This is a genomic window from Nocardia sp. NPDC004711 (assembly GCF_053601595.1).
The window spans coordinates 1-57,671 of sequence record NZ_JBSGCB010000050.1 but is presented as its reverse complement, the minus strand read 5'-3'; the positions used below and the strand labels follow the sequence as shown (position 1 = coordinate 57,671).

Here is a 57,671-nt window from a genome sequence, read left to right as displayed (position 1 = left end):
AGGCCTGAAGCGACTTTCATGCCTGGAGCACTGTGTCTCCAACTGGACCGACCGCGCAGGGCAAACCCGGCCTCATGAGCAATCAATGCCTCCGGTCGGCCGAGTGCGTGCGACAAAGGTTGTGAATGATCTTGTTTCACACTGTCGGTGGGGCGTTGCAGCTTCACGGACAGCGCTGATCAACAGGCGCTTTTCGACCGAAGGGGAAGCTACGTGAAGAACACTCGAATCCGTCGGGCGGGCATCGGAGTTACCGGATTCGCGGCGATGGCGGCGGTGATCGCCGGAGCACCGGCGGCATCGGCCGACCTGTCGAGCAATAGCATTTCGGTTGCCGGCAATTCGCACTATGTCAGCCAGCCGTACACGCTCACCGCCGATGCCAGCGCCGTTCCGGGTTGCTGGATGGTGTGGTTCTACGACACGGACAAGGCCATCACTCCGCCCGGGCAGGACTCACCCGGAGTACTGCCCAAGAATGGCGCGGCCACGGTCCAGTGGACCCCGACGACCACGGGCACACACCACATCACAGCAGTCGCCATGCTTGTTTCCGCCCAGGGACCGATACTGGGTCCGCTGGACATCCAGGTGACCACCGCCCCTACGACGGGTACCGGTAGCGCCGACTCGATTCCGGTCATCGGCGGCATCCTGAAGTCCCTCGGCCTCTAACCGCCGGGGTCACGCGCCAAAAGCCAACGGCCCCACACCTTCTGGTGCGGGGCCGTTGGGCTGAAGCGCGCCCGGAGAGACTCGAACTCCCAACCTTCTGATCCGTAGTCAGATGCTCTATCCGTTGAGCTACGGGCGCATGTCTATTCAAATGTGCACCCGGCGTACCGGGCGGTGGCGGAGGCGAGAGGATTTGAACCTCCGGTCCCCGTGAAGGGACAACTCATTAGCAGTGAGTCCCATTCGGCCGCTCTGGCACGCCTCCTGGTGCCCCTCTTCGAGGGCGCCGGTTCCTTTCGAACCGCCGGGACAGAAGATTACACAGCAGGTGACCAATAGGCCAAATCGGCTGGTCAGCGTAGGTGCGAGTCGAACCATTCGTAGATTCTGGTTTGCGCGTCGAGGACCGAGACGTCGTCGAGGGCGGCGGGGTCGAAGCCGGGGTGGTCGGGGCGGTGGTGGAGTCCGGGGTAGGTGACCACGAGGGTGGCGACGTCGGCGTGGGCGGCGGCCTCACGCAGGCGGTCGACCTGGTCGGGCGGGGTCAGCGGGTCGTCCTCGCCGAAGAGGCCGAGCCAGGGGGCCTGGAAGGCGGGGGCGGCGGCGAGCAGTGCGACGGCCTGCGGGGTGAGCGGGGTTTCGATGCCGGGGGCCGCGACGCTCACAGCCGCGCCGATGCGGCGATTGGTGGCGACCAGGGCGGCGGCGGTGCCGGCCGAGTCGAAGCCGAGCACGCCGATGCAGTCGCGGAAGACGCCGTGCCCGGTGAGCCACTCGAAGCAGGCGTCGAAGGCGGCGAACAGGTCCTCGCCGAAGATCGGGTGGGTGCTGCCATTGGCGGGGCGGTGGAAGAGGTCGGGGGCCAGGACGGTCCACCCGTCGTCGGCGAGCGAACGCATGAGTTCCAGCAATGGCTCGGTGAATTCACGTGATTCGTGCAACACCACGATGCCGCCGCGCGCATGCCCCTCGGGTTCTAGCACAGTGAGCGGAACCGTGGTCGTGTCGTGCACAGGGGCGATATCTCGATAAATGCCCGACATAGGGCCACTGTAGTTGCGCTAGGTAAAAACGAGATAAATCTTTCCCAGGGTCCGATATCCCGGAGATATTCCGGCCGAGTTCCATTCGGTCCCACGCGAGTCCCGATCGGCAAACCAGTCGGCACCCCGGAGCGGCCGCGGGCGAGCGGGACATAGGGTGGAGGGGTGAGCGCGCACATTCGCCCGGACCTCGATGCCATCCCGGCGTACGTCGCCGGCAAGACGCACCCCGGCGCGGTGAAGCTGGCCAGCAACGAGACCACCTTCCCGCCGCTGCCGTCGGTGACCAAGGCCATTGCCGAGGCGGTCGAGCTGTCGAACCGGTACCCGGACAACCACGCCATCGAATTGCGCGGCGCCCTCGCGGATTTCCTGGGTGTGGAGCTCGAGAACGTGGCGGCCGGCTGCGGCAGCGTGGCGCTGTGCCAGGAGCTGGTGCAGATCACCTGCCGCCATCCCGAGGACGAGGTGCTGTTCGCGTGGCGCTCGTTCGAGGCCTACCCGATCGTCACCCAGGTGGCGGGCGCCAAGGCGGTGCAGGTGCCGCTGGACGGCGAATTCACCCATGATCTGGACGCTTTGGCGGCGGCCATCACCCCGAACACCCGGGTGGTCTTCGTCTGCAACCCGAACAACCCGACCGGCACCGCCCGCGGCAAGGTGGAGATCGTCGACTTCCTCGACCGGGTGCCCGCCGACGTACTGGTGGTGCTGGACGAGGCGTACTTCGAGTACCTGCGCATGCCCGCCGAGGACTTCCCCGACGGCGTCGAGCTGGGCCGCAACCGGCCGAATGTGCTGGTGCTGCGCACGTTTTCGAAGGCGTACGGCCTGGCGGGCCTGCGGGTCGGGTACGCGGTCGGCGCGCCCGAGGTGATCACCGCGCTCATGAAGGTGCACATCCCGTTCAGCGTGAGCCGGGTGGCGCAGGCGGCGGCCATCGCCTCGCTGGAGGCGCGGCACGAACTGCTGGAGCGCACCGATGCCGTTGTGGCCGAACGCGATCGCATGCGGGAGGCGCTGCTCGCGGCGGGCTACCGGGTGCCGGTGAGCCACTCCAACTTCCTCTGGCTGCCACTGGGCGACCGCAGTGCCGAGTACGGCGCGGCGAGCACCGAGGCGGGGGTCATCATCCGGCCCTACGGCACCGACGGCGTCCGCATCACCGCGGGCGACCCGCACGAGAACGACGCCTTCCTGCGCTTCGCCACGGATCCGGAGATCGTCGCTCGTTTCGTCGGCTGAACGGCCCGCTACCCGATGCCCAGCCCCGCGGCCATGGTCGGCCAGGAGCGGGGCAGTTCGTCGGCCCAGTAGGGCCAGGAGTGCGTTCCCGCGGGCCGGCGGTCGACCGTGGCCGGGATCGCCAATTGCGCCAGCCGGTCGGCCAATTGGCGGGTGCACATGTCGGCGCCCGCCTCGATCGGCCCGCCGAACAGCACGGCGTTGCGCAGGTCCGGATTGCCCGGGGTGTCGTGCTCCCCGGGCAGCCCGCTGCCGGACGACAGGTAGATTGCCTTGCCGCGCAAGGCTTCCGCTCGGGCCAGCACGTCGTGGTCGGCCCACTGGGGATCGCCGGACGGGCCGAACATATTGTCCGGATCCCCGCCGAACGTCCCGACCACGGCGCGGGCCTGCGCCTGCCCGAAGTCGGAACTCATTGCGTAGCAACCGCTGTGCGCCGCCACCGCGCGATACAGGCCCGGATTGCGGGTGGCCAGCATCATGGCCGCCTCCGCGCCCATGGAGACGCCCTCCAGGCCGTTCATGCCGTCCCCGCCGAAGCGGGAGTCGATGAGCGGCGGCAGCTCGCGGGTCAGGAAGGTCTCCCAGCGATTGGTGCCGAGCTTGGGGTCGCTGCGCTGCCAGTCGGTGTAGTAGCTGGCGGGGCCGCCGAGGGTGAAGACCACATTCACGTTCTTGTCGGCGAAGAAGGGCAGCGCGCCGCCGCGGGCGGTCCAGTTGTTGACATCGGGTGCGGCGCTGCGCCCGTCGAGCATGTAGACGGTCGGACGGGGGCTGTCACGGTGCGCGGGGAGCAGCACCTGTACCTCGACGGTGCGGCCCATGGCCGGGGAGGCGACGAAGACGGCGAACAGGTTCCCGGCCACGGTCTCGACCCGTTCGATGCGAGCCTGCGCGGGGTGGACCGGATCGAGGCCCGGCGCGGACTCCTCATTGGAGCCGGTCTCCACGGGTGGATCGGTCACGGCGAGTGGGGCTTCGACGGTCGCCGCGCCGGCCAGTAGGGCAGCGCTCGCGAAGGCACCGAACAAGCGACTCGCGATGCGACGGCTGGCCACCCCGCCACATTTACCAGAAACCGTCGGTCAGCGTTCAGCAGATGACGTCGATCCGCATTGGCCGGGAATCGTCACTCCGCGGCGAGATCGTGTTCCCACCAGGGGAACCAGATTCGGCAGTCCGCCACCAGCTTTCGCGTGGTGTTGCCGATGGCGGCGATGTGATCGGCGTCGAAGGCGTGCCGCATGCCGAGGGTGCAGGCGGTGATACCCGGCCGACACCCTCATCCGTCGACGACGATGACCACGCAGGCGTTCTCCGGCTCGAAAAGCCTTACCCACCTGCGGGTTCTCAGCGGAAGCGGAGGGATTTGAACCCCCGGTCGCTTTCACGACGCTCGCTTTCAAGGCGAGTGCATTCGGCCGCTCTGCCACGCTTCCAGGCGATCGATCCTAACTGATGGCGTGTGCGGTCTGCCTCCCACTTCCGATTCGGGGGGACCGGTCAGTCGAGATCGGCTGTCGCGCGGGCGCCGGCGCGGTGGTCGGCGGCCAGGTTCACCAGGTCCAGGCCGGCGGCCACGGCGGCCAGCTGCTGCGGGGTGAGCAGATCCACGCGGCGCACCGCGGCGACATGGCCGGGAGCGGCGGCCCGCAGGCGCCGCAGGCCCTCCTCGGTGAGCTGGGCCAGCACGCCGCGGCCGTCGTCCTCGCAGGCGACGCGGCGGACCATCTGCTGCGCCTCCATGCGGCGGATCTGGTGGGTGAGCCGGCTGCGGGAGGAGAGCACGCCGTCGGCGAGATCACTCATGCGCAGCGCACGGCCGGGCGCCTCGGACAGCTTCACCAGGATGCGGTAGTCGGCGAAGGACAGGTCGCAGTCGCGTTGCAGCTGCCGGTTGAGGTCGGCCATGAGCCGCTGGCTGCCGTCCATGTAGGCCCGCCAGGCGCGCTGCTGCTCCGGGGTGAGCCACCGCGGTTCGGCCGCGGCCCGGCCTCCGGACTCGGCCACCGGCTCGTTGTTGTGACGGCGTTTGATCGCTCCTCCTCAGCTCGCGGCCCGGACGAACGCGTTCCCACAGCAGGATTCCTTCCGCCGGGAAGGCCTAAACGCGATAGGTGGAGATCATGGTCCGGCTCAGGTCGTGCAGGCTGGTGCAGCCCGAAAGGCCCATGGCCGCATCGAAATCCGCGAGCAGGCGGCGCAGCGCGTGGCGCACGCCGTCGGCGCCGGCCAGGCCCAGGCCATACGCCCAGGGGCGGCCGTAGAGGACGGCCTTGGCGCCCAGCGAGAGCGCGATCATGACATCGGAGCCGGTGCGGATGCCGGAGTCGAACAGCACATCAGCGCGATCGCCGACGGTGGCCACGATGGTGGGCAGCGCGTCCAGCGCACCGACCGCCCCGTCCACCTGGCGGCCGCCGTGATTGCTCACCACCACCGCGTCCGCGCCCGCGTCGACCACCTGGCGGGCGTCGTCGGGGTGCAGCACGCCCTTCACCGCGATGGGCAGTTCGGTCCAATCCCGCAGCCGGGCGATGTCGGCCGGGCGCAGACCATGGTTACCGAACAGTCCGATCCAGGTGAGCACGGCGGCCCGCATCGCCTCCTCGCTCTCCTCCGGCGGGGCGCTGAGCTTGGCGCGGAAGACCGGATCGGACAGATAGTTGGCAATACCTTTGCCCTGCAGGAACGGCAGGTGACCGAGCTGCAGGTCGCGCGGGCGCCAGCCCAGGCTGGGGGTGTCGGCGGTGACGACGATGGCCTTGGCGCCGGACTCCTCGGCGCGCTCGACGAAGGAGCGGGCCAGCTCCATGTCATCGGGCCAGTACAGCTGATACCACCAGTCGCCCGCCCGCGCCCCGACCTCCTCGATCGTGGAGGAGGCGGCGGTGGACAGGCACATGCCGATGCCCAGTTCCCGGGTGACCTCGGCGACCAGGGTCTCGCCGCGCTCGTGCAGCAAGCCCAGCACGCCGATCGGCGCGGTGATAATCGGTGCGGCCAAATGGGTTCCGAGCACGTTCACCGACAGGTCGCGCGCCCCGGGCCCGGTGGCGCCGCGCAGTATGCGCGGCAGCAGCCGGTACCGCTCGAAGGCGGAGAGATTGGCGTGCGCGGTGCGTTCGGTGGACGCACTGCCCGCCACATAAGCGAAGGCCGCCGGATCCAGCACCTCCCGAGCCTTCTGCTCCAGGCCCGCCGCCGTCATGGGTAGCGCCGGGACGATGCCCGCGAGGCCGGAGAGATAGATCTCGTTCTGGAAATCGACGAAACTGCTCATGCCCCGGAACGCTAGTACCTTCCACCCCTGCGCGGAGGGGGTCGAAGTTACTTTCCCCGGGCGTAACCTTCCGGCCCGGACGTGCCGCGTTATCAGGGTTTACGCCGCGCCCCGGTTCAACGCTTGCGGACGCGGACCAGAGCACGCGGCGCATCGGTCGCGATGAATCCGGACATCGCCATAGCCGCCAGGATGACCATGCCGCCGAGGACGGCCAGGGTGGTGATCATGGAATCTCCTCTCGAATCCGTTCACTCCACGGTGACGGCCGATGCTGAGAAGATGCTGGGCCCACGCCGAGGACGGCCTGACAGTAATCGGTGAGCTCCGGCCGTACGCTCGTTTTCATGTATGCGGTGACGCTCGACGGTTTCGGTGGGCCCGAGGTCATGAAATGGGCGCAGGTGGACGACCTGCCCGCGCCCGGACCGGGCGAGGTTGCGATCGATGTGGTGGCCGCGGGGGTGAATCGCGCGGACCTGCTGCAGCGGCAGGGTTTCTATCCGCCGCCGCCGGGAGCCAGCGAGATTCTGGGCCTCGAAGTGTCCGGGATGGTCGCGGAAGTCGGTCCGGGCGTGCGGGATTGGCGGGCCGGCGATCCGGTGTGCGCGCTGCTGTCCGGCGGCGGCTACGCCGAGCGGGTGGTGGCGCCCGCGACCCAGCTGCTGCCCGTGCCGGAGGGACTGGATGTGGCCGCGGCGGCGGCACTGCCGGAGGTGGCGGCCACCGTGTGGTCCAACCTGGTGATGACCGCGGGCCTGCACAGCGGGCAGTTGCTGCTGATTCACGGGGGCGGCAGCGGAATCGGCACCCACGCCATCCAGGTGGCGCGGGCACTGGGCGCGCGGGTCGCGGTCACGGCGGGTTCGCAGTACAAGCTGGACCGGTGCGCGGAATTGGGCGCGACGCTGCTGATCAATTACCGCGAGCACGATTTCGTGACCACGCTGCACAGTGAATATCCGGGCGCGGACATCATTCTCGACAATATGGGCGCGGCGTATCTGGAGCGGAATGTCCAGGCGCTCGCCGAGGACGGGCACCTGGTGGTGATCGGCATGCAGGGCGGGGTCACCGCGGAATTGAATCTGGGCACGCTGCTGGGCAAGCGGGGATCGATTCACGCCACCAATCTGCGGCGCCGCCCCGAGACCGGGCGCGGATCGAAGTCGGAGATCATCACCGAGCTGCGCCGCCACCTCTGGCCGCTCATCTCCGACGGGACCGTCGTGCCGGTGGTGTCGGCGGAGGTGCCGGTCACCGACGCCGCCCAGGCTCACCGCCTGCTGGACTCCGCCGAGACGGTCGGCAAGGTGATCCTGCAGATTCGCGAGCTCTAGGTGTCCAGCGCCACCAGTGCGCGGCCCAGCTGGTCGATCTCGAATTTCGTTGTGTAGGGCGCGAGTCCGATGGTCACGGCGCCGCCTTCGTCATTGACGCCCAGCGCGTCGAGCAGGCGGCTGCCGCCGTGGGAGCCGCTCAGCGTGCCGATGCGGGCGTCGGCCAGCTTGGCCGAGACCTTCTCCGCCTGCGTGCCCGAGATGGTGAAGCTCACCGTCGGGATGCGGGTGGAGGCCCGGCCGATGACGGTCAGGTTGGGGATGGTGTCGAGCACGGACATCAGGTGCTCGAAGAGATGGTCGTGATAGTCCTGCAGGGACGTGATCGACATTTCCAGGCGCTCCCGCCGGGTGCCCTCGGCGCGCTCGTCGAGCGAGGCCAGGTAGTCGATGGAGGTGGTGAGGCCGGCCAGCAGGGCGTACTGGTGGCCGCCCACCTCGAGCCGTTCCGCGCCCTTGGCGTAGGGGTTCAGCGACATGGACGGGATCCGGTCCAGGAACGCCGGATCGCGGAAGACCAGCGCGCCGATCTGCGGACCGCCCCAGGCGGGCGCGCTCAGCGCGATCACGTCGGCATTGAGTTCGTCGATGTCGAGGAGCGCGTAGGGCGCGGCGCCGAAGCAGTCGGCGACCAGCAGCCCGCCGACCTCGTGCACGCGGTCCGCGGCCACCCGCACCGCGGGCGCGGAGCCGACGATGGGTGAGGCGGCGGTCAGCGCCACCAGCCGGGCGGTGGGTCCGATGAGCTCCTCGAACTGCCAGGCCGGCATCTCGCAGGTCTCGATCTCCACTTCCGCCCAGCGCACGTGCGCGCCATAGCGATTCGCTATCCGCAGCCACGGCGCCACATTCGCCTCGTCATCCAGACGCGACAGCACGATCCCGGTGCCCAGACCCAGCCGGGAGCTCAGCGATTCGGCCAGCCAGGCCAGCAGTACCGCGCGATCGGGTCCGAGCACCACGCCCGCCGGATCGCCGCCGACGAGATCGGCGACGGCCTCGCGCGCGGCCTCCAGGATCGCGGCGCTGCGCTTGGCGGCGCCGTGCCGATTGCTGTGCGAGAAGGCGGAGGTCCGGAAACCTGTTGAGACGGCCCGGGATACCGAATCCGGGACCAGCATGCCCGCTTGCGGGTCGAGGTGGATCCAGCCGTCGCCCAGGGACGGTATGAGGCCCCGCACCCTTGCGACGTCGTAAGTCATGGTGGCCACTCTAAAGGGAGAGGGCACAACAGGGTAACGGTAGGGAGGGAAGCAACCTACGAGGACCAGGACGACCAGCGCCTACCGTACAAACTGGACGGGCTGTGCTGGTTTTGCCCCTCCGCTTCGCTCCGGGGCGGGGTTCGCGGCCCCGAGGTCTCGATTCTTCCCTCCTCCGCTCCTCCGCTTCGCTCCCCCGCTCCAAGGCGGAGGTCTATTCCAGCCGCAGTCCAGAATCGAGCCGAGCCGCGAACCATCTCGACTTGTCCCTTCGTGTCGCATCTTCGGCGTGTTACGAACTTGGGGTGGCACTGGGCAGGTTCGGTGCGCATTGGGCAGGATGGGGGCATGACGCAATCGGATGGGGTTCCGGAATCCATCGTCGTGATCGGTCCCGAGGGAAAGCCGCTGTTCATCCCGGCGGCGGCGCAGATCGGCGGGGAGCCGGTGGAGATCACCGGACAGGTTGTCGGTGAGGATCTTTCGCGCGAGTCGGGCGACGCGCACGACAAAGAGGAGTCGCTCGCCGACATGGTGGAGCAGCCCGCGAAGGTCATGCGCATCGGCACCATGATCAAGCAGCTGCTCGAGGAGGTCCGGCACGCACCGCTGGACGACGCCTCCCGCACCCGGCTGCGCGAGATCCACCGCACCTCCATCCGCGAGCTGGAAACCGGCCTGGCCCCCGAACTCCGCGAGGAGCTGGAGCGGCTGGCGCTGCCCTTCACCGACGACACCGTCCCCTCCGACGCGGAACTGCGCATTGCCCAGGCCCAGCTGGTGGGCTGGCTGGAGGGCCTGTTCCACGGCATCCAGACCGCGCTGTTCGCTCAGCAGATGGCCGCGCGCGCCCAGCTCGAGCAGATGCGTCAGGCGCTGCCCCCGGGGATGAGCCACGGCGACGCCCGCGGGCAGCAGCATTCGGGCGGCGGCCAGTACCTCTGACGGCGTGGCCGTGGGCACCCCTGCCGCCGAGATGTCCGCGTCGGCGGCAGGTTCTGCGCGCAATGCGATGGCAATTAGATAAGGTCGGGTGCTGTGCCTGCTGCTGCTCCCCCCGACTCGGCGATGACCGACGTGCGCCCGGACCATGAACCGGTGCCGCTCGTGTCGGACTCCCAGTCCTTCGGTCGCGCATTCAAGGATTTCCGCGACGGATTCTCCCAGCGTGAACTGTGGCTGGCGCTGGGCTGGCAGGACATCAAGCAGCGGTACCGGCGCTCGGTGCTGGGCCCGTTCTGGATCACCATCGCCACCGGTTTGCAGGCGGCGGCGATGGGTGTCCTCTATGCCACCCTCTTCGGGCAGTCGCTGAGTTCCTATCTGCCCTATGTGACCGTCGGCCTGATCGTCTGGAATGTGATCAATGCCAGCATTCTCGAGGGCTCGGATGTCTTCATCGCCAATGAGGGCCTGATCAAGCAGCTGCCATCGGCACTGAGCGTGCACGTGTACCGCCTGGTGTGGCGGCAGTTCCTGTTCTTCGCCCACAACCTGATCATCTACGTGGTGATGGTGGCCGCCTTCAGCATCTGGCGGCACCTGCACTGGTCGGCCCTGCTCGCGATTCCGGGTCTGCTGCTGCTGTTCCTCAATGCCATCTGGGTGACGATCGTGTTCGGCATCTTCAGCACCCGCTACCGCGATCTGGCGCCGATCCTGGGCAGCACCACGCTCATGCTGTTCGTTCTCACCCCGGTCATGTGGAAGACCTCGGCGCTGTCGGGCGCCGCGAGCGATCGCGCCAAGCTGGCCGAGCTCGTCCCCACCTTCCACTATCTGGAGATCGTGCGCGCGCCCCTGCTGGGCGACCCGATCCACCTGCGCAGCTGGGTGGTGGTGCTGTCGATCACCATCGTCGGCTGGATAGTCGCGATACTGGCTATGAAGAAGTTCCGTTCCCGAGTCCCCTACTGGGTGTGAAGGCTCAATGACCGACCATGTGAGTATCGAGACCCAGAACGCGTGGGTGGAATTCCCGATCTTCGACGCCAAATCCCGATCGCTGAAGAAGGCGGTGCTCGGGTCGGCCGGCGGCGCCATCGGGCGCAATCAATCCGATGTGGTGGTCGTCGAGGCGCTGCGGGATATCACGCTGTCGCTGAAGGAAGGCGATCGCGTCGGCCTGGTCGGCCACAATGGCGCGGGCAAATCCACACTGCTGCGGCTGCTTTCGGGCATCTACGAACCGACCCGCGGCAGCGCGCGCATCCGCGGGCGGGTGGCTCCGGTCTTCGATCTCGGCGTGGGCATGGACCCGGAGATCTCCGGCTACGACAACATCGTCATTCGCGGCCTGTTCCTCGGGCAGACCCGCAAGCAGATGCTCGCCAAGATCGACGAGATCGCCGAGTTCACCGAACTGGGTGACTATCTGGCGATGCCGCTGCGCACCTACTCGACGGGTATGCGCGTGCGCCTGGCCATGGGCGTGGTCACCTCCATCGATCCGGAGATCCTGCTGCTCGACGAGGGCATCGGCGCGGTCGACGCGGAGTTCATGAAGAAGGCCCGGGTCCGGCTGCAGGAATTGGTCTCGCGCTCGGGCATTCTCGTCTTCGCCAGCCACTCCAATGAATTCCTGGCCCAGCTGTGCGATTCCGCGATGTGGATCGATCACGGGCAGATTCGCATGCAGGGCGGCATCGAGGATGTCGTGCGAGCCTACGAGGGCCCGGAGGCGGGTGATCACGTGGCGCAGGTGCTGCGGGATCTGGAACGTGAACGTGAACCGGAACGGAATCCCGCATGAGTGAACAGTCCACCCCCGTGTACGGCGATGATGCGCGCATCGTCGCCATCGTGGTCACCCATAAACGCCGGGAGCAGCTGGCCGAGTCGCTGAAGGTGCTGGGCACCCAGACCCGGCAGCTCGACCACCTGATCGTGGTGGACAACGGCAATGAGGCCGAGGTCGGCGAGCTGGTGAAGCAGCAGCCCATGGAAACCACCTATGTCGGTTCGGAACACAATCTGGGCGGCGCGGGCGGGTTCGCGCTGGGCATGCTGCACGCGCTGACCCTGGGCGCGGACTGGGTGTGGCTGGCCGATGACGACGGCCGCCCCGAGGGACCGGACGTGCTCGCCAAGCTGTTCGATTGCGCCAAGCGGCACGGGCTGGTCGAGGTGTCGCCGGTGGTGGCCGATATCGACGACCCGGATCGGCTGGCCTTCCCACTGCGCCGGGGCGTGGTGTGGCGGCGGCTGCGGTCGGAGCTGGGTGACGAGGACTTCCTACCCGGGATCGCCTCGCTGTTCAACGGGGCGCTGATCTCGGCCGAGGCCGTGGACAAGATCGGCGTGCCGGATCTGCGGCTGTTCGTGCGCGGCGACGAGGTGGAGGTGCACCGGCGGCTGGTGCGCTCGGGGCTGCCGTTCGGCACCTGCCTGCAGACCGCATACCTGCACCCGAACGGGTCGGCCGAGTTCAAGCCGATCCTGGGCGGGCGCATGCACACCCAGTACCCGGACGACCCGATCAAGCGGCACTTCACCTACCGCAACCGCGGCTACCTGATGGCGCAGCCGGGCATGCGAAAACTGCTGCCGCAGGAGGTCGCCCGTTTCGGATGGTTCTTCCTGGTCCAGCAGAAGGATCCGGCCGGGCTGATGGAGTGGCTGCGTCTGCAGCGGATGGGCCGCCGCGAGCAGTTCGACAAGCCGAAATCCTGACCGGAAAAATACGTTGCGCCGACGGGGACAGCCTGACAAGGTTGTCCCCGTTCTTGTTCGGCGCGGTCACCACGGTGACGGCATGAGGAGAGATGGGAGGTGGAGTTACGTGACGACGGCAGTGCGGATTGCCGTGCCCGGGCGAATGTTCGCCCCACGCGCATCCACCTCGAATTCCTCTCGCTGAGTCCGTGATTCGGGCTCGGCCCGTCAAAGGACTCCACACATGGCTTCGGTCGATTTCGACCTGCTCGTTCCCTACGGCTGGAACACCACCCTCGCCGCCGACTACCGGCCGCTGCTGGGTGACGATCTGATTCCGGCCCGCGTGATCCGTATGGATCGCAGTGAATGCGATATCGCCGCACCCCTTCCCACCGCCGACTACCAGAGCCGCCTGACGGCCGCGGTGGTGCGGGCCCGGCTCCCCCGCTCGGATTCCGAGATCAGCGGGCTCTGCACCGGCGACTGGGTGGCGATCGACGCCGGGCGCACGGTGCGGGCCCTGCTGCCGCGCCGCACCGCCATCGTCCGGGCCGCCGTGTCCGGGCAGCCCGATGCCCGCGCCAAATCGGCCGATCAAGTGCTGGCCGCGAATGTGGACACCGTGCTGGTGTGCACCGCCGGCGACGGGGATGTCGATCTCGGGCGCATCGAGCGGCTGCTGGCGCTGGCCTGGGAATCCGGCGCCCAGCCCGCCGTGGTGCTCACCAAAGCCGATCTGGCGCACGATATTCCGATCGAGGACGTCCGAGCCGCCGCGCCGGGCGTCACCGTGGTGGCGGTCAGCGCCACCGGTGGTGTCGGCATGGATGTGCTGAGCTCGCTGCTCTCCGGCACGGTGGCATTGATCGGGCCCTCGGGCGCGGGCAAATCCACCCTCGCCAACGCGCTGCTCGGTGCGGAAGTCTTCGCCACCAGCGCGGTGCGCGAGGGCGACAAGCGCGGCCGCCACACCACCGTGCACCGCGAACTGCGGCCACTGCCCGGCGGCGGCACCCTCATCGATACCCCGGGGTTGCGGTCGGTCGGGCTCTGGGATGCCGCCGAAGGGCTCGGGCGGACCTTCAGCGATATCGAATCCCTGTCCGGGCAATGCCGTTTCACCGACTGCTCGCACGAGAGCGAGCCGGGGTGCGCGGTGCTGGCGGCCATCGAATCCGGCGCGCTCCCCCGGCGTCGTCTGGACAGCTACCGCAAGCTGAGCCGCGAGAACGAATGGCTGGCCGCCCGCAGCGACGCGCGCATGCGCGCCGAGCGGGCGAAGGTCTGGAAGCAGATCAACAAGGACCAGCGCCGCCTGTACAAGGAGCGTGGCGGCAAGCAGCGCTGACCGGATCAGTAGGTTGGTGGCATGAGTGCCGACCCCATGCCGGAGCACGGCCCGGTGGCCGTGCAGCGGTGGGTCGCGGGTCGGCTGCGGGTGCTGCCGGGGAGCATCGGCTATCTGCTTGTCGGCGGCGCTACCGGCGTGGCGGCCACGTTCGCCACGGTCGGTTTGTTCGTGGTGGCAGCCACGAGCCTCGGCGGGGTGGGCATTCCGGCGATTCCCGAATATCTGCGGCTGATCCGCCCGCTGACCGAGTTCGAACGGCGGCGGGCGGGCAAGCGGCTGGGCGCGCCGATCGTGGTGGCCTATCGGCCGATGACCGGCGGGCTGCGGCAACGGCTGGCCGGCGCCTTCCGGGATCCGGCGAACGGCCGGGATATCGCGTGGCTGTGTGTGCACGGGGTGCCCGGCATGGTGGTGGCGCTGTTCTCGATCGGACTGCCGTCGGGTGTGCTGAATCAGCTGGCGATTCCGGTGTACTGGCAGATCGTGCCGCCGGGCACCGTCGACAGCTTCGGCTTCGTGGTCGATTCCTGGCCGCTGGCCGGGCTCAGCGCCCTCATCGCGATTCCCTTGGCGGCCCTGGTGCTCCGGCTGCCCACGGTGGCCCGGTGGCAGGCGCTACTGGCACGGACACTGCTCGGTCCGGCGCCGGGCACCGAGCTCGCGGTGCGGGTGGCGGAGTTGACCGCCACCCGGGCCGCCGCGCTCGACGCGCACGGGGCGGAACTGCGGCGCATCGAACGGGATCTGCACGATGGCGCGCAGGCGCGGATCGCGGCGGTCATCATGCAGCTCGGGCTGGCCGACCAGCTGCGCGAACGGGATCCGGCCGCATCGTCCGACCTGGTCCGCAAGGCGCAGGACACGGCCGAGGCCGCGTTGGCCGAACTCCGAGACGTGGTGCGGACCGTGTATCCTCCGGTGCTCGCGGATCGTGGTCTGGCGAGTGCGATTTCGGCGCTGGCCGCGCGCTCCCCGATTCCGGTCGAACTCGCTCTGGGCGGTACCGTCGCGCTGCGTCCGGGCACGACCGAAGTACCGGATTCGAGCAGATCAGGGCCCCGCTGGCCCGCGGCCGTCGAGGCGGCCGCGTATTTCGTCATCTCCGAGACGATCACCAATGCAACCAAACATTCTGGTGCCGAACATCTTCGGGTTTCCCTCGGAGGCGATGCCGGGCTGCTGACCGTCGAGGTCCTGGATGACGGGGTCGGCGGGGCGCGGGAGACCGAGGGCGGCGGGCTGGCCGGGATCCGGCGGCGGGCCGAGGCGCTGGACGGACGGATGGTGCTCAGCAGTCCGGCGGGTGGACCTACCCTGGTGCGGGTGGAGCTGCCGTGCGGGTTGTGATCGCCGAGGATGATGCCCTGCTGCGGGAGGGGCTGGCGCTGCTGTTGCAGACGGCGGGGATCGAGGTGGCCGCCGCGGTCGACAACGCGGACGATTTTCTCGCGGTGGTGACCGCCGATCGGCCCGATGCCGTGGTCGTGGATGTGCGGCTGCCCCCCACCTTCACCGATGACGGATTGCGAGCCGCGGTGCGGGCCCGCGAGATTCACCCCGGCCTGCCGGTGCTGGTGCTCTCGGCCTGGGTCGAGGACAGCTACGCCGCCGAACTGCTCGGTGATGGCGCCGGCGGGATCGGATACCTGCTCAAGGAGCGGGTCGGGAAGGTCGATCGGTTCCTGGATTCGCTGCGGCGGGTCGCCGAGGGCGGGACCGCCATGGATCCGGAGGTGATCTCGCAGCTGCTGGTGCGGCGCAAGACCGACGATCCACTGGCCGCGCTGACCCCGCGCGAACGCGAGGTGCTGGCACTCATGGCCGAGGGGCTCGACAATGCCACCATTGCCGAGCGCCTCGTGGTCACCGAAGGTGCTGTGCTCAAACACATTCGGAGCATCTTCGCCAAGCTGGGGTTGTTCGCCGACGAGGTGGGCCACCGGCGGGTGCTGGCCGTCCTCGCCTATCTGAATGCCGGATGATCAGTCATCACGACAGGTGAGATCGGCGGCGGGCAGGGTGCCGTCGGCCAGATAGGTGTTCACCGCGTCGTACACGCAGGAATTCGGGTAGCGGCCGAGGATCGAGTGGATGGCGACGTCCTGCAACGTGACCATGCGAGAACCGGTGAGCGCCCGGTGCATGGCGAGCGCACCGCCATAGTTGGTGCGGGTGTCGCCGGTGGCCTGGATGATCAGGTTCGGCACCGAATTGCCCAGCGCGGTGGGGGATTCGGCGGGCGGGGCCCAGAACGCGCACGGCGTGATGTTGTTCGCCATCGCGCCGAAGACCGGCTGGGTGGCGCGGGAGGCTTCGATATTGCGCCGGTACCAGTCGGGGTCGCGGGGTGCGCCGACATCTCCGCAGAGGATGGCCATCTGGGGTGACATGTCGCGCGGCTGCGCGCGCAGCATCATGGCCAGCTTGCCCGCCAGATCCTCGTCCGGCCGCACCGGTTTCCCGTCGGCGGCGTCGGCCAGCTCCCGGACCTGTTGCGCGGCAAGACCGTAGTCGTGCGGTGAATTGAAGGCGATGTACAGCACCAAGGGCAGGTAATGCGCGTCGAGGTCGTAGTCGCCGATCCGGATCGGCTGGGCGGCAGCGTGTTCGATCAGCCGCTCGACGAGACCACGCACGGCCGCACCGGTGGTGCCGAGGTGGTATTCGTCGTCGCGCTGTGCGGTCCAGGCCGCCCAGGCATCGAGCGCGGCCTCGTTCGGTGAGCCCATGTCCTGCACCATGCCGACCGCGCCGTAGCGGTCCGGGTCCACGCTGCCGTCCAGCACCATGCGATCGGAACGTTCCGGGAACATCTGCATGTACACCGCACCCAGATAGGTGCCGTAGGAGGTGCCCACATAGCTGATCTTGGTTTCGCCGAGCACCGTCCGGATCACATCCATGTCCCGAGCGGTATTGCGAGTCGTGAAGTGCGGCAGGCGATCTCCTTCCGCCGTGGCGCAGCGGGCCGCCAGATCGGCTTGGTCGGCGACGGATTCGGCGAACCCCTTGGCATCGATACCGGCGAACTGCAAGCCGAACCCGTGCGGCCAGTGGCAGTTCACCGCCGAGGAGCGGCCGACACCGCGCGGGTCCATCCCGATCAGGTCGTAGCGGGCGCGGACCCCGGGGGTCAGGGCCTTGCTCGTCTCCACGAAGTAATCCAGGCCCGCACCGCCGGGACCGCCCGGGTTGGACAATACGACACCACGCCGCTGGGCCGGGTCGGTGGCGGGGATGCGCGAGATGGCGACGGTGATCGTGCGGCCTTGCGGCTCGGCGTAATTCAGCGGCACGGTGACATCGGCACACTGCGCGCCCATGTCGTCCAGGCCCGGCGCATCACAGGACTTCCAGGTGAGCGTCTGGCGGTAGAAGCTGCCCAAGGGCTCGGCCGCGGTGGCGCGATCGGTGACGGCGGTCGTCGTGCAGGCGACCGCGCCGACGAGTCCGGTGACCGCGATGGCCACCGCAACATTTCGGGCCCAGGCCACTGTATGTCGAAGCACGAGTGGTCTCCTCATCGTGAACAGATGGCGGCATCGAACAGCTTCGACACCGCGTCGTCGCCGGCCTCATCGGCCGCGAGCTGATTGACGGTCACCACGACGGCGGTGCCGTCGGCGGCCACGCCGTTGCGGGTCCCGAAGCCGGGGATGCTGCCGCCGTGGCCCCACACCTGTGTGCCGCAGGAGACCGGGTGGTGGATCAGGCCGAGTCCGTAGCCGGAACCGGGTTCGCCGCGGTCCCAGGGGAGGGTCTGTTTCATCTCGTCCAAGAGGGCCGCGGGCAGCAGTTTCCCGGCGAGCAGCGCGGTGAAGAATCGGTTCAGGTCGGCGGGGGTGGCGACCATCGCGCCCGCGGTGCCGGCCCAGGACGGGTCCAGATCGGTGAAATCGATACGCTTGCCGTCGGTTTCCTGATACCCCCGCGCATGCGGGCCCCGGATACCGGTCTCCCGCGCGTCCGGGAAGTAGGTGTCGCGCAGACCCAGCGGTTCCAGGACGCGGCTGCCGATCTCGGTGGCCGCCGGGCGGCCGGTGACCTTTTCGATCAGCAGGCCCAGCACGATGTAGTTGGTGTTGGTGTAGACCGAACGCGCGCCGGGCTCGAAGCGCGGCGGCATGGACATGGCGATGCGCACCAGGTCCGCGGGTTCGTAATGGCCCCAGCGGATTCCCTCGGTGTCGGCCGCCAGCTGCGCGGAGCCGGGCACGGGGGTCGGCTCGGGTCGGCCGCCCGCCAGGTAGTCGGACAGGCCGCTGGTGTGCTGCAGCAGCTGGCGGACCGTGACGCGGTTGCCGTCATTGCCATTGCCGCGCACCACGCCCGGCAGGTAACGCTCGATCGGAGCGTCCAGTTCGACCTGGCCCTCGCCGGCCAGTTGCAGCACCACGGTGGCGACGAAGGTCTTGGTATTGCTGCCGATCCGGACCCGGGCATTGTCGGGGATGGGTGCGCCGGTCCCGAGGTCGCCCGTGCCCGCGGTGAGGACGTGATGGCCGTCGGGGCCGTCGATGACGACCTGCGCGCCCGGGAAGCCGCTACGGATCACGGTGTCGAGGGCCTGCGTGACGGTGCGGTACAGCTCCTTGCGCGCCGGCTCACCGCGTCCGGATTCGGTGCCGCACGCCTGGGCCGCCAGTACCGCCAGCACTCCGAAACCGGCCAGTACGACTCGGCCGGGCGGCCGCCGCAATGCGCTCATGGACGACATTCCTCCTGTTCAGGCCGGGTTCTCCGGCCGGTTCGAGCCTAGGAACGCAGGGGTCGGCGGCCCATGCCCCGCGCACCCCGATCGAGGTCGCGCCCGGTACCGCGACTGAGGTGGTGCCAGCGCTACCTATATGCACCTTGTTGCATATAGCTCATTTCTCACCTACTGTTCGAGTTGGGAGAATTTCCGCCCCACTCGGCCTCCGAGACGCGGATGATCGAACCCGGGGCGATACACAGCAGACGGGAGCGGACCATGACCGACGCATCGAAGCAGCTGGCGGGCCGGACGATGATCATGTCGGGCGGCAGCCGCGGCATCGGGCTGGAGATCGCCAAGCGGGCGGCGGCCGACGGCGCGAACATCACCATCATCGCGAAAACCGATGCGCCACATCCGAAATTGCCCGGCACCATTCATACCGCGGCGGCCGAGCTGGAGCAGGCGGGCGGCACCGTGCTGAAGTACCTCGGCGACGTGCGCGACGACGAGGCGGTGGCGGACGCGGTCCAGCAGACCGTCGCGCGCTTCGGCGGCATCGACATGGTGGTGAACAATGCCTCGGCCATCGATCTGTCCCCCACCGAATCCCTGCCGATGAAGAAGTACGACCTCATGCAGGACATCAACTGCCGCGGCAGTTTCCTGCTGTCCAAGCTCAGCATCCCGGCGCTGCGGGAATCCGCCGAGGCCGGTCGCAATCCGCACATTCTCACCCTGTCGCCGCCACTGAACCTGGATCCGAAGTGGGCGGGCACGGCGCTGGGCTACACCATCGCCAAGTACGGAATGTCGCTCACCACACTGGGTTTGAGCGAGGAACTGCGCAAGTACGGGATCGGCGTGAACTCGCTGTGGCCGCGCACCACCATTGCCACCGCGGCGGTGCAGAACCTGCTCGGCGGCGCGGAGATGGTCGCCACCTCCCGCACACCGGACATCTACGCCGACGCCGCCTACCTGGTGCTCACCTCGCCCGCCAAGGACACCACCGGCAACTTCTTCATCGACGACGAAGTCCTTGCGGCCCACGGCATCACCGGTCTCGACAAGTACCGGGTGGTGCCCGGCGACGGCCCGCTCACCACAGACCTGTTCCTCTGACCCGGATCGGCAGCCTCGGCTGCGCGAGCTCAGCCGAGGTAGGCTGGCGCACAAGGGAATACGCGCGGTCGTGCGTGGTTGACCGGACGCATGAGCATTGCCCTCGTAACAGGTGCGAACCAAGGGCTGGGACGGGCCGTCGCGGCCCTGCTGGCCGAGCGGCTCGAGGCCGGATCCACCATCTATGTCACCGGACGCAACGCCGAGCGGGTCGCGGAGGCGGCGGCCGGGATTCCCGGTGCGGCGCCGCTGGTGCTGGATGTCGGCGATGACGAGAGTGTGGCGGCCGCGGCCCGGCTGGTCCGGGAACGGCACGGCGGAATCGACATCGTGGTGTCCAACGCGGCGGCGCGGCGCACCGCGGAACGCAGTGACGCCGAGACGATTCGCGAGTTCGTGAACACCAACAACCTCGGCGCCACCCGTATGATCCGCGAGTTCGGACCGCTGCTGCGGCCCGGCGGCCGATTCCTGGTCGTGGCGAGCGCTTTCGGCAGCCTGCGCTATCTGGATCCGAGCCTGCACCACCTGTTCGACACCGACGCCATGACCCTCGACGACCTCGACCGAGTCATGCGCGAGTACGCCGAGCTGGTCGAGAACGGCAAGGACCGCACGGCCGGCTGGCCGGAGTCCGTCAACTACCCGTCCAAGATCGGCCAGGTCGCCGCCGTCCGGATCTTCGCCCGCGCGGCCGGGCGCGATGTCTTCATCGGCGCGGCCTGTCCGGGTTTGGTGGATACCGAGGCCTCGCGGCCGTGGTTCACCGATATGTCGCAGGCGCAGCCGCCCGAGGCGGCGGCGGTGGATGTGGTCTCGCTGCTGGTGGATCCGGTGAATCCGGCCTTCGCGGGGCAGCTCGTCCAGCATCGGGTGGTGATCGGCTGGACGGCCTCCGAGGGCGGCGGTCCGGAGCAGCCCGACCGGCGCTGAGACGAAACATGGCCCGGGACATGGGGTCCCGGGCCATGGTCAGGCGAATATCCTGACCGCTAGTCGATTCCGTAGAGGCGTTCCCAGTTCTCGCGGCTGGTGAGTTCCGGCATGGCGGCTCGCCAGCGGCGTTGCAGGTCGGGGAGGTCCTTGCGGAGCTGCCGGAGCACGCGGACGGTGCGGAGCAGCAGGCGGCGGGCGGTTTCCTTGTCGCGCACGCGGACCCGGACGCCGGACTGGGAGGCGTCGGTGACGACCACGTGGTTGAACAGGCCGACGTGCCACCAGTGCGCGTCCTCGCGGGTGACCGCGACCGGGCCGGGGATGACCCGGCCGGTCCACTGGCTGAGGGCGCGCTTGTAGAGCACCAGCAGCGGGTGGCTCGGCTCGCCGCCGGCACGGCGAACGTGCAGGTGCGCGTTCGGGACCGGGGAGGCGGCGGCCGGATGCTTGACCGTCTCCGGGTAGTCCGAGCGCGAGCCGCGGGCCTTGGCCAGCGCCTCGATACCGCCGTCGCGCAGGATCTCCGGACCCCGCAGGTAGTCCTCGATGCCCTGCAGGGTGGTGTGCGCCAGGCCGTACTGCATGCCGACCAGGTACTCACCGATCTCCCGGAGCAACTGGCGGGAAATGGATTTCCCGTCCAGGTCGTGGTGCAGCGAGGACACGATGAGCGAGTTGCGCGAGGAGAAGTAGCGTGCCCAGTCGTCGAAGTCCTTCCAGTAGAAGTCGGCGTGCCAGACCGCGGCATTGGGCAGGGTGACGGTGACGAAACCGTTCTCCCGCGCACGCAGGCCGTATTCCACGTCGTCCCACTGGAAGAAGATCGGCACCGGCAGCCCGATCTTCTTGACCACCTCGGCCGGGATCAGGCAGGTCCACCAGGCCTGGTAGCCGGCGTCCACGCGGCGTTCCTGGTGCTTCTTGAGCATGCTGGTGTTGCGCAGCGCCTTGGCCACCTTCTGGCCGTGGCGCAGCTTGCCCAGATTCGTCTCCTCCGCACCGACATTCAGGTAGTCGGGGTTGAACAGGAACAGCATCTGCGCGCCGACCAGGGTGGGTTCCACGGTCAGGTTGGCGAAGGCGTTGAGCCGCAGCACCGTTTCCGGCTCGCACAGGATGTCGTCGTCCATGAGGATGACGTCGGCGTGCTCGTTGGCGCCCGACACCTCGTAGAGGCCGCGCGTGAAGCCGCCCGCGCCACCGAGATTCGGCTGCCGGATGTAGCGCAGCTTGTCGCCGAACTTCGGCCGGGTCTCGGTGAACAGCGTCTGGTCCTGCACCAGGTCGGTGCCCTGGTCGACCACGTAGACGGCGTCGATGAGCGACAGCACCGTGGGATCGGAGGCCAGGGCCGCAACGGTAGCGGCGCAGTCCGGGGCGCGGTTGAAGGTGCAGATCGCGATGGCCACCGGGCGCAGCTGCCCGGGCGCGGCCGCGGTCCACTCCAGATCGGTGATCACGGCCTCGCCGCCGAGGGCCTCGATCTCCAGCCACAGCGCGCCGCCGTCGATGTACATGTCCAGCGGTGCGCGCAGCACCACCCGGCCGGTCTCCTTGACCACCGCGGTGTCGACCACCCGGCGGTGCCCGGCGATATCGGAGGCGGCCAGCCGGATCCGTACCTTGCCGGTCGCCTCGAGGGTCATGCCCACCTCGACCTCGGTGACCTTGGTCCAGCGCTGCCAGTAGGCGGCGGCGAAGCGCCCGAAGTAGGTGTTGGTGTTGACCGACGCACCCTTTTCCAGGCGTAGCGTCTGCCGCTCGCGGGTGACCTTGCCCTTGGCCACCGCGTACAGGTCGTCGCTGATCTTCGGCGCGGGTCCGCAGAAGATGCCGCGGGCCAGCACCAGCCGCTCCGGCGCGGTCTGTTCCGCGCGCAGGGTGGTGGGGGCCTCCTCAGCGTTCTCCCGGTCCTCGGTTTCGGTCACGGCCTGCCCAGCCGACGCATCCATGAATCCCTCGACATCCTTTGAATACTTAAGACACCGGCTCATCCGACGTGGTCGCACCGCCACTGTCACTGTCTTGCTCGGCGGGGCGAGAATATCAGTGCCTATTGGCCTCCGCTGCGCTCCGGCTGTCCGCGGCCCTGCAAGCTCGATTCTTCCCTCCTCCGCTCCTCCGCTTCGCTCCCCGCTCCAAGGCGGAGGTCTATTCCAGCCGCAGTCCAGAATCGAGCCGGGCCGCGAACCCTTCGGCGATCAAGCGCCATTCATTCCCGAAGCGGGCTTGGTGAAGACGAATTTGCCATAGGCCCAGAATCGGAAACCCATGGCGACGGCTTGTCCGATGAGCGTCCCGGAAACGTTGTCCGCCAACGGACTGTCCAGTCCGAGAACGTAGCGTGAAAATCCGAGACACCCCAGCTGCAGGCCGATGGCCAGCACATTCAGCAGCGCGTACACGAGGATGTGCCGCGCCCCGGTATCGCCCCGGTGGTCGGAGTAGGTCCACCACTTGTTGCCGAAATAGGTGACCACCGTGGCCACCCCGATGGAGATGATCTTGGCGACCAGCGGGGCGTGGAACAACGGGCCCTCGCCGCCGGCGAAGACCAGCAGGTTGTAGGTGCCCGCATCGACCACGAAGCCGATCGCGCCGACCACCAGAAATGCCCCGCCCCGCTGCAGCAGGGCCCGGACCTTGCCGGTCAGAGAGGCATTCGGGGTGGGTTCATCCACCGCCGTGGACTCGTTCGCAGGCACCGGCCGACGGTACCGCAACCCGCCGCACCCCCATACCTGTGAAGGTCGGGTACCCTCCCGGTGTTCATATTCGCCTCCGATCAGAGGATTGACCGGGTGGACTCCACCGAGCTTCGTATTGCCGCCATTGTGCCGTGCCACAACGAAGAGGCCGCCGTCGCGAAGGTCGTCACCGACCTCAAGGCCGCCGTCCCGGGCATAGTCGTCTACGTCTACGACAACCTGAGCACGGACGCCACCGCCGACAAGGCGCGCGCGGCCGGGGCGATCGTGCGGACCGAGAATCGCAAGGGCAAGGGCAATGTGGTGCGGCGGGCCTTCGCCGACATCGAGGCCGATGTGTACCTGATGGTCGACGGCGACGACACCTACGACGCCGCCGCGGCCCCCGAGATGATCCGCACCCTGCTGGCGGGCCCGTACGACCACGTGCTGGGCGTGCGCCGCGAGGTCGAGGCCGGTTCGGCGTACCGGGCCGGGCACGAGACCGGCAACAAGATCCTCAATGGCGTGGTGGGCAAGGTCTTCGGCGAGAACGTCGAGGACATGCTCAGCGGCTACCGGGTCTTCTCGCGCCGATTCGTGAAGTCGTTCCCGGCGGTGTCGCGGGAGTTCGAGATCGAGACCGAGCTGACCGTGCACTCGCAGCACCTGGGGGTCCCGCAGACGGCGGTTCCGGTCGGATTCCGTGATCGGCCCGCGGGCAGCGAGTCCAAGCTGCGCACCTACAGCGACGGCTTCAAGATCCTGCGCCTGATCATCGGCCTGGCCCGGCACGAGCGGCCGGTCGCCTTCTACGGCCTGTTCGGCACGCTGGCCTGGATCATCTCGGTCATCCTCATCACGCCGATCGTGATCGAGTTCTATCAGATTCACCAGGTCCCGCGGTTCCCGACGCTGTTCCTGGGCTTCACGCTGCTGCTGCTCGGCAGCCTGGCCTGGACCGCCGGCCTGATCCTGGACGGCATCCGCCGCTCCCGGCACGAGGCCGCCCGCCTGATGTACCTGCGTTATTCGGCGGTCGGCGAGACCGGCCCCGATGCCCGGCCGGGCGGTTCGCTGCGATGACGGTGCGGCTTGCCGGGCAGAATCCCGACGGCAAAGCAGAATCGGACACCGTGGTAACCGAAGTGAACGACAGCACGACCATCCCAGCCCCGGCATCGGCCCCGGCCGCTCCCGCGCCGAAGACGGCCGGGCTGCGGCGCGCGGCGATCGGCATCGAGCGGCGGTTCGGTTCGGCCGCCGTGGTTTTCGTGCTGATCGCCGGCATTTTCGGTGCGGTGTGGTCGGTGCTGACGCCCCCGTTCTGGGGCCACGACGAGATCACCCAGTTCGGCCGGGCCTACCAGGTCGCGCACGGCGGCTTCCTGCCCGAGAAGATCCACGACGATCGCGGGCCGGCGTGGGGCGGCGACGTGCCGGTCAGCATCGACGCGCTGATGAGCTACGCCTTCAACGACTATCAGGACAACCCGGACGAGCCGGAGCCCATGGTCCAGGATCCGCACGTCTACGACCAGCTGGGCGGAGCCGCGGTCTCCGATCGGACCAAGCAGGTGTGGTTCACCAATACCGCGGCCTACTCCCCGGTTCCGTACCTGCCGCCCGCCGCGGGCATCCGCATCGCCGAGACCTTCGACCTCAGTGTCGGCGGCATGGTGCTGGCCACCCGCTGGGCGGGGCTGATCGCCTACCTGGTGATCGTCGGTTTCGCGCTGCGCGTGCTGCGCGGCCACCGCGTGCAGTGGCTGGCCTTCACCGTCGCGGTGCTGCCCATCGCGCTGTTCCAGGCCGGGACCGTCACCGCGGACACCGTCACCAATGCGCTGGCCCTGCTGGTGTCGGCGCTGGTGGTGAAGGGCCTGTTCCTCGGCGAGCGGCTGACCCGGCCGGAGACGGTGGCCGCGCTGGCCACCACCGTGCTGCTGCCGGTGTGCAAGCCGACCTACGTCCTGATCGCCATGCTCACCGTGCTGATCCCGGTGCGCCGCTTCGGCTTCGGCGGCACCGAGCGGATCGCCTTGTGGCAGCGGGTGCTGCCGTGGGCGGCCGCGGGCGTCGGCGCGATCTCGTTCGCGGTGTGGATGAAGATCGCCGCCCCGACCGGTGACGGCATGAGCCTGATGCGGCCCGAGAAGCAGTGGGGCACTGTGCGTCCGGGCGACCAGCTGCACGGCATCCTCACCGACCCGTTGCACTTCCTGCGGATATTCGGCGACAGCATCGCCCGCCGCGACCAGCACTGGTTCACCCAGTTCTTCGGCGAGCTCGGCTTCTCCTACGTCGAGGTGCCCGCGCTCACCATCCTGGCGAGCCTGCTGGCCTTCACCGTGAGCATCGGTGCGGCCGAACGCTTCCCGGCGCGCGGCGCGGACCGCACGCGCACCTGGCTGGTGCTGCTGACCATCGCGGCCAGCGTGGCCATGATCTACGTGACGCTGTACATGTCCTTCACACCGGTCGGTTACTTCATCATCGACGGGGTGCAGGGCCGTTACTTCGTGCCACTCGCGGTGCTGGGCCTGGCGGTGGTGCTGCGCTGGATGCCGCTGCGGCTCACCGACGCCGCGGGCCGGGTCCCGGTGCGCGGCGTGGCGATCACGGTGGTGGCGGCCAGCTCGGTCGCGCTCATCGCCGCGGTGATCAAGTATTCGACTATCGTCTGGGGATGACCCGCTGGGGAGTCCGATGGCGTCGATGGTCACGGGCGCGGCGAATTGCCATGGTGTTGCTGATCATTGTCGCCATCCTGCTGACTCCCGTTGCGGCGGCCGCAGTGTTCCTGCGCCTGCAGGACGCCGGCACCCTGCGCGGCGATGCCCGCACCCGCGGCCACGACGCCGTCTGGCTGGGGCACGCCTGGGTCGACGGCCGTAAATCCGACGCCGATATCGCCCAGCTGGGAATTCTGCTGGCCGGGACCGGAATCAAGGATCTCTACGTGCATACCGGGCCGCTCGACAATGACGGCACGCTGTCTCCCCAGCTCTATCCACAGGCCCGCTGGTTCCTCGGGGCCGTGCATCGGTCGCTGCCCGGAATTCGCGTACAGGCGTGGCTCGGAGATGTGCTCACTCCCGAATTCGACGGTCTGAATACCGATGATCCGGGGACTCGCGATCATGTCGTCACGACATCGTCGCAGGTACTCGATCTCGGATTCGACGGTATTCACTTCGATTTCGAACCGGTGCGCTCGGGATCGAACGGCTATATCACCATCCTGGATCGGGTCCGCGCCGTCACTTCGGCCCGGCACGCGCTGCTGTCGGTCTCCGCTCCGGTTATCGATCCGCTACCCGGATTGCATTCGCTCGGCGTGGCCTTGTTCGATCACGGGAAATGGTGGTCGCAAGCCTATTTCGCGGAGGTGGCCCGGCGCGTGGATCAAATCGCCGTGATGTCCTATGACACCGCCATGCCGACCCGCGCACTGTACGGCGGATATGTCGCGCAGCAGACCGGTCTGGCCCTGCAGGTCACACCGCCGAGCACGGATCTGCTCATGGGACTGCCCGCTTTCCGGGCGGAGAACGCGGCCCATCACGGTGCGGCCGAAACCGTCGCCGCCGCGCTGCGCGGGGTGCGCCTGGGTCTGGGCCGCACCGCGCGCGACCGCCGGACATTCGGGGTCGCGCTCTACGTGGATTTCGCTGCCACTCAACAGGATTGGGCCGACTACCGGCAGGACTGGGCCCGTTCCGCCGCCCTCAGCGGCTAGATGACCTTTTCACCCGCGGCGACATAGGCGGATTCGGTCGCGGCTTTCTGTGGGCGCCACCAGGATTCGTTGTCGCGGTACCAGTCGATGGTGGCCGCCAGGCCCTGGCGGAAATCGTGGTATCGCGGCTCCCAGCCGAGTTCGGTGCGCAGCAGGGAGGCGTCGATGGCGTAGCGCAGATCGTGGCCGGGACGGTCGGTGACATGATCGAAATCGTCCGGGGCACGGCCGAATGCCTCCAGGATCAGCTCCACCACGGATTTGTTGTCCCGTTCGCCGTCCGCGCCGATCAGATAGGTCTGGCCGATGCGCCCGCGCTCCAGGATTTCCCAGACCGCGCTGTTGTGGTCGTCCACGTGGATCCAGTCGCGCACCTGGTGACCCGCGCCGTAGAGGCGGGGGCGGATACCGTCGATGAGATTGGTGATCTGGCGCGGGATGAACTTCTCCACGTGCTGGTAGGGCCCATAGTTGTTGGAGCAGTTGGAGATTGTGGCCCGCACCCCGAACGACCGCACCCAGGCGCGGACCAGCATGTCGCTGGAGGCCTTGCTGGCCGAGTACGGACTCGACGGGTTGTAGGGGGTGTTCTCGCCGAATGCCGAGGGGTCGTCGAGTTCCAGATCGCCGTACACCTCGTCGGTGGAGATGTGGTGGTAGCGCACCTGATGGCGGCGCACCGCCTGGAGCAGCGAATAGGTGCCGACGATATTGGTCTGGACAAACGGCCACGGGTCGGCCAGCGAATTGTCGTTGTGCGATTCGGCGGCGAAATGCACCACCGCGTCCACGCCGCCCACCAGGCGATCCACCAGCGCGGTGTCGGCGATGTCGCCGTGCACGAACTCGATTCGGTCCGCGACCGGGTCGAGTGAGGCGCGGTTGCCCGCATAGGTGAGTTTGTCCAGCACGGTGACTTGCACACCGGGACGCGCAGTCACGGTCTGATGAACGAAGTTCGCGCCGATGAACCCGGCGCCGCCGGTTACGAGCAGTCGCACAGGGAAACACTACGTCGGCCGGGGCGCAGGCCCGCGCTGGGTACAGGAAGTTGCCTTCTTTACACCAGCCGGGCGGTCGCTGTGCGCGGAATCGGACATCCGGTTGAAACAAACGCACGCAATTGAAAGGCGGCCGCTCGGTCCAAATGTCGCAATTCCACGGTGCTGCCGCGACATTCGTGCGACCAGCGTCACGACTTTCCATGCGACGCGTGTGACCTTCCTCACACGGACTGCCGCGGGTAACGATCAGGCGGATCGTATATCTGCGTTAAAACCTTTCCCTTGCAGCGCGTTTCCACTACCTTGCAGACCGCACGATCGTCTTGGTGAACAAAATTTGAACGGACGGACACGATGGGTTCACCGCTCGTTAGCTGTTCTCCATTTCGATTCGACGTGTCCCCCCGAGCTCTTCGATGAGGTTTCTACAAATGCTGATGAGGAAATTCGCCGCCACCGCGGCGCTGGCCGTAGCCGCCGTGGCCGTCACCGCCGGCACCGTGAATGCCGCGCCGGCCGCCGACGACAACGCGCCGATCAACTACACCGCCACCAACTCCGGCACCAACACCGTCATCCGCACGGATGCCGGTTCCTTGGTCGTCGAGAACGGCAACTTCGAGATCAAGGCCGCCAACGGCAACGTCGTCGCCGGCATGCCGCTGAAGGTGCAGGTGGACGACTTCACCTTCCCGATCGCCGCGGACATCTCGGACCACACCGCGACCCTGACCCCGCAGTACGACGTGGACCACGCGATCTACACGCCGGGCAACGTCAAGGACGTCGCGCTGCCGTTCGAGGACCAGGCTCCGTGGAAGTCGGACTACGACCGTGAGCAGGCTGCCTGGAACCGCCTGAAGGACACCATCGCCACCGGTGCCACGATCGGCACCCTGGTCGGCGGTCTCGGCGGCGCGACCGTCGGTTGCGTCCTCGGCTTCGGCCTCGCGGGCGTCGCCACCGCTCCGCTTGCGGCCCTGTTCGGTGCCGGCCCGATCGTCGGCTGCCTCGGTGGCGCTGCCGCCATCGGCTTCCTGGGCACCCTGGCGGGTCAGCTGTTCGTGACCGCGCCGGTCGCCATCGCCGCCGCGATCCAGTACTTCTCCACCATCAACGAGCCGCACATCCAGTCCAAGTAAGACTGCGACACGCTGCACGTCGAAACCCCCGCCCGGTTCGTCCGGGTGGGGGTTTCGCTTTGTGCAGGAACAGATGTGGGGCCCGAGATCGGCGCCCCGAGCCCCACATCATCAATCAGGCTGCACCCCACCCGAATCGATCGGGCGGCACGTCACCAAGTCATGCCGTGCGGGCGACCTGCCCGGCCTCGATGCGCTCGCGGACGAAGCGGGCCACGTGGGCCAGGGCGGCCCGGCTCTCCGGCATGGCGGGGAAGATGGCCATGAAGGCGTGCACCTGTCCGCGCCAGATCTCGAGGGTGGCGGGCACGCCGGACTGGGCCAGGCGCTGGGCCATGACCTCGCTGTCGCGACGCAGCACCTCGTCCTCGGCGACGATGAGCAGCGCGGGCGGCAGGCCGGCCAGCACATTGTTGACCGGCGACAGCCGCGGATCCAGGCGGCCGTTCACCTCGGCCCCCAGCTTGATCACGGACTCCAGCGCGGACAGCGGGATCAGCGCGTCGCGGCGGTAGTTGGGGTGGGCGCGCTTCTCGGTGCAGTCCAGGTCCAGTGCGGGGCACAGCCCGACCAGTCCGGCGGGGACGGGCAGTCCGGCGTCACGGGCGCGCAGGGCGGTGGCGAAGGTCATGTAGCCGCCCGCGGAGTCACCGGCGAACACCACCTTGGAGGCCGGGACGCCATGCGCCAGCAACCATTTGTAGGCGGTCAGGCAGTCGGTGACGGATCCGGCGATATCGGTCTCGGGCAGCTGCCGGTACTCCACACTCACCACCGGCAGCCCGGTACGCCGGGCGATAGCCGCGACCACGGGGCGGTGGGTATCGAGCCCGCACAGGAAGAAGCCACCGCCGTGCATGTACAGGACCGCGCCGTCGCGCAATGCCTTGCGGGCCCCGGCGGGCCGCACGATCTCCATGCGGAAGCCATTGAGCCGTACCTGTTCCCGCTCCACTCCCCGCGGAGCCGGGCGCAGCTTGGCCAGGCTGTTGATGACGGTGCTGGCCACCGGCATGGATGCGACGGTGACGGGTACCAGCTCGCCGGCCGGGCGGATCATGGTGCGAGCCACCACTGTCAGGGCACGGGCGGCGGCACTGGTCCGGTTCGGGTTCTGGACGGGGACGTCCTCGTGGGCCGTTTCGTGGACAGGCCGTTCGTGAGCCATCGCGCACCTACCTCGTTGTTGGCGCGCCGAGCCGTTCGTCCGGAGCGACCGATACGTTGGCTCGGCACCCGGCGCGCGAGAGTCGGCGCTGACATCTCACATAGCGTTGTTTCAGAACACCATGAGAACGTGACCTACGCAACAGATATCGCCGTATCCGCGCGTACGTAAACGGCCGTGATCGATTCGAAGTCCAGTCGGAACCTGACCGCCGCGGTCCACCATCGAGCTGGCAGACTGTCGTGACATGCGCGGAATCATCCTGGCCGGGGGCACCGGATCGCGGTTGCACCCGATCACGCGCGGGGTGAGCAAACAGCTGGTCCCGGTGTACGACAAACCGATGGTGTACTACCCCCTGTCCACCCTCATGCTGGCGGGGATCCGGGACATCCTGGTGATCACCACTCCCGAGGACGCCGACGCCTTCGCCCGGCTGCTCGGCGACGGCAGCCGGTTCGGCGTGTCCATCTCCTATGTGGTGCAGCCGAAACCGGACGGGCTGGCCCGCGCCTTCGTGCTGGGCGCCGACCACATCGGCACCGAGAAGGCCGCGCTGGTGCTGGGCGACAACATCTTCCACGGCCCGGGCCTGGGCACCCAGCTGCAGACCTTCCACGACCTGGACGGCGGCGCGATCTTCGCCTACCGGGTCTCCGACCCCACCGCCTACGGCGTGGTCGAATTCGCCGAGGGCCGAGCCATTTCCATCGAGGAGAAGCCCAAGGCGCCGCGCTCCAACTACGCGATTCCGGGGCTGTACTTCTACGACAACGACGTGCTCGCCATCGCGCGCGATCTGAAGCCGTCGGAGCGCGGCGAATACGAGATCACCGATATCAACCGCACCTATCTGGAGCAGGGCCGGCTGCACGTGCAGGTGCTGGCTCGCGGTACCGCCTGGCTCGACACCGGTACCTTCGACTCCCTGCTGGACGCCGCCAATTACGTCCGCACCATCGAGGAGCGGCAGGGCCTCAAGATCGGCGTGCCGGAGGAGGTGGCCTGGCGGCTCGGCTTCATCGGCGACGATGAACTCACCCGGCTGGCCGAACCCCTGGTGCGCTCGGGCTATGGAAAGTACCTGCTGGGCCTGCTGGACCACGGGCGAAGCTGGGAGTAGGCATGCGGATTCGGGAACTGTCGGTGCCGGGCGCGTGGGAGTTCACGCCCCGGCTGCACGGAGACGAGCGCGGCGTCTTCTACGAGTCGTTCAAGGCCTCGGAATTCGAGAAGGCGGTCGGACGGCCCTTCGACCTGCTGCAGGTCAATATCTCCACCTCCGCGGCAGGTGTGCTGCGCGGCATCCACTACACCGAGAATCCGCCCGGGCAGGCCAAATACGTGACCTGTGTGCGCGGGGCGTTCCTGGACGTGGTGGTGGACCTGCGCCGCGACTCCCCCACCTTCGGCCGCTGGGACGCGGTCGTCATCGACGATGTGGAGCGCAAGTCGGTGTTCCTGGCCGAGGGCCTGGGGCACGCCCTGCTGTCGCTGGAGGACGACTCCACCGTCAACTACCTGTGCTCGCTGGAGTACTCCCCCGAATTCGACCGGGACCTGGACGCTTTCGACCCGGACCTGGCCATCGCGTGGCCGGCCGTCGGCCGCAACGGCGAACCGCTCACCTTCGTCCGCTCGGACAAGGACGCCGCGGCCCCGCGCCTGGCGGAGCTCCCCCGCCTCCCCGCCACCTCAGCGGACGGCTGAGAGCCGTTACCTGTTCCGCACCCGTGCCGCCGGTCGGGTGCCTACCCGACTCCGGACGTCCCCGGCGAGTTACCCGGAGCCTTGCGAAATCAGTTGTGACGCCGCCGGGGCGCACCGCGTAATGCGATGCGCCCCGGCAATTTTCGAGGGCCGCGCCCGTGTGAGCGGCGAGCGGACCCGGTGTCATGTCAGCCGACCAGTTCGACCTCCAGGTCACGGGCCTCCTGGCGCCGGGCCCGCAGCCTCGGGAGGAAGACCGTGAGGGCGACCAGGGCGCCGACGATGGAGACGCCGGCGGCGAATTCCAGGCCGGGACGGTAGGTGGCGAGCATGGCCGCGGGGGTCGGGCTGCTCGGCACGCTCGAGGTGACGATGGCGGTGGTCACCGCGAGCACGATGGCGGCGCCGACCTGCATGGCGGTCTGCAGCACACCGGCCGCCAGGCCCTGCTCGTCATCGTCGATGCCGCTGGTGGCCTGGATATTGATGGCCGGGAACCCGACCCAGCCGATGCCGACCAGCAGCACCGCGGGCAGCAGCACGGTCAGGTAGGACGGTGCGGTGTCGATGCGCAGGTACAGCAGGTAGCCGACGGCCATGATCACCATGGTGATCGCGATGATCGGGCCGGTGCCGAAGCGGTCGACCAGCTTGTCGGAGACGAAGGCCGAGGCGACCACCAGCAGACCGACCGGCAGCAGTGCCATCGAGAGCTTCAGCGGCGACCAGCCCAGGGTGTCCTGCAGGTACAGCGTGGTGATGAACTGCCAGCTGAAGTACGAACCGGCGACCGCGATGATGGCCAGGCTGGCCCGGACCAGGGTGGGTTTGCGCAGGATGCCGAGGCGCACCAGCGGGTAACGCACCTTGCTCTCGGCGTAGACGAACGCCGCACCCAGCACGGCCACCGCGACGAACGATCCGATGGTGCGGGCCGAGCCCCACCCCGCCTGCGGCGCCGAGACCACGGTGTAGACGAGCAGCAGCATGGTGGCGGTGGACAGCAGCGCGCCGATCAGGTCGTGTCCGCCCTCCTCGGCGGGCTTGTCCTTGGGGACGAGGAAATACGCGGAGGCCAGTGCGGCGAGGGCCACCGGAACCGGGAGCAGGAAGGTCCAGCGCCAGCCGAGACCGGTCATCAGGCCGCCGAACAGCAGGCCCATGGAGTAGCCGCCGGCGCCGAAGACGGTGTAGATGGACAGCGCCTTGTTACGGGCCGGTCCCTCGTGGAAATTCGTGGTGATGATGGACAGACCGGTCGGCGCGGTGAACGCGGCGGCCAGGCCCTTCACGAAGCGGGTCAGGATGAGCAGCGCCGGCGAGCTCACCAGCGCGCCCGCGAGCGAGGCCAGCGCGAAGACGGCCAGGGCGATCAGGAAGACCTTGCGGCGGCCCAGCAGGTCGGCGGTGCGGCCGCCCAGCAGCAGCAGGCCGCCGTAGCCCAGCACGTAACCGCTGACCAGCCACTGCAGGGTGGAGGTCTGAATGTCGAGTTCGGTGCCGATCGACGGCAGCGCGACGCCGATCATCGATACGTCGAGGCCGTCCAGGAACAGCACGATGCACAGGGTGATGAGCATGCCCCAGAGCCGGGCGGTCCACTGCGTGGTATCGGCCGCGGTGCTCACTGCGGGGCGGGTCTCGGTGGAAGTCACGAGAAGCGACAGTACATGCGCATGCATCAAATGCACAAGCATTTAATGCAGTTGCATACTTTCGGTGGACAGACTAGGATGACCGCATGCCGAAGCCGACAGCGCCCGTCGACCGGCCCGTCATCACGCCGGTGGAGGCGTCAGGGCTGGTGGGCGAGTGGCGCGATCTGCTGGCCCGGCACGCGACGACCTCGTGCGCTCTGGAAAAGGAACTGCAAGGCCGCCACCACATCGGGCTCAGCGAATTCGAAACCCTGGACCGCCTCGTCGAATCCGGCAGCGACAGCTGCAAGATGAGCGACCTGGCCAATGACATCTATCTCAGTCAGAGCGCGCTCTCCCGCACGGTGGCGAGACTCGAGCGCGACGGACTGGTCGACCGCACGCTGTGTACCGAGGATCGCCGCGCGATCTTCGTCTGCGTCACGGAAAAAGGGCGCGAACTGCATCGGCAGGCCGCGCCCACGCACCGTGAGGTGCTGGCCCAGAATCTGGGCTAGACCGCCGCGCGCAGCGTCTCGATGACCGGAAGCGCGTCCACCGCAATGGAACTCACCGCCGCGAAGGCCTCGCGGTAGCGCTCGACCTCGTGCTCCTTGTCCAGATACGAGGAGCCGGTGAGGGCTTCCACGTACACCACCGGCGGCTCGGTGGGTTCGCCTGCGGCGGTGGGGAATTCGAGCAGCACGAAGCGGCCCGCGTCCATGCCGTTGTGATAGCCGCACTCGGCGGGCAGCAGCCGCAGCCGGACATTGGGCAGTTCGGCGAGTTTACGCAGCCGGTCCAGCTGGCCGCGGGTCACGTCGTCGTCGCCGATGCGATGCCAGAGCACCGCCTCGGCGATCACCACATCCAGTTGCAGCGGCGATTCCGCGCGGGTGAGCAGCGACTGGCGCGCGGTCCGCACCCGGACCCGGCGGTCCAGCTGTTCGGCGGAGATGTCCGGGTAGGCTCCGGCCAGCACCGCCCGGTAGTACTGCTCGGTCTGCAAAAGCCCTGGCACCAGCTCGTTCTCATAGCTGGTGAGCCGGCTCGCCGCCTCCTCGAGCCCGATGTAGACTTCGTAGCCCTCGTCGATCACGTCACTGAACTCGGTCCACCAGCCGCGGGCCTTGGTCTCCCGGGCCAGCGTGGTGAGCGGTTCGATGGCGTCCTCCGGAGCGCCGTAGATGCGGCACATGGCCTCGACATCCAGACTGCGCAAAGACGTCTGTCCAGTTTCGATTCGCCAGATCTTGGCCTCGGACCATTCCAAGCGCTGCGCGGCCACCCGGGTCGTCATGCGCGCGCGATTGCGCAGGTCGCGCAGGTGCCGGCCGAGCTGGCGGCGCGGCACGGTCGATCCGGTAATCCCCTGCGGTAGAGCCATTCGTCCCCCTAAACCAGTGTTGCGATCGCATTGTTGCACAGGAAAACTCAGCGATCCATGGACGCGGGACGCGGCCTGGGGCGCAGATTTCGCACCGCCCCGTGGCCAGGATAGCGGCCGCCGACCGGCCTACTTCCGGGACGAGCGCCGGCGGAAGCGCCAGAACTGAACTGCCTGAACATCTTTGGACAGCTGATTGACCGGTTCGGCCACATCCGAGAGGGCCTGGAACAGATCGTCGGCCATATCGGAGATGTGCGCGACCCGGGCCGCCAGCCGGGAGGCATTGAGCACGAACTCCAGCAGCAGGCGCACCACCGCGGCGATCACCAGGCCCAGCGGGACCGCGAACACCACCGCGAACACGATGCCCAGCCAGGCCGAGATTCGCCACAGCCCTATGGTTCCCACGATCGGGATGGCGACGGCGCTCGCCAGCCCCAGCAGATACGCCAGGGGCAGCAGCGTGCGGGTGGCGGCGCGCTGGAACTGCAGGTCCAGCAGGGCGCGGGCGGCGTCCACGCTCCAGGAGCCGAAAGCGCCTGGGCTGGCGAAGGGTTCGACCGGCTCCTCGGCCTCCTCGTCCGCGGCCAGCCGCCGGGACATGCGGCGGGTGGCGGACTCCTTGAAGGCGGCCCAGCGCCCCTCGGTGATGATCTCGTCGAACTCGTCGTATTCCTCGAGTTCGGCCGTGTTCCCGCCCGATTGATCGGTCATGCCGACGATCTCCTCTCCCGCAGACCTTTTCGGCCGACTCAGTGTCTCCGGTAACGCCGGGGTGCCGCAGGACGAGCCAGTGTGGTGTAGAACACGTCACGCTCGCGGGCGGGCGCTGGGCTCCGGATCCGACGGCAGACCCCTTGACGGTGTTGTCGCAGGCAGGGCCGCCACCTCGAGGTCGTGTCGCAGCTGGGCCATGGTCACCATCGGGTCGGAACAAACCGGACGAATGCCCCTCCGGGACACAACCGGAAGCGAGTTGAAAAAGAAGGTGTAACACCACGAACCCCCCGCTCCGATACGAGGCACAGAGCAGGAATCAGAACTACCGGGGAATGGAGAAACCAGTGCGTACGACGTTTTCGTCAGCCGTTGCGGAATCCGCGCAGGACTACATCCAGCGCGGCTGGACGGTCGCCGAAACCGCCAATGGCGTGTGCCTGGTCACCGACGAGAACATCGCGGGCATCGAGGTCACCGGCGACACCGCCGCCTTCGTGCGCCGCTACCTACGGGCCAATGACCTGACCGGCCCGGTCATCGAGATCCCGGGCGCCGAGCGCCGCGAGATCCACCTCGTCACCGGCCTGCGCAAGGCCGAACGCGCCATCGAGGCCCTGCGCGAGTCCGGCGTGGTCGTCTACGCCGACGGCGCGGGCATCCCGTTGCCGCCGACCAAGCTGTCCGCCGGCGCGGCCTGCTGGGGCGTCGCCCCGCACGAGGCCCGCTGGATCCCGCCGGTGGTCGCCATCGCCGCCGGTGTCCGTGCCGCCGCCAAGGGAGCGCCGCAGGCGGCTCGTATCGCTTCCTGACGCCGCCGGCTCTCACAACTACACGAAACCCGCGAGTGCACCCCGGCGCTCGCGGGTTTTGCCGTGCCCATATTCGAACGTTGCAAATTAAGCGATAACGGACATAATCCGAGGCTCCGGCAGTGGCGGCCGCCGGGATCCCGCGTCCGGCATTCCCGGCGGCGAGAGGTGTTCCGCCCGGTACGTTTCCGGGCGATCATGAGGTATGACCCACGTCACGGACAGCCCCCGGACATTGCTACGCACCTGCCCGCTCTGTGAGGCGGTGTGCGGCCTCGAGCTCACCCTGGACAGCACCGATCACATCGTCTCGGTGCGCGGTGACCACGCCGATCCCTTCAGCCGGGGTTTCATCTGCCCCAAGGGCGCCACCCTCGGACATCTCGACGCCGATCCGGATCGGCTGACCGCGCCCATGATTCGCGACCGCGCCACCGACACCTGGCGGGAGGCGAGCTGGGACGAGGCCTTCGGGGTGATCCGGGAGCGCCTGCCGCGGGTGACGGCCGCGCACGGCAATCAGGCGGTGGGGCTGTACCTGGGCAATCCCAATGCCCACACCGTGGCCGGGGCGCTGTACGTGCCGCTGCTGATCCGGGCGCTGGGCACCCGTAACCTGTTCTCCGCCAGCACCGCCGACCAGATGCCCAAGCAGGTGTCGAGCGGGCTCATGTTCGGTGATCCGCTCACCGTGGCGGTGCCGGACCTGGACCGCACCGGCTACCTGCTGATGCTGGGCGCGAATCCGCTGGAGTCCAACGGATCGCTGTGCACCGCACCGGATTTCCCGGGCCGGTTGAAGGCGCTGCGGCAGCGCGGCGGGCGGCTGGTGGTGGTGGATCCACGGCGCACGCGCACCGCCAAGCTGGCCGACGAGCACGTGTTCGTGCGGCCGGGCAGTGACGCCTACCTGCTGTTCGGGATCGTTCACACGTTGTTCGCGGAGGGTCTGACCGACGTCCGGGTCGAGGTGAACGGGCTGGACGAGGTGCGGGCCGCGGCAGCCGAATTCACGCCGGAGCTGGTGTCCGGGCGCACCGGCGTGCCCGCCGAGACCATCGTGCGGATCGCGCGCGAGCTGGCCGCCGCGCCGACGGCCGTCGTCTACGCCCGGATCGGCACCTGCACGGCCGAATTCGGCACGCTCACGCAGTGGCTGGTGGATGTCGTCAATGTGCTCACCGGCAATTTCGACTCGCCCGGCGGGGCCATGTTCGCGACGGGGGCGGCGCTGGGCATCGTGCGATCGCGGCCGTTCCGCCTCGCGCGCTGGGCCAGCCGGGTGCGCGAATTGCCCGAGGCCATGGGCGAACTGCCGGTGGCCACGCTGGCGGACGAGATCCGCACGCCCGGCGACGGGCAGATCCGGGCCATGGTGACGGTGGCGGGCAATCCGGTGCTGTCCGCACCCAGCGGCGCGCGCCTCGACACCGCCTTCGCCGGACTGGAATTCATGGTGAGTGTGGACCGCTACCTCAACGAGACCACCCGCCACGCGGATGTCATCCTGCCGCCCCCGCGCATCCTGCAGTCGCCGCACTACGATTTCGCGCTGCTCAATTTCGCGGTCCACAACTACGCCCGCTACTCGCGGCCGCTGGTGCCGCTGGGCGCGAACGAGCTGTCCGAGGCCGAGGTGCTGGCGCGGCTGGCCCTGGCCGTCTCGGGCCAGGAAGCCCAGCCCGGGCTGGATCCGCTCGGCGCGGTCGACGAGATCGTCATCGCCGGGACCCTGCACAAGGCCGGCCTGGCCGACCGCCGCGGCGAACTGCTCGGCGCCGACACCACCGAGCAGCGGCTGGACCTGATGCTGCGCCTGGGCCCCTTCGGCGCATGGTCCACCATGCCGGACGACGAGAACGAATGGCACGGCAAGCTGAATCTGCAAGTGCTGCTGGACAATCCGCACGGCATCGATCTGGGTCCGCTGGAGCCCCGGCTGCCGGGTGTGCTGCGGACGGCCTCTCGCCGGGTCGAGCTGGCGCCCGCCGAACTGCTGGCCGACCTGGACCGGCTGCGGGCCCGGCTGAGGGTCGAGCGGCCGGAGATGGTGCTGGTGGGGCGGCGGCAGCTGCGATCCAACAACAGCTGGCTGCACAATGTGCCGCCGCTGGTGGGCGGGTCGAATCGGTGCACGCTGCACATTCATCCCGAGGACGCGGCGCGGCTGGGGTTGAACGGGCAGGCCGTGGTGAAATCTGCGGCGGGCACGCTGACCGTGGACGTCGAACCGACCGAGGACATCATGCCCGGTGTGGTCAGCCTGCCACACGGCTGGGGACACGGGGACAGCACGCAGACCGTCGCGCGTGAGCACGCCGGGGTGAATGCCAATGTGCTGACCGATGATTCGCTGGTGGACGCCCCGTCCGGGAATGCCGTGTTCAATGGTGTGCCGGTGACGCTCACCCGGGTGTGAGGCGGAACCGGACCACACCGCGCGTTGCGACCGGAGCCGGTGCGCCCTGAAGGACCTCCCGGTATTTATGTTTCGAGCACCGAAGATCGGCGCCACCTAGGGGGATGACGGCCGCACGACACCCCGGCAGCTCTGCGAAATGGACAAATCAGGAATGCGAAATCCCCTTATCCCCTGGGGATCTCGCATTCCTGCGGTCCGGAGCGACGAGCAGCATCCCCGCAGCTAAGGGCCGAAGGTCCCTTGTGGGCCCTTCCATCCGGGAGGATCCTCCCCCGGGAAGGTTTGTCCGGCAACAGCCGAGGAAGCCCCACCGGGGCAGATACGCCGGTTCACGCATTTGCCACACGAAAATAGTTAAACCGTATAGGATTTCGGATGGCCGAAGTTCGTGGCCGAGCCTCTTCCATCCGGTATTCAGCTACCAAAGGGGGCGCACGATGCCCGGTATCAGAAACGGCAGCGACGGCGAACGGGAACTGCAGGAGCGATACGGTACCGAGGAACGGGCACAACGCTTCTACTCCGATCAGGTGCGAGATCGGCTCAATACCCACATGATCGATTTCATCCGGCGCATGGACATGGCCTTCATCGCCACCTCCGACAAGCACGGTGAATGCGATGCCAGCTTCCGCGCCGGCAAAGCCGGCTTCCTGCACGTGATCGACGATCGCACCGTCGCCTATCCCGAATACCGCGGCAACGGCGTCATGGCCAGCCTCGGCAATATTCTCGAGAACCCCCACGTCGGCATTCTCATGATCGATTTCGTGCACGACCTGATCGGCCTGCACCTCAATGGCACCGCGCGCATCGTGGACGACGCGCTCATGCGCCGCTGCGTCCCCGACCTGCCGGCCGATACCCGGGGCCGCATTCCGGAGCGCTGGGTGGTGGTGGATGTGGAGGAGGCCTACATCCACTGCCGCAAGCACATTCCACACCTGGTCCCGGCCCGGCGCGAGCAGCGCCAGTGGGGTACCGACAATGTGCGCGCCAAGGGCGGCGACTACTTCCGGGCGAAGGAAGAGACCAACGCCCTGGTCGAGTCGTGACTTCAGCGCCGCCTAGTCGATCTTGAAGATCACCGCGCGCTGGACAATGAAGTTGATCACGGTGGCGGTGCCCTGCGCGACACAGAAGGCGAGCCAGATCCGCCACCACGCATCGGGCAGCGCGTAATAGCAGAGCTGGTTGATGCCGACCTGCAGCGCGAAGGTCACCGCGTACAGCAGCACCACCGCGATGAAGCGCTTGCGGCTCGGCTCGGCCTGGAAGGTCCAGCGCCGGTTGATCAGGTAGGCCGTGGTCGTGCCCGCGATGAAGCTGATGGACTTGGCCACCGGCAGCGGCAGTCCGACCAGCTTGAACAGCAGCGTGTACAGACCGAAGTCGACGATGGCGGACAGGCCACCGGTGACCGCGAATCGGATGATCTGCGTCTTGAGATCAACCTCCGTACCACCCGGTTCATCGACGAGGGGCAGCTCGGGCGGCAGGGGCAGATGGGGTTCCGCGGTCACAACGCAGAAGAGTAATGCCCGGGACAAAGGACACAAGCCTCGAGACGGTTATGCCTGTAGCCTCTATGCCGATGTCCACGAAAGCTCAGACCACCACCGCGGCCGCCACCGAGCCCAGCTCGGCAGGCGAGGGCCCCGTCGTAGGCAAAGACACAGCGGGCACGGCGTCATCGGGTTCGTTCGACCTGCCGACGCAGACCCGGCGCCTGACCGGGTGGGGTCGCACCGCAGCCACCACCTCGGAAGTGCTCTCCACCGATGACCCGGAGCTGATCGCCAAGGCGGTCGCCATGGTCGCGGAGGACAACGACTCCAAGCCCGCGCACCTGCGTCGCGGCGTCATCGCCCGCGGCCTCGGCCGTTCGTACGGCGATCACGCCCAGAACGCGGGTGGCCTGGTCGTCGACATGACCGCACTCAACCGCATCCACCGCATCGACCGGGACTCCCGGCTGGTGGACGTGGACGCGGGCGTCAGCCTCGACCAGCTGATGAAGGCGGCGCTGCCGTTCGGCCTGTGGGTTCCGGTGCTGCCGGGCACCCGGCAGGTGACCGTGGGCGGGGCCATCGGCTCGGACATCCACGGCAAGAACCACCACAGCGCGGGCAGCTTCGGCAATCACGTGCGGTCCATCGATCTGCTCACCGCCGACGGCAAGGTGCAGACCATCGGGCCGAAGAAGAACGCCAAGCTGTTCTGGGCCACCGTCGGCGGCAATGGCCTGACCGGCATCATCCTGCGTGCCACCATCGAGATGACGCCCACCGAGACGGCGTACTTCATCTCCGACGGCATCAAGACCACCGGCCTGGACGAGACCATCGCGGTCCACAAGGACGGGTCCGAGGAGAACTACACCTACTCCTCCACCTGGTTCGATGCGATCTCCGGGCCGCCGAAACTGGGACGCGCCAATGTGTCTCGCGGACGGCTGGCGAAGCTCGACGAGCTGCCGAAGAAGCTGCGCAAGAATCCGCTGAAGTTCGATGCGCCGAATCTGCTGACGGTGCCGGATATCTTCCCGAGTTTCGCGGCCAACAAGTTCACGCTGGGGATGGTCGGCGAGGCGTATTACGCGCTCGGCGGCAACTACACCGGCAAGCTGATGAACTTGACGCAGTTCTATCACATGTTGGACGTGGTCTCGGAGTGGAATCGGGCCTACGGGTCCAAGGGATTCATCCAGTACCAGTTCGTGCTGCCGCCGGAGGCGCTCGATGAATTCACCAAGATCATCGTGGATATCCAGCGTTCGGGTCACCATTCGGCGCTCAATGTGCTGAAGTTCTTCGGCCCGGGCAACCCGGCGCCGCTGAGCTTCCCCATGGAGGGCTGGAACATCTGCGTCGACTTCCCGGTCCGCCCCGGTCTCAATGACTTCGTGCGCGAACTGGACCGGCGCGTCCTGGAATTCGGCGGACGTCTCTACACTGCCAAGGATTCGCGCACCGACGCGGAGACCTTCCACAAGATGTACCCGCGGATCGACGAGTGGATCAAGATCCGCCGAAGCGTGGATCCCACAGGCGTTTTCATGTCCGATATGGCGAGAAGGCTGGAGCTTCAGTGATCAACGCGGTAGGGAACCCGCAATCCATTCTGCTGCTGGGCGGCACCTCGGAGATCGGCTTGGCGATCTGCGCCGAGTACCTGAAGAAGGGTCCCGCGCGCATCATCCTGGCCGCCCTGCCCGGTGACCCGCTGCGCGAGGACGCCGTGTCGCAGATGAAGGCCGCCGGCGCCTCCGAGGTGCAGGTCATCGACTTCGACGCGCTCGACACCGACAGCCACCCGGCCGTGATCGACGCGGCGTGGGCGGACGGTGACGTCGACGTGGCCATCGTCGCGTTCGGCATCGACGGTGACGGCGAGATCTTCTGGCAGGACCAGCGCAAGGCCGTCATGATGGCCGAGATCAACTACACCGCGGCGGTTTCCGTCGGCGTGCTGCTCGGCGAGAAGATGAAGGCGCAGGGCTTCGGCCGCATCCTGGCCATGTCCTCGGTCGCCGGTGAGCGCGTGCGCCGGTTCAACTTCGTCTACGGCTCCACCAAGGCCGGCCTGGACGGCTTCTACCTGGGTCTCGGCGAGGCGGTCGCGAAGTTCGGTCCGCGCGTCACGGTCATCCGCCCCGGCATGGTGCGCACCCGGCTCTCCGCGCACGCCAAGGAGAACGGGCTCACCGTGAACAAGGAGGACGTCGCCCTCCTCGCGGTCGCCGCCTCCGAGAAGGGCAAGGAAATCGTCTGGGCCCCCGGCGTTTTCCGCTACGTCATGATGATCCTGCGCCACGTGCCGCGCCCGATCTTCCGCCGCCTCCCCATCTAGGCGACACGTTCTCGCACCGATACGCATGCCGCGTCCGGCACCCGGGCGCGGCATGCGCCGTTCCGGCCCGAAGACCCCGGACATCGGTGGTTGGGCCCGGCGGTCGGGTTCGCGTGCACCGCACTGGCTAGGCTGGCGCGCGGTCCATGGACACGAATGCGGAGGCAGGGTGCGGATGAGCGAGCGGGCGAGCGGACGGCTGGGGGTGCTGGCGCGCCAGGCCGGTGGGGCTGTCGGAGAGGCAGTGCTCGCCGCGGTGGTGGCGGGCGTGGTGGCGGCGGTCGGGCTCGAGGCGTTCGCGACCGTGCACTGGCCGGCCTTCAACTCCTCCAATGTGACTCGCGCGCTCACCACCGTGGGGCAGGTGGCCGCCCTGGCCGTGCTGGTGGTCGCAGTGGTGCTGCTGCGGTTGCACAGGTGGCTCCGGCTGGCGAAAGTGCTGTCCTGGGCCGGACTTTCGGCCTTCGTGACCGTGACGCTGGGCATGCCGCTGGCCGCGACGAAGCTGTACCTGTTCGGGATGTCCGTGGATCAGGAGTTCCGGACGCAGTATCTGACGCGGCTGACCGACAGCGCGGCGCTGCACGACATGAACTACATCGACCTGCCGCCGTTCTATCCCGCGGGCTGGTTCTGGATCGGGGGCCGGTTCGCCAGTCTGACCGGGATGGCCGGGTGGGAGGCGTTCAAGCCCTTCGCGATCATCGGCCTGGCAGTGGCGGCGGTTGTCGCTCTTGTGCTGTGGTCCAACCTGATCCGGGCGGACTGGGCGGTGGCTGTCGCCGCCGCGACCACGGCGGTGACCCTCGCCTACGGCTCTCCCGAGGCGTACAGCGCGGTGCTCACCCTGCTGCTCGGACCCGCGCTCGTGCTGGCCTGGGGTGCGCTGCACCGGCCAGCCGAGGTCGGCGGCGATGCGACGCAACCGACCGCGGGCGGATGGGGAGCGGTGCTGGGTACCGGCCTGTTCCTCGGGCTCGCCGCCACCTTCTACAGCCTGTACTTCGGTGTCGCGGTATTCGCGGTGTGCCTCATGGCGGTGATCGCCGCGGGACTCTCGATCCGGGCACGGCACACCTGGCGGGCGATCCTGCCGATCCTGGTGCGGCTCATCGGAATCGGTGCGGTTGCGGGCCTGCTGGCGCTCACCGTGTGGACGCCGTTCCTACTGAAGTTCCTGTCCGGCAAAGCATCTCTCGGCTCGGGCTCCGCCTTCCACTACCTGCCCGAGACGGGCTCACGGCTGCCGCTGCCGATGACCGAATTCAATCTGCTCGGCGTCTTCTGCCTGGCCGGGACCATCTGGCTGGTGCTGCGCGCGGCGAGTTCGCGTCGTGCGCAGGCGCTCGGCATCGGCGTCGTCGCCATCTATCTGTGGTGTCTGCTGTCCATGGCCGCCACGGCGGCCGGGACCACGCTGCTGTCGTTCCGGCTCGAATCCCCGCTCCTGGCACTGCTGTCGGCCGCCGGCGTGTTCGCCTTCGCCGAGGGCGCGCGGGCGATCTACCAGGCGCTGAACGAGCCCGGGCGGTTCCGGATCGCCGCGGCGGCGGTCGCGGTGGCCGGTGCGATCGGGTTCAGTCAGGGTATTCCGACGGTGCTGGCGGCGGAGATCACCACCGCCTACACCGATACCGACGGCAATGGTTTCCGTGCCGATACGCGGCCGCCGTCGGCGGTGTCGAACTACCGCGAGGTCGACGCGACACTGCTGGAGCAGACCGGCCGGCCGCGTGACGCCAGCGTGGTACTCACCGCGGACACCAGCTTCCTGGCCATCTACCCGTACTACGGATTCCAGGCTCTCACTTCGCATTACGCGAACCCGCTGGCCGACTTCGCGGCGCGCACCGCCGAAATCCAGCGCTGGAGCACGCTGAAGACGCCACAGGAGCTGACCGACGCGCTGAACCACTGCCGCTGGCGTGCGCCGGATGCCTTCCTGTTCCGGCGTTCGGGCGACGACTACACGCTGCGGCTCTCGCAGGACGTGTACCCGAACGACCCGAATGTGAAGCGTTTCACAGTGTCCTTCCCCAAGTCGCTGTTCGACGACGCGCACTATCGGATCACCAATATCGGACCGTTCACTCTGGTTGTGCGTGTCTGAACACCTGTGCGAGACCAGGATCACTTATCCCCAGAAATCCTCCGGTTTCTGTGGATAAACACCGGTTTCTGTGGATAACTGCATGGCTTGCCAGTGCAATCCCAGTCGAACGCGGTAGCGTGGGCCGCTGATTGCAAGGCACCCAAGAGTTTGCGTTGCAAGGCACCGAGGAGTTGGCGCGTGACACAGGGGTGGGCATCCAGCCCGGGGGACGACGGCGGTTCGGCGGTAGCGGTTCTCGACCACGCCACCCCGGAAACGGTTCTCCCCAAGCTTTCTCGGCCACAGCGCGTCGCCCGCCGCATCCGGCTGGCCCGCGCCGATCTGATCGTCGCCGCGGCCTATCTGTCGCTGGCGGTGCTGGTGCTGTCGGGTCAGTGGCTGCACACCGATCGCGGCTACCTGATCAAGAGCGGCCAGGATCAGACCATGTGGGAGTGGTTCTTCGCGGTCACCGCCCACAATGTCGCGCATCTGGAGAACCCGCTGGGCTCGCTGCTGCAGAACTATCCCGACGGCGTGAACATGATGGCCAATACCGCCATGTTCGGCGTCGGCGTGCCGCTCACCCCGGTCACCCTGATGTTCGGGCCGACCGTCACCTTCGTGCTGGTGCTCACCGTGGGCTTGTTCGGGACCGCGTTCGCCTGGTACTGGCTGTTCGCACGGGAACTGGTGGCGTCGAAATTCGCGGCGGCCGTGGGCGGTCTGTTCTGTGGCTTCGCCCCGGCCATGATCTCGCACGCCAACGCACACCCGAATTTCGTGGTGCTGGCGCTGCTTCCGCTGATCGTGCTGCAGCTGATCCGGATGGCCCGGCGCCTGGATGGTTCGCGGCGCAAGCGCGGGGAGGCGGAGCGCTCGTTCTGGACTGACGGAGCGGGGGAGCGAAGCGGAGGAGCGGAGGAGGGAAGAACGAGACCTTCAGCGCCGCGAACCCGCCCGGAGCGAAGCGGAGGGCAAATTAAACACAGCTTTCTGCTGGGCCTGCTGGTGGCCCTGCAGATCGCGCTGGGCGAGGAGCCGCTGCTCATCTTCGCGCTGTCCTTCGGCGTCTTCGCGCTCGTCTACCACCTGCACACCCCGCGCACCGGGTGGCGCGCGCTGCGCGCCATCACCCCGACGGTGCTGCTGGCCGCGCTGATCACCGTGGCGCTCACCGAGATTCCGCTGTGGTGGCAATTCTTCGGCCCGCAGTCCTACCGGTCCATCGAGCACGGGCCGATGAACAACGACCTGAAGGCGCTGTTCCAGTTCCCGTCCGAGTCGCTGGGCGGGATGTTCTCGCACGGGCAGAACGTGGCCATCAATCCGACCGAGGAGAATTCGTACTTCGGCTGGCCGCTGTGGATCGTGGTCACGGTGGCCGTGGCGTTCATGTGGCGGGAGCGGGCGGTGCGCGCGGCCGCCGCGGTGATCGTCGCGTTCACCGTGCTGTCACTGGGTGCGACCCTGATGATCGGCCATCACAACACCGGCATCACCCTGCCGTGGCAGCGGCTCGAGGATGTGCCGCTGCTGAATTCGGTGCTGGAGTCGCGCTTCACCATGGCCGCGATTCCGGCCATCGCCCTGATCCTGGCGCTGGCCACCCAGCGTGCCCTGGACTACTGGAAGGTCTCGGCGACCGACTGGCGGCCGCTGGCCCTGTTCGGCGCGCTGGCCTTCGCCCTGCTGCCGCTCACCCCGACCATCCTGCCCGCGGTGCAGCGCCCGCCCACCCCGGACTTCTTCGCGGACGGCACGGTGCGCCAATACGTTTCGCACGGTTCGGTGGTGGTCGCACCGCCGCCGACCCCGCCGGACGCCCGCGCGCTGCACTGGCAGGCCGACTCCGGCTTCGAATTCCCGCTCGCGGGAGGCTATTTCGTCGGCCCGACCGGCACCTCCAAGAAGGGCCGCTACGGCCCGGACGACCGGCCCACCGCGAGCCTGCTGATGAAGGCGCAGCGGTCCAACACCATTCCGGTGGTGGACGACGGCACCCGGGCGCAGGCGCTGGCCGATCTGCGCTACTGGCACGCCGACGTGGTGGTGCTGCCGCCCACCGACAACAGCGACACCCTGCGCCTGACCGTCGACCAGCTGATCGGATTCCCCGCCCGATACGTCGACGGCGTCTGGCTCTGGGACGTGCGCGACCTGGTGGGCGCGAACGCTCCGGCGTAGTCAGCCGACGCGGGTGTAGGTGACGTAGCCGCTGGTCGAGAGCGCGCGCGTGATCCTGCCATTGCTCAGCAGCAATTCGTGGGTGCTCTGCGGGTTGCAGCCGGAGCCGCCGGAGACGAGGGTGCCGGCGCCGACCGTGATGTCGCCGGCGCCGGGAACGCCCAGCAGGCGATAGCCGAAGACACAGATCGGCCGGTTGTCGCGCAGCACCGTGGAGGTCACCACATCGTCGTTCAGGTTGCCCTGGCGGATGACCAGGCGGTAGTCGTCGGCATTGGCGTCGCTGGTGCCCGCCCACTGACCGATGAAGTCGCCTGGCACCCGGCCCGCGAGAGTCGAGGGCGGCACGGCGGCGACCGGGGTCTGCCCGCCGGTGGACGCTGCGGTCGCCACGGTCGGCACCGACGCGGATACCGGTGCGCCACTTGTTCTTCCGTGGCTCTCCAGATCGACCGTCACCAGGATGGCGCCGCCCGCGATCACGGTCGCGGCCAGCACCGCCAGCAGTCCGGTGAGCACGCCGCGGCCCACCCCGGACCCGGTCCGCGCCGGTTCCGGGACCCGATGCCGGTGCGGCGCAGCGTCTTCGAACGATCCGGTGCTCGCACCGTAGGCCACGCCGTACGCGGGTGCGCCGGGCTCGGTGTAGTAGCGCCCCGGACCGAGCACGGTCGGATCGGTGCGGGGCGAACGCAGCAGGGCCGGATCGGTGTGCGGTGAACGCAGCACCGTCGGATCGGTGCGGGGCGAACGCAGCGCGGCCGGATCGGTGACGAAGCCGATCGGCGGCGTGGTCAGCACGGTAGGTGTGGTCGCCACTCGCCACGCCGCCCAGGCGGCCTCGGCGAAATCCGTACAGCTGGAGAATCTTTCGTCCGGATGCTTGGCCAGCGCACGGTCGAAGACGGCGTCGAAGCCCGCGGACAGATCGGGGCGCACCTGCGTGACGTGCAGGGGCGGCGTGCTGGTGTGCGCGTAGATCAGCCCCGCCAGATCGGTGGCCAGGAACGGCCGGGATCCGGTGAGCAGCACGAAAAGCGTGCAGGCCAGCGAGTATTGATCGGTGCGCGGATCCAGGAAGCGGCCCGACACCTGCTCCGGCGAGGCGAAGGCGAAGGTCGCGGAGATGTCCCCGGTCCTGGTGACGTGGGTGGTCTCGTCACGCAGCCGGGCAATGCCGAAATCGGTCAGCAGGGCCCGTTCCGGGCGGCCGTCCTCGGCCGGGGAGAGCATGATGTTCGACGGCTTCACATCCCGGTGCAGCACGCCCTTGCCGTGCGCGTAGTCCAGCGCGGCGGCGATGCCGCCGCCGACGCGCAGCGCCCGCTCGGGGGCCAGGCCCGAAAGACTGTCCGCGTCAGGGCCTGCCACGAACTGCATGGCGATCCACAGGCGTCCGTCGTCGACGCCGCGGTCGTACACCGACACGATGTTCGGATGGTCGAAGCGGGCGGTGATGTCGGCCTCCCGCTCGAAGCGCCGCCAGCCCTCGGCGTCGGCGGTCACCTCGTCCCGGTTGAAGACCTTGAGGGCGGCCAGGCGCGGTAGCCGGGGATGCCGCGCGGCATAGACGGTGCCCGAACCCCCGGCCCCGATCCAGCGTTCGATGAGGTATCCGGCGATCTCCTCGCCCGGCTTCAGATCGGCCATGGTCGCGCACCTACCTACTTCAGGGGAGCCCTTTCGAGCCAGTCGGTCAGGAGGCTGTTCACCGTGTGCCCGGGCCAGTGCAGCACCATGACGAAGCGCGATCTCGGATCACCGTCGGGAAAGGAGACGGCGGCGAGCGCGCGATGGGCGTCGGTGTCCTGGGTGGCGGCCGGATCCACGCCGGCAGCTGTGGTGACGGTCAAGGCACCGGCCACGTCCTCGTGGGTGCGGGTGGTGACGTGGGCGTTGTTGCCGAAGAAGATCGCGGCGACGGAACTGCCCGGCCGGGTGTCGAAGTCGAAGACGTCGAAGTGCACCTGGCCGGTGCCGTCGTCGCCATTGCACAGCACGCGATGCGCGCCCTGCGCCGCCTCGCCCGGACCCGGATCCCGCGGCCGGCAGGACCCGCCCTGCCAGCCCACCGCGGTGCCGGTGGAGGCGAGCTGCCCGACCAGGCTGGGGAAGGCGCGGGCGATGGCGGCGTCGTCGCGCCCCCAGGACGAGACCAGCGTATTCGCACTGCTGTACGTGATCAGCCCGCTCACATCGGTTTTGCGGCTGATCCGCCCGTCGGGCAGCAGGGTGAGGGTGGTGGGACCGTTGGCGCGGCAGGCATTGGCCGGCTCCCGGACCACGATCTCGGAGGTGCCGATGATGAGGCGGTCGCCCTCGTGGGGCACCCGGTCCAGCGGCGCGGAGAATTCGCAGTGGAACGGAGAACCGTCGGGCAGCACGCCGTCCACGCGATTGGACAGCACCGGATCGCCGATCTTGGCCTGCTGCACGGTCAGCCGGTAGTTGGTCTGCCCCTCGGTGGCCAGCCAGGTGCCCACGAACGTGTCCGGCACCAGGCCCGGACCGGATCGGGCCGGTGACGAATCGCCCTGGTGCAGTGCGAAACCCACGCCCGCGGCCGTCACCGCGGCCACCGCCACCGGGACCAGGACGCGCCGGTGTAAGACGCGCTGCCACAACGGTTTCCGGCCCCAGCTCCGGAGGTGCCGGGGCGGCGGATGCGGCAGCAGACCGGCCGCGGCGGTCACCGCCAGGGCCGGATCGGAGTAGTACGCCTGGGTGGCGGCACAGGCGAAATCCGCGCAGCTGTCGAAGCGGTCCTCCGGATCCTTGGCCAGGGCCCGGTCGAAGACCTCGTCCAGGGCTGCCGGCAGCTCGGGATTCACCTCGCTCGGGCGCAGCGGCCGCTCCCGGGTGTGGGCGTGCACCCAGCCCAGCGGATTGTCGGCGCGGAACGGCCGGCGGTCGGTGAGCAGCACGAAAAGTGTGCAGGCCAGCGAGTATTGGTCCGAGCGCGGGCCCACCGGCAGACCGCTCACCTGCTCCGGTGATGCGAAAGCGAAAGTGGCGGAGATATTTCCGGTATGGGTGTGTTTGGTGGTCTCGTCGCGCAGCCGGGCGATACCGAAGTCGGTGAGCAGGGCGCGCTCGGGGCGGCCGCTGTCGGGATCGGCGATGAGGATGTTGGAGGGCTTCACATCCCGATGCAGGACGCCCTTGCCGTGCGCGTAATCCAGTGCGGCAGCGATCTCGGCGCCGATGCGCAGGCCCCGATCCGGCGAAACATGGTGCAGTTCAGCGGCATCCACACCGTCGATGTACTGCATGGAGATCCAGAACTGGTTCTCGGCGACGCCGCGGTCGTAGACCTGCACGATATTGGGGTGGTCGAAGTGGGCCGCGATATCGGCCTCGCGCTCGAAGCGCCGCCAGACCTCGTCATCCTCGGCGACATCGTCGCGTTTCAAGATCTTGAGGGCCGTCAGCCGGGGTAACCGCGGATGCCGCGCCGCGTAGACGACGCCCGAACCACCGGCCCCGATTCGCCGCGCGATCACATACCCGGCGATGATTTCGCCAGGTCGCAGCTCGGTCATGCTTCCTCTTCGTCTTCCGGCCCGGCCCCACGCCCAGTTCGGATAACAACCATCCTGACGGACATCCGCCGATTCGGCTACAGGTCAGCCGGTTCGAGGCGGCTGGAACGCCGGGAGATGTACAGACGCCGCGGGCGCGATGGTTAGAGTCGGTGCTCGTGCGCGCAGACTCCCGAGCGTTCCACCGCCTCCGCATCCTCGCCCTGGTGTCCGGGTTACTCGGATTCCTGCTGGCGGTGATCACGCCGATCCTGCCGGTGAACCAGGACCGGCCGACACTGCGTTGGCCGCAAGGGGATACGGCCGACCTCGCGGCGCCACTGGTGTCGTACGTGCCGTTGAGCCTGGACGTGAGCCTGCCGTGCCAGGTGCTGCGGGAACTGCCGACCGGCACGCTGTTCTCGACCGTGCCCGCGGCCTCGGGGCAGGCCGAGTCGAAGGGCCTGGTCGTCAAGGTCACCGACGAGCCCGGCCAGGGACGCACGGTATCGGTGCTGGTGCGGCTGATTCCGCTGCTCAGTGCGCCGGCGGCGGAGATCCAGGACTGCACGGCGATCACCGTGCATTCGGACGCCGCCGAGACCCGGGTCGAATTCGCCGGGGTGCACCGCCAGGACGGCACGCCCTTCGCGGGCCGGGTCGGCGGGGACACCCGGCCGCAGGTGGTGGGCCTGTTCACCGATCTGAAGCGGGATCAGCTCGGGAACGCCTCCGCCACCGTGGATATCGACGCGCGCTTCACCTCCAGCCCGACCTGGGTCAAGCGCCTCGCGACGCTCGGGGCGGTGCTGTTCACCCTGCTCGCCCTCTACGCGCTGCACCTGCTGGACACCTCCGACGGCCGCAAGCCGCGCCGATTCCTGCCCGCGCACTGGTGGCGGGTGCGGCTCGCCGACGTCGCGGTGCTGGGCACGCTGGTGGTGTGGCACCTCATCGGCGCCAACACCTCCGATGACGGCTACATCCTGAATATGGCTCGGGCCTCGAAGGTTTCGGGCTACATGGCCAACTACTACCGCTGGTTCGGGGTGGCCGAGGCGCCCTTCGGCTGGCCGTACGAGGTGCTGGCCTGGATGACCCGGATCAGCGATTCCAGCCCGTGGATGCGCCTGCCCGCACTGCTGGCCGGCATCGTGTGCTGGCTGGTCATCAGCCGGGAAGTGCTGCCGCGCCTGGGTTCGCGGGTGCGACGCGACACCATCGCCATCTGGACCGCGGGACTGGTGTTCCTGGCCGCCTGGATGCCCTACGACAACGGCCTGCGCCCGGAGCCGCTCATCGCCGCGGGCGCGCTGCTGACCTGGTGTTCCATCGAAAGGGCCGTAGCCACCGGGCGTTTGCTGCCCGCCGCCGTGGGCGTGCTGATCGCGGCCTTCTCGCTGGCCGCCGGGCCGACCGGGCTCATCTGCATCGCGGCGCTCATCGCGGGCGCGCGGCCGGTGCTCATGGTCGTCATCAAGCGCGCCAAGGGCCCGGGATCGTGGCTGCTGCGTTACGGCGCGCTGCTGGCGCCCGGCGTGGCCGCCGGAACCCTGGTACTGGTGGTGGTTTTCGGCGATCAGACCCTCGCCTCGGTCATGGAGGCGACCCGGGTGCGCAAGCTCATCGGCCCCAATGTGGCCTGGTTCGACGAGCGCACGCGCTGGGACGCGCTGCTCATGCTCTCCCCCGACGGCTCGCTGGCCCGCCGCTTCGGCATCCTGGCCATGCTGCTGTGCCTGGGCGTGTGCGTGATGGTGATGCTGCGCAAGAACGGCCGCATCCCCGGGACCTCGCGCGGGCCGTCGGCGCGGATCCTGGGCATCATCTTCATGTCGCTGTTCCTGATGATGTTCACGCCCACCAAGTGGACCCACCACTTCGGCGTGTATGCCGGACTGGCCGGATCGGTGGCGGCGCTGGCCGCGGTCGCGGTGGGGCTCAACGGGATTCGCTCGCCGCGCAACCGGACGCTGTTCACCGCCGCGGTGTTCTTCCTGCTGGCCATGACCTTCACCGGGCCCAACGGCTGGTGGTACGTGTCCAGCTACGGCGTGCCGTGGTTCGACAAGGCGCCGCTCATCGCCGGCAAGGGCTTCTCCACGCTGTTCCTGGGCCTGGCGGTGCTGTGCCTGCTCATCGCCGCCTACCAGCACTTCCGCGAGCCGTACACGCAGCCGAAACCGGCGCGCGGCTTCGACAAGTTCGCCAGCATGCCGCTCACCATCGCGGCGGCCGTGCTGGTGCTGTTCGAGGTGCTGTCGCTGGCCAAGGCGGCCGTCGGCCAGTACCCGGCCTACTCCATCGCGGAGTCGAATCTGCGTGCGCTGCAGGGTGATTCGTGCGCGCTGGCCAACGAGGTGCTGGTGGAGACCGATACCGCCGATTCGCTGCTGCACCCGTGGACCGGATCCGACGCCGACGGTCTGTCCGCCGCGAGCACCGGATTCACGCCCAATGGCGTCGCCTCCGACCTCACCGCGGACGCGGAGGAGACCGTCACCGGCGGGGCCAACTCGGTGATCGAGAAGTCCGGCAACAAGACGTCCAAGACCACGGGCGCGGGCACCGGCGGCGGCAAGAGCGAAGAGGCCGGCATCAACGGCAGCTCCGTCGCCCTGCCCTTCGGCCTGGACCCGGCCAAGACTCCGGTCGAGGGCAGTTACTCCGATGGCGAGCAGCAGGTTTCGAAGCTCACCACCCAGTGGTACAACGCGGAGAAGCTGACCACTCTCCGCAATGATCCCGCCTACAAGGTGCTGGTCGTGACGGCCGCGGGGCGCATCCGGTCCTTCAACAAGGACGGTGTGGAGACCTACGGGCAGGACCTGTTCGTCGAGTACGGCACCCGCGACGCCCAGGGCACGGTCACGAACACCGGGCGGATCCGGCCGATCGATATCGGCCCGAGCCCGTCCTGGCGCAACCTGCGCGTGCCGCTGGATCAGATTCCCGCGGGCGCCAATGCGATTCGCCTGGTGCTCAATGACGCCGACATCACCCCGCGCCAGTGGCTGGCCGTCACCCCGCCCCGGCTGCCCCGGCTGCAGACCCTGAATTCCCTTGTCGGCGACAGCGCTCCGGTGCTGGAGGACTGGCACGTCGGCCTCGCCTTCCCGTGCCAGCGCCCCTTCGATCACCACGACGGCGTGGCCGAGGTGCCCGAATGGCGCATTCTGCCGGACCGCGTCGGCCAGGACGCCTCCAATGCCTGGCAGGACGACATCGGCGGCGGCCCACTGGGCTGGACCGGATTGCTGCTCAAGTCCGAGACCCGGCCGTCGTACCTGAATCACGACTGGAGCCGGGACTGGGGCTCGCTCGAGAAGTTCACCCCCTATGTCCCGAATGCGAACTTCGCGCCGACCCTGGACGTCACCGTCCAGTCCCGCTCCGGCCTGGCCAAGGATTCGCCCATCAAGACGAAATGAGAGGTGACCACTGATTTCGTGAGGTGAGGGTAACTCGTCGGGTACGGCCGAAATCGGGTTGGCACCCAACCGCCGGCACACGTGCGAAACTGGCAACGGCTCCCACGCCGTGCGCCCAGTCTCGGGGAGGCCGGGGGACTACCATCAGCAACCGTGCCAGACGCCTCCGCTGTACTGACAAAGCCGAATCCCCCGGCGACCGCCCCCGCGACACCGCGCGACTATCGTTTCGCGAAGCTCATAGCGATCGTCGCGGGCGTGCTCGGGGCGCTGTTCGCGCTGGCGACACCGTTCCTGCCGGTACAGCAGACCCAGGCGGAGGTGAGCTGGCCGCAGGGCGGCTCGCTCGATCCGGTGCAGGCGGCACTGATGTCGCAGGTGCCCATCGACGCGAACGCCACCATCCCGTGTTCCGCGGTCCAGCAACTGGATCCGCGCGGCGGCATCCTGCTGGCAACGGCGCCGCCGCAGGGCAAGGGCGCGGACCTGGAGGCCCTGTTCGTCCGCGTCTCGGGCGAGAGCGTGGACGTGCTGGACCGGAATGCCGTGGTGGCCAGCGCCACCCGCACCGAGATGAGCCAGTGCTCGCAGCTGGTCATCACCTCCGACAGCGCCCAGACCTACGCCAGTTTCGAGGGCGTCACCCGCACCGTCGAGAAGCCCACCGCCGACGGCGGACGGGAAATGGTCACCGTGCCCGTGGACGGCCGGCTGCTCGGCGATCTGCGCCCCCAGGTGGTGGGCGTGTTCACCGATATGAAAGGCGGCGTGCCGGCGGGCCTTTCGTTCCACATGACCGTGGACTCCCGGTTCTCCTCCTCGCCGACGGTCATCAAGCTGGTGGCCATCATCGCCGCGGTCCTGCTCACTCTGCTGGCCATGGGCGCGCTCGCGGTCCTGGACACCAGTGACGGCCGCGGGCACCGGCGCATCCTGCCGGCGCACTGGCTGAAGCCGACCTGGACGGACGGCGGCATCATCGGCACCCTGCTGCTGTGGCACTTCGTGGGAGCCAACACCTCCGACGACGGCTACATCCTGACCATGGTGCGGGCGGCCCCGCACGCGGGCTACCTGGCCAACTACTTCCGCTGGTTCGGCGTGCCCGAGGCGCCGTTCGGCTGGTACTACTACGTCATCCAGGCCTTCGCCGAGGTCTCCACCGCCAGCCCCTGGGTGCGAATTCCCGCGCTGCTCTGCGGAATCCTGTGCTGGCTGGTGATCAGCCGCGAGGTGGTGCCGCGACTGGGCAACGCGGTGGCGAAGTCCCAGGTCGCGCTGTGGACCGGCGGTCTGGTGTTCCTGGCCTTCTGGCTGCCCTACGACAACGGCCTGCGCTCGGAGCCGATCGTGGCCCTCGGCGCGCTGCTGACCTGGGTGTCCATCGAGCGGGCCATCGCCACCTCGCGCCTGCTGCCCGCCGCGGTCGCGGTGCTGGTGGCGGCGTTCACGCTGGCGGCGGCGCCGACCGGTCTGATGTGTGTGGCGGCGCTGCTCGCGGGCATCCGGCCGCTGGTGCGGATCGTGGTGCGGCGGCGCAAGCAGTTCGGCGATCTGGCCCTGCTCGCCCCCATCGCGGCGGCCGGATTCCTGGTGCTGGTGGCGGTTTTCGCCGATCAGACCTTCGCCGGAATCATGGAGGCGAACCGGGTGCGGCAGGTGACCGGGCCGAATCTGGCCTGGTACGAGGACTACCTGCGCTACTACTACCTGTTCGTCGAGACCGTGGACGGCTCGCTGGCGCGGCGCTTCGCGTTCCTGCTCATGATCCTGTGCCTGATCACCACCATGCTGGTGCTGCTGCGCCGGCGGCAGGTGCCGGGCATCGCGAGCGCGCCGACCTGGCGGCTCATGGGCGTGGTCTTCGGAACCATCTTCTTCATGATGTTCAACCCGACCAAGTGGACCCACCACTTCGGTTCGTACGCGGGCATCGCGGGTTCGCTGGCGGCGGTGACGGCGGTCGCCGTGTCCGCCACCGCACTTCGCTCCCGGAAGAACCGGTCGGTGTTCCTGGCCGGGCTGCTCTTCACCCTCGCCGTCGCCTTCTCCGGCATCAACGGCTACTGGTACGTCTCCAGCTACGGCGTGCCGTGGTTCGACAAGACCGTCTCCCTGCACGGCTTCCAGTCCAACACCCTGATGCTGGTGCTGTTCGGGCTGGCGCTGGCCGTGGTGGCCTGGCAGTCGCTGCGCGAGGGCTACGCCAAGCCGATGGCGAACGGGAAGACCAAGCGGGGCCGGCGGATCCGCAAGTTCGCCGCCATCCCGCTCACCGTGGTCGCCGCGCTCATGGTGCTCTTCGAGGTGGCGTCGCTGCTCAAGGGCGCGGTGCAGCAGTACCCGGCGTACTCGCTGGCGCGCTCGAACATCGACGCGGTCACCGGCAACACCTGCGGGCTCGCCAATGACGTGCTGGTCGAGGGAAATGTCAACAGCGGCAACCTGACCCCCCTCATCGATCCGGCCCACCCGCCGCAGAACGGCGATCCGCTGGCCGGTGAGAGCCCGGTCGGCTTCTCCCCCAACGGCGTCGCCGACAAGCTGGACGCCGACGGCGTCGAGGTGAAGCCGGGCACCGGCAACACCTCCACCCAGACCGTCGGCCCGGCCTTCGAGAAGGGCCAGAACGCGGGCACCGGCGGCGGCAAGGGCGCGCAGGGCGTGAACGGGTCCACCGTGGCCCTGCCTTTCGGCCTGGACCCGGCCACCACCCCGGTCATGGGCAGCTACCAGGACGGCGTGCAGCAGCCTGCCGAGCTCACCTCCAGCTGGTACCAGCTGCCGCCGCGCTCGGACGACTCACCGCTGATCGTGATTTCGGCGGCCGGGCGGGTGATGTCGTTCGACGACACCGGCAATATGACCTACGGCCAGGACATCTTCCTGGAGTACGGCCACCACAACCCGGACGGCACCGTCACCTTCCTCGACAAGTACCGCCCGCTCGACGTCGGCCCGGCCCCGTCCTGGCGCAACCTGCGCATCCCGCGCTCGGCGCTGCCCGACAATGCCGACGCGGTCCGCATCTACGCCCGCGACCCGATCCTGATCGGCGATCAGTGGCTGGCCTTCACCCCGCCGCGGGTGCCGAAGCTGGTGTCGCTCAACAGCTATCTGGGCTCCACCCAGCCCATCCTGCTGGACTGGGCCGTGGGCCTGCAGTTCCCGTGCCAGCACCAGTTCGATCACCGCAACGGCGTGGTGGACGCGGCGCCCAAGTACCGCATCCTGCCCGACCGGCCGCTGGCCATCAGCTCCACCAATACCTGGCAGGCCGAGGAATTCGGCGGTCCGCTGGGCTGGGCGGAGATGCTGTCGGCCTCCAAGACGGTGCCGACCTATCTGAAGGACAACTACGCCCGCGACTGGGGCTCCCTGGAGCAGTACGAGCCGTTCTATCCGGATCCGTCCGACCCGGCCAAGGCCAAGTTCCCCAAGCCCGCGCAGGTCGACACCCACGTGGTGACCCGCTCCGGGTTCTGGTCACCGGGGAAGATGCGCGTCTTCCCTTCCGGGTGCGGATGCCGGCTCTGGGACCGGTGCTCTTCACCGGCACTCCCGAGGGCGCGCGCGAGTTCTTCCGGGCCCCGGTGGACCTGCT

The 57,671-nt window shown here is 68.4% G+C and carries 44 protein-coding genes, 3 tRNA genes and 2 pseudogenes; 28 read left to right on the top strand and 21 right to left on the bottom strand.

Annotation, left to right across the window (positions count from 1 at the left end):
- The first annotated feature begins 213 nt into the window (after positions 1-213).
- Positions 214-675 (top strand): hypothetical protein, encoded by a 462-nt coding sequence (locus tag ACWEKS_RS37300; protein ID WP_452344452.1) that lies wholly within the window; start codon positions 214-216, stop codon positions 673-675.
- Between the two features lie 66 nt (positions 676-741).
- On the opposite strand, the gene ACWEKS_RS37295 is transcribed toward ACWEKS_RS37300, so the two are convergent.
- The 3 genes from ACWEKS_RS37295 to ACWEKS_RS37285 form a co-directional block, all read right to left on the bottom strand.
- Positions 742-814: transfer RNA gene (locus ACWEKS_RS37295), tRNA-Arg, on the bottom strand.
- Positions 815-850: 36 nt separating this feature from the next.
- Positions 851-940, bottom strand: a tRNA-Ser gene (locus ACWEKS_RS37290).
- Positions 941-1,028: 88 nt separating this feature from the next.
- Positions 1,029-1,718, bottom strand: a complete 690-nt coding sequence (locus ACWEKS_RS37285) for a dienelactone hydrolase family protein (RefSeq protein WP_452344451.1) — start codon at positions 1,716-1,718, stop codon at positions 1,029-1,031.
- Between the two features lie 165 nt (positions 1,719-1,883).
- Between ACWEKS_RS37285 and hisC the strand changes: the two genes are divergently transcribed.
- Positions 1,884-2,963 carry a histidinol-phosphate transaminase gene (gene hisC / locus ACWEKS_RS37280; protein ID WP_452344450.1) on the top strand — a complete coding sequence of 360 codons (1,080 nt, stop codon included), beginning with the start codon at positions 1,884-1,886 and terminating at the stop codon, positions 2,961-2,963.
- A gap of 8 nt (positions 2,964-2,971) precedes the next feature.
- Here the strand turns inward: hisC and ACWEKS_RS37275 are convergent, their stop codons facing one another.
- The 5 genes and pseudogenes from ACWEKS_RS37275 to ACWEKS_RS37255 form a co-directional block, all read right to left on the bottom strand.
- The gene (locus ACWEKS_RS37275; protein WP_452344449.1) at positions 2,972-4,021 is read right to left on the bottom strand and encodes an alpha/beta hydrolase; all 1,050 of its coding nucleotides are present in this window, start codon (positions 4,019-4,021) and stop codon (positions 2,972-2,974) included.
- Positions 4,022-4,140: 119 nt separating this feature from the next.
- Positions 4,141-4,233: pseudogene (locus ACWEKS_RS37270) on the bottom strand (HoxN/HupN/NixA family nickel/cobalt transporter); the annotation flags it as partial.
- 84 nt (positions 4,234-4,317) lie between these two features.
- Positions 4,318-4,402, bottom strand: a tRNA-Ser gene (locus tag ACWEKS_RS37265).
- A 64-nt stretch (positions 4,403-4,466) separates the two neighbouring features.
- Positions 4,467-4,895 (bottom strand): MarR family winged helix-turn-helix transcriptional regulator, encoded by a 429-nt coding sequence (locus ACWEKS_RS37260; protein WP_452344462.1) that lies wholly within the window; start codon positions 4,893-4,895, stop codon positions 4,467-4,469.
- A 172-nt stretch (positions 4,896-5,067) separates the two neighbouring features.
- Positions 5,068-6,246 carry an alpha-hydroxy-acid oxidizing protein gene (locus ACWEKS_RS37255; RefSeq protein WP_452344448.1) on the bottom strand — a complete coding sequence of 393 codons (1,179 nt, stop codon included), beginning with the start codon at positions 6,244-6,246 and terminating at the stop codon, positions 5,068-5,070.
- A gap of 347 nt (positions 6,247-6,593) precedes the next feature.
- Here ACWEKS_RS37255 and ACWEKS_RS37250 point away from each other — a divergent pair, with 347 nt between their 5' ends.
- On the top strand, positions 6,594-7,586 hold the full coding sequence (locus ACWEKS_RS37250; RefSeq protein WP_452344447.1) for an NAD(P)H-quinone oxidoreductase: 993 nt from the start codon (positions 6,594-6,596) through the stop codon (positions 7,584-7,586).
- Here ACWEKS_RS37250 and ACWEKS_RS37245 read toward each other — a convergent pair.
- The gene (locus tag ACWEKS_RS37245; RefSeq protein ID WP_452344446.1) at positions 7,583-8,788 is read right to left on the bottom strand and encodes a cysteine desulfurase-like protein; all 1,206 of its coding nucleotides are present in this window, start codon (positions 8,786-8,788) and stop codon (positions 7,583-7,585) included. The genes ACWEKS_RS37250 and ACWEKS_RS37245 overlap by 4 nt on opposite strands.
- Before the next feature lie 348 nt (positions 8,789-9,136).
- Here ACWEKS_RS37245 and ACWEKS_RS37240 point away from each other — a divergent pair, with 348 nt between their 5' ends.
- From ACWEKS_RS37240 to ACWEKS_RS37210, 7 genes are all read left to right on the top strand, one after another.
- Positions 9,137-9,733 (top strand): bacterial proteasome activator family protein, encoded by a 597-nt coding sequence (locus ACWEKS_RS37240; protein WP_452344445.1) that lies wholly within the window; start codon positions 9,137-9,139, stop codon positions 9,731-9,733.
- A 123-nt stretch (positions 9,734-9,856) separates the two neighbouring features.
- Positions 9,857-10,711 carry a galactan export ABC transporter permease subunit Wzm/RfbD gene (gene wzm / locus ACWEKS_RS37235; protein ID WP_354838645.1) on the top strand — a complete coding sequence of 285 codons (855 nt, stop codon included), beginning with the start codon at positions 9,857-9,859 and terminating at the stop codon, positions 10,709-10,711.
- Between the two features lie 7 nt (positions 10,712-10,718).
- A complete protein-coding gene (wzt, locus tag ACWEKS_RS37230) occupies positions 10,719-11,540 on the top strand; it encodes a galactan export ABC transporter ATP-binding subunit Wzt/RfbE (RefSeq protein WP_452344444.1) in 822 nt (273 codons plus the stop codon).
- Positions 11,537-12,460, top strand: coding sequence for a galactofuranosyltransferase GlfT1 (gene glfT1 / locus ACWEKS_RS37225; RefSeq protein ID WP_452344443.1), 924 nt, complete (start codon positions 11,537-11,539; stop codon positions 12,458-12,460). The genes wzt and glfT1 overlap by 4 nt, the downstream gene beginning before the upstream one ends.
- Positions 12,461-12,686: 226 nt before the next feature.
- The gene (rsgA, locus tag ACWEKS_RS37220) at positions 12,687-13,793 is read left to right on the top strand and encodes a ribosome small subunit-dependent GTPase A (RefSeq protein ID WP_452344442.1); all 1,107 of its coding nucleotides are present in this window, start codon (positions 12,687-12,689) and stop codon (positions 13,791-13,793) included.
- A 21-nt stretch (positions 13,794-13,814) separates the two neighbouring features.
- Positions 13,815-15,143, top strand: a complete 1,329-nt coding sequence (locus ACWEKS_RS37215) for a sensor histidine kinase (protein WP_452344441.1) — start codon at positions 13,815-13,817, stop codon at positions 15,141-15,143.
- Complete coding sequence (locus tag ACWEKS_RS37210) at positions 15,131-15,778, top strand: response regulator (protein WP_452344440.1); 648 nt, start codon at positions 15,131-15,133, stop codon at positions 15,776-15,778. The genes ACWEKS_RS37215 and ACWEKS_RS37210 overlap by 13 nt, the downstream gene beginning before the upstream one ends.
- Here the strand turns inward: ACWEKS_RS37210 and ACWEKS_RS37205 are convergent, their stop codons facing one another.
- Both ACWEKS_RS37205 and ACWEKS_RS37200 read right to left on the bottom strand, forming a co-directional pair.
- On the bottom strand, positions 15,779-17,305 hold the full coding sequence (locus ACWEKS_RS37205; protein WP_452344439.1) for an alpha/beta hydrolase: 1,527 nt from the start codon (positions 17,303-17,305) through the stop codon (positions 15,779-15,781).
- A gap of 11 nt (positions 17,306-17,316) precedes the next feature.
- Positions 17,317-18,504 carry a serine hydrolase domain-containing protein gene (locus ACWEKS_RS37200; protein ID WP_452344438.1) on the bottom strand — a complete coding sequence of 396 codons (1,188 nt, stop codon included), beginning with the start codon at positions 18,502-18,504 and terminating at the stop codon, positions 17,317-17,319.
- 264 nt (positions 18,505-18,768) lie between these two features.
- On the opposite strand from ACWEKS_RS37200, the gene ACWEKS_RS37195 reads away from it, so the two are divergent.
- Both ACWEKS_RS37195 and ACWEKS_RS37190 read left to right on the top strand, forming a co-directional pair.
- Positions 18,769-19,617 (top strand): SDR family oxidoreductase, encoded by an 849-nt coding sequence (locus tag ACWEKS_RS37195; protein ID WP_452344437.1) that lies wholly within the window; start codon positions 18,769-18,771, stop codon positions 19,615-19,617.
- 90 nt (positions 19,618-19,707) lie between these two features.
- A complete protein-coding gene (locus tag ACWEKS_RS37190; protein WP_452344436.1) occupies positions 19,708-20,550 on the top strand; it encodes an SDR family NAD(P)-dependent oxidoreductase in 843 nt (280 codons plus the stop codon).
- Between the two features lie 59 nt (positions 20,551-20,609).
- On the opposite strand, the gene ACWEKS_RS37185 is transcribed toward ACWEKS_RS37190, so the two are convergent.
- On the bottom strand, positions 20,610-22,505 hold the full coding sequence (locus ACWEKS_RS37185; protein ID WP_452344435.1) for a glycosyltransferase: 1,896 nt from the start codon (positions 22,503-22,505) through the stop codon (positions 20,610-20,612).
- Between the two features lie 249 nt (positions 22,506-22,754).
- Positions 22,755-23,258, bottom strand: a complete 504-nt coding sequence (locus ACWEKS_RS37180) for a GtrA family protein (protein ID WP_452344434.1) — start codon at positions 23,256-23,258, stop codon at positions 22,755-22,757.
- Between the two features lie 96 nt (positions 23,259-23,354).
- Between ACWEKS_RS37180 and ACWEKS_RS37175 the strand changes: the two genes are divergently transcribed.
- From ACWEKS_RS37175 to ACWEKS_RS37165, 3 genes are all read left to right on the top strand, one after another.
- Positions 23,355-24,326 (top strand): glycosyltransferase, encoded by a 972-nt coding sequence (locus ACWEKS_RS37175; protein WP_452344433.1) that lies wholly within the window; start codon positions 23,355-23,357, stop codon positions 24,324-24,326.
- A 62-nt stretch (positions 24,327-24,388) separates the two neighbouring features.
- Complete coding sequence (locus ACWEKS_RS37170; RefSeq protein ID WP_452344432.1) at positions 24,389-25,933, top strand: DUF2142 domain-containing protein; 1,545 nt, start codon at positions 24,389-24,391, stop codon at positions 25,931-25,933.
- Positions 25,934-25,983: 50 nt separating this feature from the next.
- Entirely contained in the window at positions 25,984-26,982 is a 999-nt protein-coding gene (locus tag ACWEKS_RS37165) for a hypothetical protein (RefSeq protein ID WP_452344431.1), read from the top strand.
- Here the strand turns inward: ACWEKS_RS37165 and rfbB are convergent.
- On the bottom strand, positions 26,979-27,983 hold the full coding sequence (rfbB, locus tag ACWEKS_RS37160; protein ID WP_452344430.1) for a dTDP-glucose 4,6-dehydratase: 1,005 nt from the start codon (positions 27,981-27,983) through the stop codon (positions 26,979-26,981). The two genes, ACWEKS_RS37165 and rfbB, sit on opposite strands and share 4 nt — an antisense overlap.
- 434 nt (positions 27,984-28,417) lie before the next feature.
- Here rfbB and ACWEKS_RS37155 point away from each other — a divergent pair, with 434 nt between their 5' ends.
- Entirely contained in the window at positions 28,418-29,128 is a 711-nt protein-coding gene (locus ACWEKS_RS37155; RefSeq protein ID WP_452344429.1) for a hypothetical protein, read from the top strand.
- A gap of 160 nt (positions 29,129-29,288) precedes the next feature.
- Here ACWEKS_RS37155 and ACWEKS_RS37150 read toward each other — a convergent pair whose 3' ends face one another.
- The gene (locus ACWEKS_RS37150) at positions 29,289-30,296 is read right to left on the bottom strand and encodes an alpha/beta hydrolase (RefSeq protein ID WP_452344428.1); all 1,008 of its coding nucleotides are present in this window, start codon (positions 30,294-30,296) and stop codon (positions 29,289-29,291) included.
- Positions 30,297-30,543: 247 nt separating this feature from the next.
- Between ACWEKS_RS37150 and rfbA the strand changes: the two genes are divergently transcribed.
- The gene (gene rfbA / locus ACWEKS_RS37145) at positions 30,544-31,419 is read left to right on the top strand and encodes a glucose-1-phosphate thymidylyltransferase RfbA (RefSeq protein ID WP_452344427.1); all 876 of its coding nucleotides are present in this window, start codon (positions 30,544-30,546) and stop codon (positions 31,417-31,419) included.
- Positions 31,420-31,421: 2 nt separating this feature from the next.
- Positions 31,422-32,006, top strand: a complete 585-nt coding sequence (locus ACWEKS_RS37140; protein ID WP_452344426.1) for a dTDP-4-dehydrorhamnose 3,5-epimerase family protein — start codon at positions 31,422-31,424, stop codon at positions 32,004-32,006.
- 188 nt (positions 32,007-32,194) lie between these two features.
- Here ACWEKS_RS37140 and ACWEKS_RS37135 read toward each other — a convergent pair whose 3' ends face one another.
- Positions 32,195-33,586, bottom strand: coding sequence for an MFS transporter (locus tag ACWEKS_RS37135; protein ID WP_452344461.1), 1,392 nt, complete (start codon positions 33,584-33,586; stop codon positions 32,195-32,197).
- 161 nt (positions 33,587-33,747) lie between these two features.
- Between ACWEKS_RS37135 and ACWEKS_RS37130 the strand changes: the two genes are divergently transcribed.
- Entirely contained in the window at positions 33,748-34,161 is a 414-nt protein-coding gene (locus ACWEKS_RS37130; protein ID WP_379393130.1) for a MarR family transcriptional regulator, read from the top strand.
- Here the strand turns inward: ACWEKS_RS37130 and ACWEKS_RS37125 are convergent.
- Together ACWEKS_RS37125 and ACWEKS_RS37120 are read right to left on the bottom strand one after the other, a co-directional pair.
- Positions 34,158-35,030 (bottom strand): helix-turn-helix domain-containing protein, encoded by an 873-nt coding sequence (locus ACWEKS_RS37125; protein ID WP_452344425.1) that lies wholly within the window; start codon positions 35,028-35,030, stop codon positions 34,158-34,160. The genes ACWEKS_RS37130 and ACWEKS_RS37125 overlap by 4 nt on opposite strands.
- Positions 35,031-35,159: 129 nt before the next feature.
- On the bottom strand, positions 35,160-35,747 hold the full coding sequence (locus ACWEKS_RS37120) for a DUF4282 domain-containing protein (protein ID WP_354838582.1): 588 nt from the start codon (positions 35,745-35,747) through the stop codon (positions 35,160-35,162).
- Between the two features lie 350 nt (positions 35,748-36,097).
- On the opposite strand from ACWEKS_RS37120, the gene ACWEKS_RS37115 reads away from it, so the two are divergent.
- The 3 genes from ACWEKS_RS37115 (at position 36,098) to ACWEKS_RS37105 (ending at position 40,039) form a co-directional block, all read left to right on the top strand.
- On the top strand, positions 36,098-36,562 hold the full coding sequence (locus ACWEKS_RS37115) for a hypothetical protein (RefSeq protein ID WP_379393126.1): 465 nt from the start codon (positions 36,098-36,100) through the stop codon (positions 36,560-36,562).
- A 205-nt stretch (positions 36,563-36,767) separates the two neighbouring features.
- Positions 36,768-38,981, top strand: coding sequence for a molybdopterin-dependent oxidoreductase (locus tag ACWEKS_RS37110; protein ID WP_452344424.1), 2,214 nt, complete (start codon positions 36,768-36,770; stop codon positions 38,979-38,981).
- Positions 38,982-39,421: 440 nt separating this feature from the next.
- Entirely contained in the window at positions 39,422-40,039 is a 618-nt protein-coding gene (locus ACWEKS_RS37105) for a pyridoxamine 5'-phosphate oxidase family protein (RefSeq protein ID WP_452344423.1), read from the top strand.
- Between the two features lie 12 nt (positions 40,040-40,051).
- Here ACWEKS_RS37105 and ACWEKS_RS37100 read toward each other — a convergent pair whose 3' ends face one another.
- Positions 40,052-40,507 (bottom strand): GtrA family protein, encoded by a 456-nt coding sequence (locus ACWEKS_RS37100; RefSeq protein WP_354838570.1) that lies wholly within the window; start codon positions 40,505-40,507, stop codon positions 40,052-40,054.
- Between the two features lie 65 nt (positions 40,508-40,572).
- Between ACWEKS_RS37100 and ACWEKS_RS37095 the strand changes: the two genes are divergently transcribed.
- From ACWEKS_RS37095 to ACWEKS_RS37080, 4 genes are all read left to right on the top strand, one after another.
- Positions 40,573-42,078, top strand: a complete 1,506-nt coding sequence (locus ACWEKS_RS37095) for an FAD-binding protein (protein ID WP_452344422.1) — start codon at positions 40,573-40,575, stop codon at positions 42,076-42,078.
- The gene (locus ACWEKS_RS37090; RefSeq protein ID WP_354838564.1) at positions 42,075-42,836 is read left to right on the top strand and encodes a decaprenylphospho-beta-D-erythro-pentofuranosid-2-ulose 2-reductase; all 762 of its coding nucleotides are present in this window, start codon (positions 42,075-42,077) and stop codon (positions 42,834-42,836) included. Before ACWEKS_RS37095 ends, ACWEKS_RS37090 begins: the two co-directional genes overlap by 4 nt.
- A 175-nt stretch (positions 42,837-43,011) precedes the next feature.
- Positions 43,012-44,946: a galactan 5-O-arabinofuranosyltransferase gene (locus ACWEKS_RS37085; RefSeq protein ID WP_452344421.1), complete on the top strand. Its 1,935-nt coding sequence runs from the start codon at positions 43,012-43,014 to the stop codon at positions 44,944-44,946.
- 180 nt (positions 44,947-45,126) lie between these two features.
- Positions 45,127-47,115 (top strand): glycosyl transferase, encoded by a 1,989-nt coding sequence (locus ACWEKS_RS37080; protein WP_452344420.1) that lies wholly within the window; start codon positions 45,127-45,129, stop codon positions 47,113-47,115.
- Here the strand turns inward: ACWEKS_RS37080 and ACWEKS_RS37075 are convergent, their stop codons facing one another.
- Both ACWEKS_RS37075 and ACWEKS_RS37070 read right to left on the bottom strand, forming a co-directional pair.
- On the bottom strand, positions 47,116-48,765 hold the full coding sequence (locus tag ACWEKS_RS37075; RefSeq protein WP_452344419.1) for a serine/threonine-protein kinase: 1,650 nt from the start codon (positions 48,763-48,765) through the stop codon (positions 47,116-47,118). It lies immediately after the preceding gene.
- Between the two features lie 14 nt (positions 48,766-48,779).
- Positions 48,780-50,657, bottom strand: a complete 1,878-nt coding sequence (locus ACWEKS_RS37070) for a serine/threonine-protein kinase (RefSeq protein WP_452344418.1) — start codon at positions 50,655-50,657, stop codon at positions 48,780-48,782.
- A gap of 158 nt (positions 50,658-50,815) precedes the next feature.
- On the opposite strand from ACWEKS_RS37070, the gene ACWEKS_RS37065 reads away from it, so the two are divergent.
- Positions 50,816-54,067: an arabinosyltransferase domain-containing protein gene (locus ACWEKS_RS37065; RefSeq protein ID WP_452344417.1), complete on the top strand. Its 3,252-nt coding sequence runs from the start codon at positions 50,816-50,818 to the stop codon at positions 54,065-54,067.
- Positions 54,068-54,220: 153 nt separating this feature from the next.
- Positions 54,221-57,580 (top strand): annotated as a pseudogene (locus ACWEKS_RS37060) (arabinosyltransferase domain-containing protein); the annotation flags it as partial.
- Positions 57,581-57,671 lie beyond the last annotated feature (91 nt).

Bases quoted from the DNA above. Each gene is read 5' to 3' on its own strand.
- ACWEKS_RS37190 (WP_452344436.1), top strand. From the start codon at position 19,708: ATGAGCATTGCCCTCGTAACAGGTGCGAACCAAGGGCTGGGACGGGCC.
- rsgA (WP_452344442.1), top strand. From the start codon at position 12,687: ATGGCTTCGGTCGATTTCGACCTGCTCGTTCCCTACGGCTGGAACACC.
- ACWEKS_RS37250 (WP_452344447.1), top strand. From the start codon at position 6,594: ATGTATGCGGTGACGCTCGACGGTTTCGGTGGGCCCGAGGTCATGAAA.
- ACWEKS_RS37245 (WP_452344446.1), bottom strand. From the start codon at position 8,788: ATGACTTACGACGTCGCAAGGGTGCGGGGCCTCATACCGTCCCTGGGC.
- ACWEKS_RS37085 (WP_452344421.1), top strand. From the start codon at position 43,012: ATGAGCGAGCGGGCGAGCGGACGGCTGGGGGTGCTGGCGCGCCAGGCC.
- wzt (WP_452344444.1), top strand. From the start codon at position 10,719: ATGACCGACCATGTGAGTATCGAGACCCAGAACGCGTGGGTGGAATTC.
- ACWEKS_RS37120 (WP_354838582.1), bottom strand. From the start codon at position 35,747: ATGACCGATCAATCGGGCGGGAACACGGCCGAACTCGAGGAATACGAC.
- ACWEKS_RS37215 (WP_452344441.1), top strand. From the start codon at position 13,815: ATGAGTGCCGACCCCATGCCGGAGCACGGCCCGGTGGCCGTGCAGCGG.
- ACWEKS_RS37165 (WP_452344431.1), top strand. From the start codon at position 25,984: ATGGTGTTGCTGATCATTGTCGCCATCCTGCTGACTCCCGTTGCGGCG.
- ACWEKS_RS37125 (WP_452344425.1), bottom strand. From the start codon at position 35,030: ATGGCTCTACCGCAGGGGATTACCGGATCGACCGTGCCGCGCCGCCAG.
- rfbA (WP_452344427.1), top strand. From the start codon at position 30,544: ATGCGCGGAATCATCCTGGCCGGGGGCACCGGATCGCGGTTGCACCCG.
- ACWEKS_RS37260 (WP_452344462.1), bottom strand. From the start codon at position 4,895: ATGGACGGCAGCCAGCGGCTCATGGCCGACCTCAACCGGCAGCTGCAA.
- ACWEKS_RS37285 (WP_452344451.1), bottom strand. From the start codon at position 1,718: ATGTCGGGCATTTATCGAGATATCGCCCCTGTGCACGACACGACCACG.
- ACWEKS_RS37095 (WP_452344422.1), top strand. From the start codon at position 40,573: ATGCCGATGTCCACGAAAGCTCAGACCACCACCGCGGCCGCCACCGAG.
- ACWEKS_RS37135 (WP_452344461.1), bottom strand. From the start codon at position 33,586: ATGCTCATCACCCTGTGCATCGTGCTGTTCCTGGACGGCCTCGACGTA.
- ACWEKS_RS37105 (WP_452344423.1), top strand. From the start codon at position 39,422: ATGCCCGGTATCAGAAACGGCAGCGACGGCGAACGGGAACTGCAGGAG.
- ACWEKS_RS37255 (WP_452344448.1), bottom strand. From the start codon at position 6,246: ATGAGCAGTTTCGTCGATTTCCAGAACGAGATCTATCTCTCCGGCCTC.
- ACWEKS_RS37075 (WP_452344419.1), bottom strand. From the start codon at position 48,765: ATGGCCGATCTGAAGCCGGGCGAGGAGATCGCCGGATACCTCATCGAA.
- ACWEKS_RS37240 (WP_452344445.1), top strand. From the start codon at position 9,137: ATGACGCAATCGGATGGGGTTCCGGAATCCATCGTCGTGATCGGTCCC.
- ACWEKS_RS37140 (WP_452344426.1), top strand. From the start codon at position 31,422: ATGCGGATTCGGGAACTGTCGGTGCCGGGCGCGTGGGAGTTCACGCCC.
- ACWEKS_RS37150 (WP_452344428.1), bottom strand. From the start codon at position 30,296: ATGGCTCACGAACGGCCTGTCCACGAAACGGCCCACGAGGACGTCCCC.
- ACWEKS_RS37110 (WP_452344424.1), top strand. From the start codon at position 36,768: ATGACCCACGTCACGGACAGCCCCCGGACATTGCTACGCACCTGCCCG.
- wzm (WP_354838645.1), top strand. From the start codon at position 9,857: ATGACCGACGTGCGCCCGGACCATGAACCGGTGCCGCTCGTGTCGGAC.
- glfT1 (WP_452344443.1), top strand. From the start codon at position 11,537: ATGAGTGAACAGTCCACCCCCGTGTACGGCGATGATGCGCGCATCGTC.
- ACWEKS_RS37130 (WP_379393130.1), top strand. From the start codon at position 33,748: ATGCCGAAGCCGACAGCGCCCGTCGACCGGCCCGTCATCACGCCGGTG.
- ACWEKS_RS37185 (WP_452344435.1), bottom strand. From the start codon at position 22,505: ATGGATGCGTCGGCTGGGCAGGCCGTGACCGAAACCGAGGACCGGGAG.
- ACWEKS_RS37195 (WP_452344437.1), top strand. From the start codon at position 18,769: ATGACCGACGCATCGAAGCAGCTGGCGGGCCGGACGATGATCATGTCG.
- ACWEKS_RS37155 (WP_452344429.1), top strand. From the start codon at position 28,418: ATGCTGATGAGGAAATTCGCCGCCACCGCGGCGCTGGCCGTAGCCGCC.
- ACWEKS_RS37200 (WP_452344438.1), bottom strand. From the start codon at position 18,504: ATGAGCGCATTGCGGCGGCCGCCCGGCCGAGTCGTACTGGCCGGTTTC.
- ACWEKS_RS37070 (WP_452344418.1), bottom strand. From the start codon at position 50,657: ATGACCGAGCTGCGACCTGGCGAAATCATCGCCGGGTATGTGATCGCG.